This is a genomic window from Variovorax sp. Soil_C_17 (genome assembly GCF_057657265.1).
On the sequence record NZ_JBDGIT010000002.1, the window covers coordinates 1,221,483 to 1,276,252 of the forward strand.

57 protein-coding genes and 4 tRNA genes (2 of these 61 cut by a window edge) are annotated in these 54,770 nt (G+C 65.1%); 27 read left to right on the plus strand and 34 right to left on the minus strand.

Annotation, left to right across the window (positions count from 1 at the left end):
• The 4 genes from AC3A6Y_RS14270 to xdhA all read right to left on the minus strand — a co-directional run.
• Window positions 1-279: the beginning of an NCS2 family permease gene (locus AC3A6Y_RS14270; RefSeq protein WP_487869055.1), read on the minus strand. Its footprint begins 1,068 nt before the window's first position; only the first 279 of its 1,347 coding nucleotides appear in the window; it begins with the start codon at window positions 277-279; its stop codon lies off the left edge, out of view.
• Window positions 280-371: 92 nt separating this feature from the next.
• Complete coding sequence (locus AC3A6Y_RS14275; protein WP_487868874.1) at window positions 372-1,325, minus strand: LysR family transcriptional regulator; 954 nt, start codon at window positions 1,323-1,325, stop codon at window positions 372-374.
• A gap of 82 nt (window positions 1,326-1,407) precedes the next feature.
• Window positions 1,408-3,834, minus strand: a complete 2,427-nt coding sequence (xdhB, locus tag AC3A6Y_RS14280; RefSeq protein ID WP_487868875.1) for a xanthine dehydrogenase molybdopterin binding subunit — start codon at window positions 3,832-3,834, stop codon at window positions 1,408-1,410.
• A gap of 2 nt (window positions 3,835-3,836) precedes the next feature.
• On the minus strand, window positions 3,837-5,438 hold the full coding sequence (gene xdhA / locus AC3A6Y_RS14285; RefSeq protein ID WP_487868876.1) for a xanthine dehydrogenase small subunit: 1,602 nt from the start codon (window positions 5,436-5,438) through the stop codon (window positions 3,837-3,839).
• Between the two features lie 196 nt (window positions 5,439-5,634).
• Here xdhA and AC3A6Y_RS14290 point away from each other — a divergent pair, with 196 nt between their 5' ends.
• Genes AC3A6Y_RS14290 through AC3A6Y_RS14300 form a run of 3 tightly spaced genes read left to right on the plus strand, consistent with a single transcriptional unit; the run spans window position 5,635 to window position 8,162 of the window.
• Window positions 5,635-6,306, plus strand: coding sequence for an alpha/beta hydrolase family protein (locus tag AC3A6Y_RS14290; RefSeq protein ID WP_487868877.1), 672 nt, complete (start codon window positions 5,635-5,637; stop codon window positions 6,304-6,306).
• A 7-nt stretch (window positions 6,307-6,313) separates the two neighbouring features.
• Window positions 6,314-7,273: a diacylglycerol/lipid kinase family protein gene (locus tag AC3A6Y_RS14295; protein WP_487868878.1), complete on the plus strand. Its 960-nt coding sequence runs from the start codon at window positions 6,314-6,316 to the stop codon at window positions 7,271-7,273.
• 58 nt (window positions 7,274-7,331) lie between these two features.
• On the plus strand, window positions 7,332-8,162 hold the full coding sequence (locus AC3A6Y_RS14300; RefSeq protein WP_487868879.1) for a metallophosphoesterase family protein: 831 nt from the start codon (window positions 7,332-7,334) through the stop codon (window positions 8,160-8,162).
• Between the two features lie 122 nt (window positions 8,163-8,284).
• Here AC3A6Y_RS14300 and AC3A6Y_RS14305 read toward each other — a convergent pair.
• From AC3A6Y_RS14305 to folC, 9 genes are all read right to left on the minus strand, one after another.
• Window positions 8,285-8,361 (minus strand) — tRNA-Asp (locus tag AC3A6Y_RS14305).
• Between the two features lie 70 nt (window positions 8,362-8,431).
• Window positions 8,432-8,507: transfer RNA gene (locus AC3A6Y_RS14310), tRNA-Glu, on the minus strand.
• A 52-nt stretch (window positions 8,508-8,559) separates the two neighbouring features.
• Window positions 8,560-8,635, minus strand: a tRNA-Ala gene (locus AC3A6Y_RS14315).
• A 35-nt stretch (window positions 8,636-8,670) separates the two neighbouring features.
• Window positions 8,671-10,053 carry a glutamate--tRNA ligase gene (gltX, locus tag AC3A6Y_RS14320; protein ID WP_487868880.1) on the minus strand — a complete coding sequence of 461 codons (1,383 nt, stop codon included), beginning with the start codon at window positions 10,051-10,053 and terminating at the stop codon, window positions 8,671-8,673.
• 3 nt (window positions 10,054-10,056) lie between these two features.
• On the minus strand, window positions 10,057-11,271 hold the full coding sequence (locus AC3A6Y_RS14325) for an O-succinylhomoserine sulfhydrylase (protein WP_487868881.1): 1,215 nt from the start codon (window positions 11,269-11,271) through the stop codon (window positions 10,057-10,059).
• A gap of 4 nt (window positions 11,272-11,275) precedes the next feature.
• Complete coding sequence (gene purF / locus AC3A6Y_RS14330; RefSeq protein WP_487868882.1) at window positions 11,276-12,793, minus strand: amidophosphoribosyltransferase; 1,518 nt, start codon at window positions 12,791-12,793, stop codon at window positions 11,276-11,278.
• A gap of 14 nt (window positions 12,794-12,807) precedes the next feature.
• Window positions 12,808-13,293 carry a CvpA family protein gene (locus tag AC3A6Y_RS14335; protein ID WP_487868883.1) on the minus strand — a complete coding sequence of 162 codons (486 nt, stop codon included), beginning with the start codon at window positions 13,291-13,293 and terminating at the stop codon, window positions 12,808-12,810.
• Between the two features lie 6 nt (window positions 13,294-13,299).
• Window positions 13,300-14,166 (minus strand): SPOR domain-containing protein, encoded by an 867-nt coding sequence (locus AC3A6Y_RS14340; protein WP_487868884.1) that lies wholly within the window; start codon window positions 14,164-14,166, stop codon window positions 13,300-13,302.
• Between the two features lie 62 nt (window positions 14,167-14,228).
• The gene (gene folC, locus AC3A6Y_RS14345; RefSeq protein WP_487869056.1) at window positions 14,229-15,536 is read right to left on the minus strand and encodes a bifunctional tetrahydrofolate synthase/dihydrofolate synthase; all 1,308 of its coding nucleotides are present in this window, start codon (window positions 15,534-15,536) and stop codon (window positions 14,229-14,231) included.
• A gap of 34 nt (window positions 15,537-15,570) precedes the next feature.
• On the opposite strand from folC, the gene AC3A6Y_RS14350 reads away from it, so the two are divergent.
• From AC3A6Y_RS14350 to argG, 4 genes are all read left to right on the plus strand, one after another.
• Window positions 15,571-15,924 carry an ArsC family reductase gene (locus AC3A6Y_RS14350; RefSeq protein ID WP_487868885.1) on the plus strand — a complete coding sequence of 118 codons (354 nt, stop codon included), beginning with the start codon at window positions 15,571-15,573 and terminating at the stop codon, window positions 15,922-15,924.
• A 74-nt stretch (window positions 15,925-15,998) separates the two neighbouring features.
• A complete protein-coding gene (locus AC3A6Y_RS14355; RefSeq protein WP_487868886.1) occupies window positions 15,999-16,550 on the plus strand; it encodes a hypothetical protein in 552 nt (183 codons plus the stop codon).
• Between the two features lie 121 nt (window positions 16,551-16,671).
• Window positions 16,672-16,995, plus strand: coding sequence for a pyrimidine/purine nucleoside phosphorylase (gene ppnP / locus AC3A6Y_RS14360; RefSeq protein ID WP_487868887.1), 324 nt, complete (start codon window positions 16,672-16,674; stop codon window positions 16,993-16,995).
• Between the two features lie 17 nt (window positions 16,996-17,012).
• Complete coding sequence (argG, locus tag AC3A6Y_RS14365) at window positions 17,013-18,347, plus strand: argininosuccinate synthase (RefSeq protein ID WP_487868888.1); 1,335 nt, start codon at window positions 17,013-17,015, stop codon at window positions 18,345-18,347.
• A 223-nt stretch (window positions 18,348-18,570) separates the two neighbouring features.
• On the opposite strand, the gene murB is transcribed toward argG, so the two are convergent.
• Entirely contained in the window at window positions 18,571-19,623 is a 1,053-nt protein-coding gene (gene murB, locus AC3A6Y_RS14370; RefSeq protein WP_487868889.1) for a UDP-N-acetylmuramate dehydrogenase, read from the minus strand.
• A gap of 44 nt (window positions 19,624-19,667) precedes the next feature.
• Between murB and AC3A6Y_RS14375 the strand changes: the two genes are divergently transcribed.
• Both AC3A6Y_RS14375 and AC3A6Y_RS14380 read left to right on the plus strand, forming a co-directional pair.
• The gene (locus AC3A6Y_RS14375) at window positions 19,668-20,153 is read left to right on the plus strand and encodes a YajQ family cyclic di-GMP-binding protein (protein WP_309963848.1); all 486 of its coding nucleotides are present in this window, start codon (window positions 19,668-19,670) and stop codon (window positions 20,151-20,153) included.
• A 186-nt stretch (window positions 20,154-20,339) separates the two neighbouring features.
• Entirely contained in the window at window positions 20,340-20,915 is a 576-nt protein-coding gene (locus AC3A6Y_RS14380; protein ID WP_487869057.1) for a retropepsin-like aspartic protease family protein, read from the plus strand.
• On the opposite strand, the gene AC3A6Y_RS14385 is transcribed toward AC3A6Y_RS14380, so the two are convergent.
• The 3 genes from AC3A6Y_RS14385 to AC3A6Y_RS14395 form a co-directional block, all read right to left on the minus strand.
• Window positions 20,912-21,265, minus strand: a complete 354-nt coding sequence (locus AC3A6Y_RS14385; protein ID WP_487868890.1) for a RidA family protein — start codon at window positions 21,263-21,265, stop codon at window positions 20,912-20,914. The genes AC3A6Y_RS14380 and AC3A6Y_RS14385 overlap by 4 nt on opposite strands.
• A gap of 14 nt (window positions 21,266-21,279) precedes the next feature.
• Entirely contained in the window at window positions 21,280-21,915 is a 636-nt protein-coding gene (gene plsY, locus AC3A6Y_RS14390) for a glycerol-3-phosphate 1-O-acyltransferase PlsY (RefSeq protein WP_487868891.1), read from the minus strand.
• Between the two features lie 106 nt (window positions 21,916-22,021).
• Window positions 22,022-23,083, minus strand: a complete 1,062-nt coding sequence (locus AC3A6Y_RS14395; RefSeq protein WP_487868892.1) for an aldo/keto reductase — start codon at window positions 23,081-23,083, stop codon at window positions 22,022-22,024.
• Window positions 23,084-23,168: 85 nt separating this feature from the next.
• On the opposite strand from AC3A6Y_RS14395, the gene AC3A6Y_RS14400 reads away from it, so the two are divergent.
• The 11 genes from AC3A6Y_RS14400 (at window position 23,169) to AC3A6Y_RS14450 (ending at window position 37,586) form a co-directional block, all read left to right on the plus strand.
• A complete protein-coding gene (locus tag AC3A6Y_RS14400; protein ID WP_487868893.1) occupies window positions 23,169-24,101 on the plus strand; it encodes an alpha/beta fold hydrolase in 933 nt (310 codons plus the stop codon).
• A gap of 56 nt (window positions 24,102-24,157) precedes the next feature.
• Window positions 24,158-25,262 (plus strand): peptide chain release factor 2 gene (gene prfB / locus AC3A6Y_RS14405; RefSeq protein ID WP_487868894.1). Its coding sequence is split into 2 segments (ribosomal slippage): window positions 24,158-24,238 and window positions 24,240-25,262, totalling 1,104 coding nucleotides; the frame shifts between segments, so codons are not numbered across the junction.
• A gap of 39 nt (window positions 25,263-25,301) precedes the next feature.
• Window positions 25,302-27,995, plus strand: coding sequence for an aminopeptidase N (gene pepN, locus AC3A6Y_RS14410; RefSeq protein WP_487868895.1), 2,694 nt, complete (start codon window positions 25,302-25,304; stop codon window positions 27,993-27,995).
• A 27-nt stretch (window positions 27,996-28,022) separates the two neighbouring features.
• The gene (locus AC3A6Y_RS14415) at window positions 28,023-29,030 is read left to right on the plus strand and encodes a class 1 fructose-bisphosphatase (RefSeq protein WP_487868896.1); all 1,008 of its coding nucleotides are present in this window, start codon (window positions 28,023-28,025) and stop codon (window positions 29,028-29,030) included.
• A gap of 11 nt (window positions 29,031-29,041) precedes the next feature.
• A tRNA-Thr gene (locus AC3A6Y_RS14420) sits at window positions 29,042-29,117 on the plus strand.
• 182 nt (window positions 29,118-29,299) lie between these two features.
• Entirely contained in the window at window positions 29,300-31,042 is a 1,743-nt protein-coding gene (locus tag AC3A6Y_RS14425; protein ID WP_487868897.1) for a type I restriction-modification system subunit M, read from the plus strand.
• On the plus strand, window positions 31,039-32,334 hold the full coding sequence (locus tag AC3A6Y_RS14430) for a restriction endonuclease subunit S (protein ID WP_487868898.1): 1,296 nt from the start codon (window positions 31,039-31,041) through the stop codon (window positions 32,332-32,334). The genes AC3A6Y_RS14425 and AC3A6Y_RS14430 overlap by 4 nt, the downstream gene beginning before the upstream one ends.
• Before the next feature lie 4 nt (window positions 32,335-32,338).
• The gene (locus tag AC3A6Y_RS14435; protein WP_487868899.1) at window positions 32,339-33,004 is read left to right on the plus strand and encodes a hypothetical protein; all 666 of its coding nucleotides are present in this window, start codon (window positions 32,339-32,341) and stop codon (window positions 33,002-33,004) included.
• A gap of 10 nt (window positions 33,005-33,014) precedes the next feature.
• Window positions 33,015-36,167 (plus strand): type I restriction endonuclease subunit R, encoded by a 3,153-nt coding sequence (locus AC3A6Y_RS14440; protein ID WP_487868900.1) that lies wholly within the window; start codon window positions 33,015-33,017, stop codon window positions 36,165-36,167.
• A gap of 4 nt (window positions 36,168-36,171) precedes the next feature.
• The gene (locus tag AC3A6Y_RS14445; RefSeq protein WP_487868901.1) at window positions 36,172-37,017 is read left to right on the plus strand and encodes a hypothetical protein; all 846 of its coding nucleotides are present in this window, start codon (window positions 36,172-36,174) and stop codon (window positions 37,015-37,017) included.
• Between the two features lie 8 nt (window positions 37,018-37,025).
• The gene (locus AC3A6Y_RS14450) at window positions 37,026-37,586 is read left to right on the plus strand and encodes a hypothetical protein (RefSeq protein ID WP_487868902.1); all 561 of its coding nucleotides are present in this window, start codon (window positions 37,026-37,028) and stop codon (window positions 37,584-37,586) included.
• 179 nt (window positions 37,587-37,765) lie between these two features.
• On the opposite strand, the gene AC3A6Y_RS14455 is transcribed toward AC3A6Y_RS14450, so the two are convergent.
• The 6 genes from AC3A6Y_RS14455 to AC3A6Y_RS14480 form a co-directional block, all read right to left on the minus strand.
• Window positions 37,766-38,596, minus strand: coding sequence for a hypothetical protein (locus AC3A6Y_RS14455; protein WP_487868903.1), 831 nt, complete (start codon window positions 38,594-38,596; stop codon window positions 37,766-37,768).
• A gap of 129 nt (window positions 38,597-38,725) precedes the next feature.
• Window positions 38,726-38,923: a hypothetical protein gene (locus AC3A6Y_RS14460; protein WP_487868904.1), complete on the minus strand. Its 198-nt coding sequence runs from the start codon at window positions 38,921-38,923 to the stop codon at window positions 38,726-38,728.
• A gap of 5 nt (window positions 38,924-38,928) precedes the next feature.
• Window positions 38,929-39,255, minus strand: coding sequence for a hypothetical protein (locus tag AC3A6Y_RS14465; RefSeq protein WP_487868905.1), 327 nt, complete (start codon window positions 39,253-39,255; stop codon window positions 38,929-38,931).
• A 24-nt stretch (window positions 39,256-39,279) separates the two neighbouring features.
• Window positions 39,280-39,801, minus strand: a complete 522-nt coding sequence (locus AC3A6Y_RS14470; RefSeq protein ID WP_487868906.1) for a DUF4411 family protein — start codon at window positions 39,799-39,801, stop codon at window positions 39,280-39,282.
• An 11-nt stretch (window positions 39,802-39,812) separates the two neighbouring features.
• Window positions 39,813-40,979 (minus strand): ImmA/IrrE family metallo-endopeptidase, encoded by a 1,167-nt coding sequence (locus tag AC3A6Y_RS14475; RefSeq protein WP_487868907.1) that lies wholly within the window; start codon window positions 40,977-40,979, stop codon window positions 39,813-39,815.
• Between the two features lie 80 nt (window positions 40,980-41,059).
• The gene (locus tag AC3A6Y_RS14480) at window positions 41,060-41,281 is read right to left on the minus strand and encodes a hypothetical protein (protein WP_487868908.1); all 222 of its coding nucleotides are present in this window, start codon (window positions 41,279-41,281) and stop codon (window positions 41,060-41,062) included.
• A gap of 158 nt (window positions 41,282-41,439) precedes the next feature.
• Here AC3A6Y_RS14480 and AC3A6Y_RS14485 point away from each other — a divergent pair, with 158 nt between their 5' ends.
• Window positions 41,440-41,730 carry a hypothetical protein gene (locus tag AC3A6Y_RS14485; RefSeq protein ID WP_487868909.1) on the plus strand — a complete coding sequence of 97 codons (291 nt, stop codon included), beginning with the start codon at window positions 41,440-41,442 and terminating at the stop codon, window positions 41,728-41,730.
• A gap of 71 nt (window positions 41,731-41,801) precedes the next feature.
• On the opposite strand, the gene AC3A6Y_RS14490 is transcribed toward AC3A6Y_RS14485, so the two are convergent.
• The 3 genes from AC3A6Y_RS14490 to AC3A6Y_RS14500 form a co-directional block, all read right to left on the minus strand.
• Complete coding sequence (locus AC3A6Y_RS14490; RefSeq protein WP_487868910.1) at window positions 41,802-42,332, minus strand: hypothetical protein; 531 nt, start codon at window positions 42,330-42,332, stop codon at window positions 41,802-41,804.
• A 71-nt stretch (window positions 42,333-42,403) separates the two neighbouring features.
• On the minus strand, window positions 42,404-42,895 hold the full coding sequence (locus AC3A6Y_RS14495) for a hypothetical protein (RefSeq protein ID WP_487868911.1): 492 nt from the start codon (window positions 42,893-42,895) through the stop codon (window positions 42,404-42,406).
• Between the two features lie 130 nt (window positions 42,896-43,025).
• Window positions 43,026-43,352 (minus strand): HNH endonuclease, encoded by a 327-nt coding sequence (locus AC3A6Y_RS14500; protein ID WP_487868912.1) that lies wholly within the window; start codon window positions 43,350-43,352, stop codon window positions 43,026-43,028.
• 243 nt (window positions 43,353-43,595) lie between these two features.
• On the opposite strand from AC3A6Y_RS14500, the gene AC3A6Y_RS14505 reads away from it, so the two are divergent.
• Together AC3A6Y_RS14505 and AC3A6Y_RS14510 are read left to right on the plus strand one after the other, a co-directional pair.
• The gene (locus tag AC3A6Y_RS14505) at window positions 43,596-43,856 is read left to right on the plus strand and encodes a hypothetical protein (RefSeq protein ID WP_487868913.1); all 261 of its coding nucleotides are present in this window, start codon (window positions 43,596-43,598) and stop codon (window positions 43,854-43,856) included.
• Between the two features lie 28 nt (window positions 43,857-43,884).
• Window positions 43,885-44,079, plus strand: coding sequence for a hypothetical protein (locus AC3A6Y_RS14510; protein ID WP_487868914.1), 195 nt, complete (start codon window positions 43,885-43,887; stop codon window positions 44,077-44,079).
• 45 nt (window positions 44,080-44,124) lie between these two features.
• On the opposite strand, the gene AC3A6Y_RS14515 is transcribed toward AC3A6Y_RS14510, so the two are convergent.
• Entirely contained in the window at window positions 44,125-44,571 is a 447-nt protein-coding gene (locus AC3A6Y_RS14515; RefSeq protein WP_487868915.1) for a helix-turn-helix domain-containing protein, read from the minus strand.
• 6 nt (window positions 44,572-44,577) lie between these two features.
• Here AC3A6Y_RS14515 and AC3A6Y_RS14520 point away from each other — a divergent pair, with 6 nt between their 5' ends.
• On the plus strand, window positions 44,578-45,534 hold the full coding sequence (locus AC3A6Y_RS14520) for a DUF4238 domain-containing protein (RefSeq protein WP_487868916.1): 957 nt from the start codon (window positions 44,578-44,580) through the stop codon (window positions 45,532-45,534).
• Window positions 45,535-45,599: 65 nt separating this feature from the next.
• On the opposite strand, the gene AC3A6Y_RS14525 is transcribed toward AC3A6Y_RS14520, so the two are convergent.
• The 5 genes from AC3A6Y_RS14525 to AC3A6Y_RS14545 all read right to left on the minus strand — a co-directional run bounded on the left by AC3A6Y_RS14525 (window position 45,600) and on the right by AC3A6Y_RS14545 (window position 48,143).
• Window positions 45,600-45,923 carry a hypothetical protein gene (locus AC3A6Y_RS14525; protein ID WP_487868917.1) on the minus strand — a complete coding sequence of 108 codons (324 nt, stop codon included), beginning with the start codon at window positions 45,921-45,923 and terminating at the stop codon, window positions 45,600-45,602.
• Window positions 45,860-46,138, minus strand: coding sequence for a hypothetical protein (locus AC3A6Y_RS14530; protein ID WP_487868918.1), 279 nt, complete (start codon window positions 46,136-46,138; stop codon window positions 45,860-45,862). The genes AC3A6Y_RS14525 and AC3A6Y_RS14530 overlap by 64 nt, the downstream gene beginning before the upstream one ends.
• 142 nt (window positions 46,139-46,280) lie before the next feature.
• Entirely contained in the window at window positions 46,281-47,045 is a 765-nt protein-coding gene (locus AC3A6Y_RS14535; protein ID WP_487868919.1) for a hypothetical protein, read from the minus strand.
• Window positions 47,046-47,065: 20 nt separating this feature from the next.
• The gene (locus tag AC3A6Y_RS14540) at window positions 47,066-47,848 is read right to left on the minus strand and encodes a DUF5677 domain-containing protein (protein WP_487868920.1); all 783 of its coding nucleotides are present in this window, start codon (window positions 47,846-47,848) and stop codon (window positions 47,066-47,068) included.
• Window positions 47,849-47,903: 55 nt separating this feature from the next.
• Complete coding sequence (locus AC3A6Y_RS14545; RefSeq protein WP_487868921.1) at window positions 47,904-48,143, minus strand: helix-turn-helix domain-containing protein; 240 nt, start codon at window positions 48,141-48,143, stop codon at window positions 47,904-47,906.
• A 125-nt stretch (window positions 48,144-48,268) separates the two neighbouring features.
• On the opposite strand from AC3A6Y_RS14545, the gene AC3A6Y_RS14550 reads away from it, so the two are divergent.
• A complete protein-coding gene (locus AC3A6Y_RS14550) occupies window positions 48,269-49,108 on the plus strand; it encodes a hypothetical protein (protein ID WP_487868922.1) in 840 nt (279 codons plus the stop codon).
• Window positions 49,109-49,628: 520 nt separating this feature from the next.
• On the opposite strand, the gene AC3A6Y_RS14555 is transcribed toward AC3A6Y_RS14550, so the two are convergent.
• Window positions 49,629-50,276, minus strand: coding sequence for a Rha family transcriptional regulator (locus tag AC3A6Y_RS14555; protein ID WP_487868923.1), 648 nt, complete (start codon window positions 50,274-50,276; stop codon window positions 49,629-49,631).
• Window positions 50,277-51,081: 805 nt separating this feature from the next.
• On the opposite strand from AC3A6Y_RS14555, the gene AC3A6Y_RS14560 reads away from it, so the two are divergent.
• Window positions 51,082-52,146, plus strand: a complete 1,065-nt coding sequence (locus AC3A6Y_RS14560) for a type II toxin-antitoxin system RnlA family toxin (protein ID WP_487868924.1) — start codon at window positions 51,082-51,084, stop codon at window positions 52,144-52,146.
• Window positions 52,143-52,502, plus strand: coding sequence for a type II toxin-antitoxin system RnlB family antitoxin (locus AC3A6Y_RS14565; RefSeq protein ID WP_487868925.1), 360 nt, complete (start codon window positions 52,143-52,145; stop codon window positions 52,500-52,502). Before AC3A6Y_RS14560 ends, AC3A6Y_RS14565 begins: the two co-directional genes overlap by 4 nt.
• 243 nt (window positions 52,503-52,745) lie before the next feature.
• Here AC3A6Y_RS14565 and AC3A6Y_RS14570 read toward each other — a convergent pair whose 3' ends face one another.
• Window positions 52,746-54,770 carry the 3' portion of a hypothetical protein gene (locus AC3A6Y_RS14570; RefSeq protein ID WP_487868926.1) on the minus strand. It continues 366 nt past the right edge of the window, so 2,025 of the gene's 2,391 nt are visible here — the last part of the coding sequence; the start codon falls outside the window, past its right edge — the gene reads right to left on this strand; the stop codon is at window positions 52,746-52,748.

The following is a 54,770-nucleotide window of genomic DNA, read 5'->3' on the forward strand; positions in this document are numbered from 1 at the left end:
CGCCAGCGCGATCGGGTAGTTGGCGTAGAAGGCCATGATGCCGGTGCCCAGCGCTGCGATCAGGCAGGTGGCGACGAACACCGCATCCTTCGGCATGCCCGCGTCGCCCAGGATCGACGGGTTGACGAAGATGATGTAGGCCATCGTCAGGAAGGTGGTGAGGCCGGCCACTATCTCGGTCCGCACGGTGGTGTTGTGTTCCCTGAGCTTGAACATCCGCTCGGCCCAGCCGGTGGCCGGGGGTGAAGAGCTGGTGTCGTGCTCGCTGACATCGAGCATCTGTTGTGTGCGGTTCATCGCGTTGTCTCCGTCTCTCTTGTCGAATGGCGTTGGGAGATGTCGCGACGCCGGGCGCGAGTTGGAAAGGCCGGCTATCCGGAGCCGGTCGAGGAATCGGCGGGCCTCAGCGAGGCCGCCACCGTTTTGGTCCGCTCGCGCAGCCAGCGCGCGGAGCTGGAGGAATGGGTGCGCTCATGCCACAGCTGGTAGTACATGAGGCGCGGCAGCGCGATCGGGCACGGGAGGATCGTGACCGGCAGCCGGTCGAGGAAGCGCTCGCAGTACTGCCGCCCCGTGGTGAGCACCAGCAGGCTGGAGGCCACCATGTCGGGGATCAGCCCGAAGTGGGCGCAGCGCGCCGTGATGTTGCGCTGCCGCCCCTGCTCGTCGAGCATCTGGTCGATGATGCCGCGCGCACCGGGGTGCAGCGCCGTCGGCGCGACGTGCTCGGCCGCGAGCCAGCTGTCCAGGTCCCAGCCGCGGCGCACCGCCGGATGGTCGTGGTTGACCAGGCAGACGATCTCGTCGCCGAAGAGCCGCGCCATGTGCAGGTCTTCCGGCGGCTTGAGCCAGTTGCCGATCACCAGGTCGACCTGGCCGAGCGACAGGTGCGCGTGGTAGTCCGAGTCGGACGACAGCGCATGGATCTCGATGCCGCACAGCGGCGCCTGCGCCTTGACCTGCGCCACCAGCATGGGCAGGAAGAGCGGGTCCAGGTAGTCCGAGGCGGCGATGCGGAAGGTGGTCTGCGCGGTCTGCGGATCGAAGCCGCGCGCATCCGAGAACAGCATCTCCGCCGCGCGCAGGATGCTGGCGGCCGGGTCGATCATGCGCAGCCCCGCATCCGTGGGCACCATGCCCGAGCCCGAGCGCACCAGGAGCGGGTCTCCGGAGAGCTCGCGCAGGCGCTTCAGCGCGGCCGACACGGCCGGCTGGTACATGCCCAGGCGGATGGCTGCGCGCGAGACGCTGCGGTCGGTCAACACGGTATGAAGCACCCGGATGAGGTGAAGGTCGATCTTGTCCAGAAGCGCTTGGTCTCTCATGGGCTGCCCGCAGGGTGATGGGAACGTGCGGGCAGTTATACAGCGCAGCATTCACATCGGCCCCCTTGTTCATCGGGCAGCTTCAGGCCGCGGCCGACTGCACCGCCGTCAGGGCGCGCAGGATGGATTCGCTGGTGGCCGGCGCCGTCAGCGGCGGGTCCACCCGGTGCTCGCCCACTGCCGACACCGCGTCGCGGATCGCGAAGAAGACCGAGAAGGGCAAGAGCAGCGGCGGCTCGCCCACCGCCTTGCTGCGGTGAATCGAGTCCTCGAAGTTCTGGCCCTCGAACAGGCGCACGTTGAAGACCGGCGGGCAGTCGTTGGCCGTCGGGATCTTGTAGGTGCTGGGCGCGTGGGTGGTGAGCAGGCCGGTCTTGGGGTGCCACACCAGCTCCTCGGTGGTGAGCCAGCCCATGCCCTGGATGAAGGCGCCCTCGACCTGGCCGATGTCCACGGCCGGGTTCAGCGACTTGCCGGCGTCGTGCAGGATGTCGGCACGCAGCAGCTTCCACTCGCCGGTCAGCGTGTCGACGATCACTTCGCTCACGGCGGCGCCGTAGGCGTAGTAGAAGAAAGGGCGGCCTTGCATCTTGTCCTTGTCCCACGAGAGCCCGGGCGTGGCGTAGAAGCCGTCGGACCAGAGCTGCACGCGATCGAGGTAGGCCTCGCCGACGACGGTGCTGAAGGACAGCGTGCGGCCGGCGACCTCGACCTGGTCGTTGGCAAAGCGCACCTCTTCGGCCTTGCCGCCGTGGCGCGCGGCGGCGCAGACGGCCAGCCGCTCGCGGATCTGGCGCGCCGCGTCCTGCGCGGCCTTGCCGTTGAGGTCGGCGCCGGTCGATGCGGCGGTGGCCGAGGTGTTGGCCACCTTCTGCGTGTCGGTCGCCGTGACGCGCACGGTCTCGAAGCTCACGCCCAGCTCGTGCGCCACCACCTGCGCCACCTTGGTATTGAGGCCCTGCCCCATTTCGGTCCCGCCGTGGTTCACCAGGATCGAGCCGTCGGTGTAGACGTGGACCAGCGCCCCGGCCTGGTTGAAGTGCTTGACGTTGAAGGAAATGCCGAACTTCAGCGGCGCCAGCGCGATGCCGCGCTTGAGCACCGGGCTCGCCTGGTTGAAGGCCGCGATCTCCTCGCGCCGCGCGCGGTAGGCGCTGGTGCCTTCCAGCTCGGAGACCAGCTCATGGATGATGTTGTCGGACACGACCTGGCCGTAGGGCGTGACGTTGCGCTCGCCCTTGCCGTAGAAGTTGACGCGCCGCACGTCCAGCGGATCGCGCCCCAGCTCGCGCGCCACGCTGTCGAGGATGTTCTCGATCGCGATCGCGCCCTGCGGGCCGCCGAAGCCGCGGAAGGCCGTGTTGCTCTGCGTGTTGGTGCGGCCCGAGTAGCCGTGCATCGCCACGTCGGGCAGCCAGTAGGCGTTGTCGAAGTGGCACAGCGCGCGCGTCATGACCGGGCCGGAGAGGTCGGCCGAATGGCCCGCGCGCGAGACCATGCTGATCTCGGCACCGAGGATGCGGCCCTCGTCGTCGAAGCCGACCTCGTACTCGTACCAGAAGCAGTGGCGCCGGCCGGTGATGAGGAAGTCGTCGTCGCGGTCCAGCCGCAGCTTGACCGGGCGCCTGAGCTTGCTGGCCGCCACCGCCGCGACGCAGGCGAAGAGCCCCGACTGCGACTCCTTGCCGCCGAAGCCGCCGCCCATGCGCCGGCATTCGACCTGCACCTCGTTGGCGTGCAGGTGCAGCGCGTGCGCGACCAGGTGCTGCATCTCGCTGGGGTGCTGGGTCGAGCAGTGCACGTGCATCGCACCGCCCTCCTTCGGGATCGCGTAGCTGATCTGGCCTTCGAGATAGAACTGCTCCTGGCCGCCGACGTCGAGCGTGGCCTTGAGCCGGCGCGGCGCCTTGGCGATGGCGGCCTGCGCGCCGCCCTCATGGGTGCTGCGCAGCAGGTGCATCGGCGGCAGCACGTACTGGCCCTTCTCGTGCGCCTGCTGGGGCGTGATCACCGGCGGCTCGGCCTCGATGTCGAGCGCGTCCTTGGCGCGGGCGGCGGCGCGGCGGGCGGCGTCGCGTGTCTCGGCGATCACGGCGAACACGGGCTGGCCCAGGTAGCGGATGTCGCCGCTGCAGAGGATCGGGTCATCGTGAACGATGGAGCCGCAGTCGTTGCTGCCCGGGATGTCGGCCGCGGTGAGCACCGCCACCACGCCGGGCATGGCGCAGATCGCCTCCAGGTTCATGTTCTTGAGCCGGCCGTTGGCCACCGGCGAGAGGCCCAGCGCGCAATGCAGCGTGCCCGCCAGCTCGGGGATGTCGTCGATGTAGGTGGCCTCGCCGGCCACGTGCAGGTGCGCCGACTCGTGCGGGCGGCTGATGCCGACGCGCGCGCCGCCGTCGTGCGCCTTGGCTTCGGCGCGGGCGTCGATGCGCGCGGCGGTGTTCTTCAGGTAGTCGGCGAAGGCTTCGGCCGATTGCAGCAGTGCGGGGTCGAGGGGCTTGTTCATGTTCAGACTCCTTCGGCGGCGGCGGTGGCGGCGACGGCATGGGGCATGACGCTCCAGACGCTGGTGGCCTCCACCGGCAACGGATCCTTGGCGCGCGTTTCCAGCCACAGGCGCTGCAGCAGGTTCTGCGCCACCTGCAGGCGGTAGTCGGCGCTGGCGCGCATGTCGGTCAACGGCTTGAAGTCCTGCGCCAGCGCCTGCTTGGCGGCGTTGACGCTGGCCTGGGTCCAGGGCTTGCCCAGCAGCGCGGCCTCGGCCTGCGCGGCGCGCTTGACGATCGCGGCCATGCCGCCGTAGGCCAGGCGCACGGCCTTGACGGTGTCGCCGTCGAGCTCGATCGCGAAGCCGCCGCACAGGGCCGAGATGTCGCAGTCGAAGCGCTTGCTGATCTTGTAGGCCCGTACCTGGCGCTTCATTGCCGAGAGCGGCACCGCCAGGCCCTGCACGAACTCGCCGGGCTCCAGCTTGTTCTTCATGTAGTCGACGTAGAAATCGGGCAGCGGCATGCGGCGCACGCGCTCGCCGCGGCGCAGCTCGATTTCGGCATCGAGCGACATCAGCACCGGCGGCGAGTCGCCGATGGGCGAGCCGTTGGCCACATTGCCGCCCATGGTGCCGGCATTGCGGATGGGCGGCGAGGCGAAGCGCAGCCACACGTCGGTGAGGCTGGGCACGCGTGCAGCGAGCGCGCGGAAGGCGTTCTCGAGGGAGGCGCCGGCGCCGATGTAGAGCTCGCCGTTCCCGCCTTGGCCGCGCTCCTGCACCACCTTCATCTCGGTCACGTCGCCCACATAGATGATGTCGCCCAGATCGCGGAACTGCTTGTTGACCCACAGGCCGACGTCGGTGGAACCCGACAGCAGCTGCGCGGCGGGCTTGGCCTCGCGCAGCGCGGCGAGTTGAGCGAGCGTCGTGGGCGCGTGGAAATGGTCGATGCGCTGGCCCAGCGGCGCGGCGTAGTCGAAGCTGGGCTCGTGCTTCAGGCTCTGCAGCGCGGCGACCACCGGCTCGGTGTCCAGCCGCACGGCGGGCAGGTCGAACATGCGCTGCCCGGCATCGAGGATGGGCCGATAGCCGGTGCAGCGGCAGAGATTGCCCGAGAGATCGTCGGCCAGTTGCTGGCGCGTGGGCTGGGTGCCCGCGTCCTGGTGGTGCTCGTAGGTGGACCACAGCGACATCACGAAGCCCGGGGTGCAGAAGCCGCACTGCGAGCCGTGGCAATCGACCAGCGCCTGCTGCACCGGATGCAGGTGTATGGCCGTCTGCTTGTCGCGCGGCGCCCGGTCGCGCTGGCGGGTGCACTGGGCCTTGAGGTCCTCGACCGTGAACAGCGCCTTGCCGTGCAGCGTGGGCAGGAACTGGATGCAGGCGTTGACGGTCGAGAGGCGCAGGCCGCCCACCGCCTCCTTCTCGCCGGCCTCGGCGAGCTCGCCGATCACGACCGTGCAGGCGCCGCAGTCGCCCTCGTTGCAGCCTTCCTTGGTGCCGGTGCAGCGCGCGTCCTCGCGCAGCCAGTCCAGCACCGAGCGCGTCGGATGGACGCCGCTCACGTCGACGATCCGGCCGCGGTGGAAGAAGCGGATGGGTTGGGTCTGGTCGGTCATGCTCATGCTCGTGGGGCGGTCTTCGTTGCGATCAAGAATCGTGCCTTGCGAAGGTATTCCTTTGCGAGGCGCCAGGCATACGGACGTGCCCATACGGCCTATGTGGGGCTTGCTATATAACGCCCGGGAAAACCCTTGATTCGGGCTGTTCGGCCGCCGCAAGCCGCACACTGGGCCTGGCCCGTTGGAATCCAGCATGAGCCTCCACACGCAACAAATCAACTTCCAGGTCGGCAGCCATGGCACCGTCTCGGGACTGGTGCAGTCGCCGGCCGAACCCCTGGCCTGCTATGTCTTCGCCCACGGCGCAGGCGCGGGCATGGGGCATTCGTTCATGAGCGCGGTGTCGGCGGGGCTGGCGGCGCGCGGCATCGCCACGCTGCGCTTCCAGTTCCCGTCGATGGAGCAAGGCAAGAAGCGGCCCGATCCGCCGCCCGTCGCACATGCCGCCGTGCGCGCGGCGGTGGCACAGGCGGCCGAACGCTTCGGGCCGCTGCCGCTCTTCGCGGGCGGCAAGTCCTTCGGCGGGCGGATGACTTCGCAGGCGCAGGCGCTCGACCCGCTGCCAGGGGTGAAGGGCCTGGTCTTCGTCGGCTTTCCGCTGCATCCTGCGGGAACGCCCTCCACCGGGCGCGCGGACCACCTGGCCGATGTGCGCGTGCCGATGCTGTTCGTGCAGGGCACGCGCGACGAGCTGGCGGACCTGGCCGGCATCCGGGGCGTGGTCTCGAAGCTGGGGGCGTCGGCAACGCTGATGGAGATCGCCGAGGCCGACCACGCCTTCCATGTGCTGCGCCGCTCCGGGCGCAACGACGAAGAGGTCCTCGCGGAAATCCTCGATGGCATGACGGCCTGGATGCGGAGATAGATGGCCCATGTCCCCGTGCCGTTCGCACGAGCGATCTCCGCTCTTCATCGTCTTCAACGTGCACTCGGGCCGCGGCAGTGCGCAGGCCTTGCGCGACGCCATCGCAGCGGCCTGCGCAGCGCAGGCACGAGACTACCGGCTGTTCGAGGTGACGCGCCTGCACCGCCTGCCGGAGCGAATCAGAGAGGCGGTCGACGCCGCGCGGGCCGAGGACGGGGTGGTGGTCGCTGCCGGCGGCGACGGCACCATCAACGCCGTGGCGCAGGCGGTGCTGGGCAGCGGCTGTGCGCTGGGCGTCTTGCCGAAAGGCACCTTCAACTACTTCAGCCGCACCCATGCCATTCCCACGGACACCGGCGAGGCACTGCGGGTGCTGCTCGGCGAGCGGCCGGTCCCGGTGCAGGTCGGGCTGGTGAACGAGCGGGTCTTCCTGGTCAACGCCAGCCTCGGGCTCTATGCGCGCGTGCTGGAAGACCGCGAGATCTACAAGTCCCGCTATGGCCGCAGCCGGTGGGTGGCGCTCTGGTCCGCCGTGGTGACCATGATGCGCCGCCACCCTGGATGGGACCTTCGCATCCAATGGCGCGGCGAGGAGCACCTCGTGCGCACCCCGACGCTTTTCGTCGGCAACAACGCGCTGCAGTTGCAGCAGGTCGGCATGCCGCGGCCCGAGGCGGTGGAGCAAGGCGAGCTCACGGCGATCGCGCTGCGCCCCAGCGGGAGGCTCGCGATGTTCGCGCTGATGCTGCGCGGCGCCTTGAGCCGGCTCGGCGATTCCGACAACGTCATGCATGCGTCCTTCCGCTCGATGTCGGTCAGCCCGGTCGAACGCCGGCGTCGCCGCGCCAAGGTCGCGACGGACGGCGAGGTGCAGCGCATGGACATGCCGCTGCACTTCCGGGTCGCGCCGGAGCCGCTGTGGCTCATCAAGCCGGCGCCGGGCGAGCGGGAGGACGCGCGTCGATGAGCACCGCCCGGCCGCCCGGAAGCGCGCGCACGGCAGCGCGCAACACGGAGCTCGGCTCTTGACCTGTCTGCTGCACATGTCCGATCCGCACTTCGGGACCGAGCAGCCCGAGGTGATGCGCGCACTGGCTGCGCTGGTGCGGGCCGAACGGCCGAGCGCGCTCGTGCTCTCCGGCGACATCACCCAGCGCGCGACGCGCGCGCAGTTCGCGCGGGCCCGCGCCTTCGTGGACAGCCTCGCCGTGCCGCGGCTGCTGGCGATACCGGGCAACCACGACATCCCGCTGTTCGCGCTGTCCACCCGCCTGCTGGCGCCCTATGCGCGGTACCGTTCGGCGTTCGGACAGGCGCTCGAGCCGGTGGTGGATTCGCCCGATTTTCTGGTCGTCGGCGTCAACACCACGCGCTGGTACCGGCACGAGAACGGCGCCGCTTCGCCGCAGCAGGCCGAGCGAGTGGCGCGGCGTCTTGCGCAGGGCACGGCCCGGCAGCTGCGGATCGTGGTGGTACACCAGCCGGTCGCGATCACGCGCGAAGAGGACCGCAAGAACCTGCTCGTCGGGCGCGAGGAGGCGGTGCGAATCTGGGCCGAGGCAGGGGCCGACCTGGTGCTGGGAGGGCATATCCATCTGCCCTTCGTCGTGCCGCTGCACGAAACTGCCGGCGTGCTGGCGCGACGGATGTGGTGCGTGCAAGCGGGCACCGCGGTGTCGACCCGGCTGCGCGCGGGTGCACCCAACTCGGTGAACCTCATCCGCTTCGAGGGCGAGGCCGGCGAACGGCGCTGCACGGTGGAGCAATGGGACTGCGCCGCGGGCGGTGCGCCATTCCGGCGTGCCCGCGTGCACACCCTGGCATTGGACGCGAATGCAGAGGCGACAGCGCGCTAGCGTGGCCGCGCACGCGTGCCATTGGCTCGGGGAGTGATCGTCGTCGCGCCCGAACACTGGGCCGAGCGGAGGGCCGACAAAGAAAAACGGCCACAAGCTGGATGCTTGTGGCCGTTTGAGTTTGGCGGAGTGGACGGGACTCGAACCCGCGACCCCCGGCGTGACAGGCCGGTATTCTAACCAACTGAACTACCACTCCTGGTAGGCTGCGTTCGCTCTGGATAGAGCCAAGTGCTGCCGACTTGTGCCTTCTTCACTTTCGTGAAAACTGGCGACCCTACGGGGATTCGAACCCCGGTAGCCACCGTGAAAGGGTGGTGTCCTAGGCCTCTAGACGATAGGGTCATAAACCTAAGAACCGCGTTGCGATCAACGCTTGGTTATCTCGACTCCCGAATGGTGGAGGTAAGCGGGATCGAACCGCTGACCTCTTGCATGCCATGCAAGCGCTCTCCCAGCTGAGCTATACCCCCTGTGGGTGTCGAGCCTCAAATTATAGCGTGCAAATTCAAGACACCTGTAGCCGTTTCAAAATTTCTTCACGAGAGAAGAGTGCGAGCACGGCATCGAGCGATGGCGTCTGCGCCGTGCCCATCACGAGCACGCGCACCGGCATGGCCAGCGCGGGCATCTTGAGACCCTGTGCGGTCAGCACTTCCTTGATCGCGGCGGTGATGGACGCCTTGTCCCATGCAACGGTGGCGAGCTTGTCGGCCAGCGCGGCGATCGCAGGACGCACCGCGTCCGTCACGTGCTGCGCGCGATCGGCTTCGCTGGGTTGCACGTCCGCATAGAACGCCGCGGCCCAATCGGCCAGCGCCACCGTCGTGTCGCAGCGATCCTTGAAGAGCGCGCAGATCGCAGGGAGCCGTTCGTCGGCGGCGATGCCGCGCTTGCTCAAGTGCGCCGCCACCAGCGGTGCGAGCTCGGCATCGGGCTTGGCCTTGATGTACTGCGCGTTCACCCATGCGAGCTTGGCCGCGTCCCATTGCGCCGGGCTCTTCGAGAGATGCGTGCCGTCGAACCAGCTCACCATCTGCTCGCTCGTGAACAGCTCGTCGTCCCCATGGCTCCAGCCGAGACGCGCGAGGTAATTGAGCATCGCCTCGGGCAGGTAGCCTCCCTCCTCGTAGGCCGTCACGCTGACGGCGCCGCGGCGCTTCGAGAGCTTCTGCCCGTCCTCGCCGAGGATCACGGGCACATGGCCGAAGTGCGGCAGCGGCGCGCCGAGCGCGCGGAAGATGTTGATCTGCCACGGCGTGTTGTTGATGTGCTCGTCGCCGCGAAACACATGCGTGATGCCCATATCCCAGTCGTCGACCACCACCGCGAAGTTGTAGGTCGGCACGCCGTCGGCGCGCACGATGATGAGGTCGTCGATCTCGCGGTTGTTGATGGTGATCGGACCCTTGACGAGGTCGTCCCAGCTCACGTCGCCCTCGGGCGGGTTGCAGAAGCGGATCACGGGAGGCACGCCGTCCGGGATGGGTGGCAGCACCTTGCCCGTCGCGGGCCGCCAACGGCCGTCGTAAAGCGCCTTTTCGCCGCGCGCGCGCTGCGCTTCCTTCATTGCGTCGAGCTCGGCTGGCGTGCAGTAGCAGCGGTAGGCGGTGCCGGCGGCGAGCATCTGTTCGACGACCTGCTTGTAGCGGTCGAGGCGCTGCATCTGGTAGATGGGGCCCTCGTCGTAGTCGAGCCCCAGCCAATGCATCGAAGCGAGGATCTGCTCCACCGATTCCTGGGTCGAGCGGGCGACGTCGGTGTCCTCGATGCGCAGCACGAACTGGCCGCCGTAGTGGCGCGCATAGGCCCACGAGTAGAGCGCGGTGCGTGCGGTGCCGAGATGGAGAAAGCCCGTGGGAGACGGCGCGATGCGGGTACGAACGGTCATGGATCAGGTGGGTAGCGTGTCCAGGCCGCGCGAAAGATCGGCCCGGATGTCGTCGATGTGGTCCAGCCCGACCGCCACACGGATCAGGCCCTGGCCGATGCCGGCGGCCTGGCGCTGCTCTTCGCTCAGGCGGCCGTGCGAGGTGGTGGCGGGGTGGGTGATGGTGGTCTTGGTGTCGCCGAGGTTGGCGGTGATCGAGAGCACGCGGGTGCTGTCGATCACATGGAAGGCGTTGGCACGCGCCGCCTCGGGCGTGTCGCCAAAAACGTCGAAGGAGACCACCGCCCCGCCCTGCCCTGCCTGCTGGCGCATCGCGAGCTCATGCTGCGGATGCGAGGCCAGGCCGGGGTAGTACACGCGCTTCACCCTGGGCTGCGTCTCCAGCCACTGCGCGAGCGCGAGCCCCCCAGCGCAATGGGCCTGCATGCGGATTCCCAGGGTCTCGAGGCCCTTGAGCACGATCCAGGCATTGAAGGGCGACAGCGCCATGCCGGCGGTGCGCACCACCGTGGCAAACACGTCGATCAACTTCTGCGGGCCGCAGATGGCGCCGGCCAGCACGCGGCCCTGCCCCTCGAGGTACTTGGTGCCGGAATGGATAACCAGGTCGGCGCCGAACTCGGTGGGCCGCTGCAGCGCCGGCGAGCAGAAGCAGTTGTCGACCGCCAGCAGCGCGCCGGCGCCGTGGGCCACGTCCGCCAGTGCGCGGATGTCGCAGACGTCGGTCAGCGGATTGGTCGGCGTCTCGGCAAAGAGCAGCCGGGTGTTGGGCTTGATCGCCGCCTTCCATTGCGCCACGTCGGTCTGCGAGACAAAGGTGGTCTCCACGCCGAACTTGCCGAACTCGCGTCCGATGAGGTTGAGTGTGGAGCCGAACACGGAACGCGAGCACACCACGTGGTCACCGGCCTTGAGCAGCCCCATGCACATCATGAGGATCGCGCCCATGCCGCTGGCGGCGCCGATGGCGGCCTCGGTGCCTTCGAGCGCCGCGAGGCGCTGCTCGAAACTGGCGACCGTCGGGTTCGAGGTGCGGGTGTAGGTGAAGCCTTCCTCGGTGCCGGCGAAGCGGCGCGCCGAGGTCTCGGCATCGGGCTGCACGAAGCTGCTGGTGAGGAACAGCGCCTCCGAGTTCTCGCCGTACTGGCTTCGCTCGAGCGCCGCCCGCACGGCGAGCGTGTCGCGGTGCAGGCCGGGGGGCAGGGATCGGTCGGCCACTCTCTCAGGTCTCGCTCAGGTTGGGCAGTGCGAGGCGCGAGGAATCCTCTTCGGTTTCCTCGATGCGCGGGCGGTTGCCGTTCATGCGCTTGATGGCCTCGGTGTCGATGTCGCCGGTCACGTAGACGCCATCGAAGCAGGAGGCATCGAAGCCGTCGAGCTTCGGCCCGGTGCCGGGCGCGGCCTTGAGCACGGCGCGCTTCATCCCCTCCACGTCCTGGTAGATCAGAGCATCGCAGCCGATCAGCTCGCGCACTTCCTCGACGGTGCGGTCATGGGCGACCAGCTCGTCCTTGGTCGGCATGTCGATGCCGTAGACGTTGGGGTAGCGCACGGGCGGCGCCGCGCTCGCGAGATAAACCTTGCGAGCGCCGGCCTCGCGGGCCATCTGCACGATCTCGCGGCTGGTGGTGCCGCGCACGATGGAGTCGTCGACCAGCAGCACGTTGCGGCCCTTGAATTCGCTGCCGATCACGTTGAGTTTCTGTCGCACCGACTTCTTGCGCACGCCCTGCCCCGGCATGATGAAGGTGCGGCCGACGTAGCGGTTCTTCACGAAGCCTTCGCGGTAGGGAATGCCCAGCAGATGGGCGAGCTGCGTCGCGCTCGGGCGGCTCGATTCGGGAATCGGGATGATCACGTCGATCTCGTTCGGCGGCACGGTGGAGATCACGCGCTGAGCCAGCGTCTCGCCGAGGTTGAGCCGCGCCTGGTAGACCGAGATTCCGTCCAGCACCGAGTCGGGCCGCGCCAGATACACGAACTCGAACATGCATGGGTTGAGGCTGGGCGACTCGGCGCATTGCTGCGCATGCAGCTGGCCCTGGAGATCGATGAAGACCGCCTCGCCGGGCGCCACGTAGCGCTCGAACACGTGGCCGGAGCCCTCGAGCGCCACCGTCTCGCTGGCCACCATGTAGGTGCCGTCGGCGCTGCGCCCGACGGCCAGCGGCCGAATGCCGTAGGGGTCGCGGAAGGCCAGCAGGCCATGGCCGGCGATCAGCGCCACCACGGCATAGGAGCCGCGCAGCCGGCGGTGCACATTGCGCACGGCGGCGAAGAGCGTCTCGGAGTTGAGCATGCGGTCGCGCGTCGAACGGTCGAGTTCGTGCGCGAGCACGTTGAGCAGCACTTCGGAGTCGCTGTCGGTGTTGGTGTGGCGGTGGTCGGTGGAGAACAGCTCGGCGCGCAGCGCGTGCGCATTGGTGAGGTTGCCGTTGTGCACCAGCACGATGCCGAAGGGCGCGTTGACATAGAAGGGTTGCGCCTCTTCCTCGCTGAAGGCGTTGCCGGCGGTCGGGTAGCGCACCTGTCCCAGGCCCACGCTGCCCGGCAGGGCCCGCATGTTGCGCGTGCGGAACACGTCGCGCACCATGCCCTTGGCCTTGTGCATGAAGAACTTGCGCTCCAGCAGCGTGACGATGCCGGCGGCGTCCTGGCCGCGGTGCTGCAGCAGCAGGAGCGCGTCATAGAGCAGCTGATTGACGGGTGCGTTGCTGACAACGCCGACGATTCCACACATGACGATCCTTTAGCTCAGGGCAGGTAGCTTGCCAATTTTTCAGGCAGCGCGGGTTTCAGGCCCTGCAATGCCGCATCCAGAACAATGGCGCTGCGCGATTCCTGCCACCAGGACGCGTCGCTCAGCGCGAGCAAATGAACCATGACCGCCGCAGCCAGCAGCGCGACCGCGCCGCGTGCCACGCCGAAGACTGCCCCCAGCAGCCGATCCACGGGCCGCAGGCCCACCGCGGCGATGAGCTTGCGCGTGAGCGAGGCCATCAGCCCCACGCCGAAAGCCACCGCCACGAACACCAGCACGAAGCCTGCCGCATAGCGCCAGCTGGCCGCCGGATCGCCGAAGGGCAGCCAGGCCCCCACGTCGCCGGCGAACCACTGCGCGCAGAAGAAGGCAGCCACCCAGCCGGCCAGGAGGATCACCTCGAACACCAGCCCGCGCACCAGACCGAAGAGCATCGACACCACGAGCAGCACGATGGCGATCCAGTCGAGCGCAGTCACGTCCGACTACAAGCTGAGGACGGCGGCCGCCAAGGACAAGCCCTTGACCCGGCTTGCCGCCTTGTCCGCCTCCGCGCGCGTGCCGAAGGGGCCGACGCGCACACGCGTGCGCTCGCCGTCGGCGGTCTTCGCGACATGGGCGTAGGTCTTGAGACCGGCCTTTTCCAGTTTCTGCCGGACCTCGCGCGCCTTGTCCGGGTCGGCGAAGGCGCCGACCTGGACCACGAAGCGGCCGTTCTCGTCCGCCGCGGCGGTGGGTTTGGCCGCCGTGGCGGCGGTGGTCTTGCCGTCGAGCAAGGCGCGGGCCCTGGCAGCGTCGTCAGCCCCCTTGGCGGCCTTGGTGTCGGGCTTCGCCTCCGCCTTGGCTTCCGCTTTGGGCTCCGGCTTGGGCTTGGGTTCCGGCTTCGGTTCGGGCCTGTGTTCGGGCTTCGGCTCGGGCTTGGCCTCCGCCACGCGCGCCGGCTTGGTCTCGGCAGGCGGCGCGGACGGCACCGGCTTGGACGGCTGGACCTCGGTGCCATCCGCCATCTCGGTGATCATCTCGCTGCCCGAGGGCTTGGCGGCCACCGGCGGGCTCGATGGGGCTGCCGTTGTCGACGTGGCGGGCGCGGGCGCTGCCGGCAGGGGCAGCGGCTTGGTCTTGTTGCGGTCGGGGATCTCGATGGGGATGTCGACCGAAACCGGGCGCGGCTGGGTGTCGAACAGGAGCGGAAAGCCGATCACGCCGACCAGCACCAGCACCGCGGCACCCACGAGCCGGTGCCGGGCGCGTCGTCGCATCGCCTCGATGCTCTCGGCCGGCGCCGCCGCGACGCCGGTGTTTCGCCCTTCGCTGGCCTGCGGACCGCGGGTGCGGAACTTGAAGAACGCCATGAAATTCGATTCCCAGATGGAGTGCAGCGTGAGTTGAAAAAAGGCGCCGGAAATCAGGCCAATCAGGAGTTCGGCGACAGGTGCCGAGCCCGCAGACGAGGTGTTCCGTGCTCGAGCACACCACCCACTGTGAAGAACGATCCGAAGACGACGATTCTATCAGCGGGGTCCGCACGATCGATGGCCGCCTGCAGGGCTTCCATGGGGCCGGCATGCGCGCTCGCCGAGGCATCCGCGCGCGTGTTCTGCGCTTGCCAGCGCGCCTGCAGATCGGCGGCCTTGGCGGCGCGCGGGGTCGGCAGGTCGGTGAAGTACCAGCGGTCGATCATCGGGCCGATGCGCGCGAACATCGGCGCCAGGTCCTTGTCGGCCATCACGCCGAACACGCCGTGGGTGGTGGGGTAGAAGCCCATGGCGTCGAGGTTCTCGGCCAGGGCTGCCACGGCGTGCGGGTTGTGCGCCACGTCCAGCACCAGGGCCGGCTCGCCGGGCACGATCTGGAAGCGCCCCGGCAATTCGACCGAGGCCAGCCCGATGCGGACCGCCTGCGCCGTGACCGGCAGCCGCGGCCGCAGGGCCTCCAGCGCCGCCAGAACGCCGGCCGCGTTGACCAGCTGGTTGGCGCCGCGCAGCGCCGGATAGGCCAGTCCGCTGTAGCGTCGCCCGCGGCCGCTCCAGCCCCACTGCTGCTTGTCGCCCGAGACGTTGAAGTCGCGACCCACGCGCCAGAGATCGGCGCCGACGGCTTCCGCATGCGCGATCACGCTCTGCGGCGGCATCGGGTCGCTCACGATCACGGGCCGGCCGGCGCGCATGATGCCGGCTTTCTCGAAGCCGATGCTTTCCCGATCGGAACCCAGGAACTCCATGTGGTCGAGGTCGATGCTGGTGATGATGGCGCAGTCGGCATCGACCACGTTGACCGCGTCCAGCCGCCCGCCCAGGCCGACCTCGAGGATCGCGACGTCGGGCTTGCTGGCGGCCGTGCATAGCAGGAGGGCGAGCGTGGTGAACTCGAAGTAGGTCAAGGCCATGTCGCCGCGCGCCTGCTCCACCGCCTCGAAGTGCGTCGCCAGCGCCTCGGCCTTCACGGCCTCGCCCGAGAGCAGCAGGCGTTCCTCGAAGTGCACCAGGTGCGGCGAGGTGAACACCGCCGTGCGGTAGCCCGCGTGCATGAGGATGGACTCGAGCATGGCGCAGGTCGAGCCCTTGCCGTTGGTGCCGGCCACCGTGATCACGGGGCAGTCGAAACCAAGGTCGAGCTTCTGGGCCATCGCGCGCACGCGCTCGAGCCCCAGGTCGATGTTCTTGGGGTGCAGGTGCTCGGCGTGTGCGAGCCAGTCGGCGAGGCTTTTCATGGAGCCCGGAATTGTCGCCCACTCGCCGCGCGGGCATCATCGCGGGATGACCACGCTCTATGGAATTCCCAACTGCGACACCGTCAAGCGCGCCCGCGCCTGGCTCGATGAACACGGCATCGCCTATCGTTTCCACGACTTCAAGAAGGAGGGCGTGCCCGAGGCCGAGCTCGACCAGTGGCTGCGCGCGCCCGGCTGGGAGGCCCTGGTCAACCGCCGCGGCACGACCTGGCGCAAGCTGGACGACGCGACCCGCGCCTCGGTGTTCGATGCCGCCTCGGCCCGCGCCGCGTTGCTCGCCAACCCCAGCCTGATCAAGCGCCCGGTGGTCAACTGGGGCGCGCGGACTGGCGTTACCACGGGGTTCGATGCCGCCGAGTGGAAAAGCCACACTGTGTAAACGGTTGAACCCGGGGGACCGGGATCGCGTCGAACAGGTTCAGGGCCCCGCGCCCCATCCTCAGGAGTCTTGACATGCGCACCCATCCAAAAACCATTCGCAGCATTGCCGCCCTTTCCCTGATGGCCGCCCTGGCCGGCACCGCATCCATGGCCCAGGCGGAACAGGTCTGGGCCCGCGTGGTCTCCGTCACGCCCTCGCACGAGACCACGGGCAACACCCGATACAACGTCACCTACGAGTATGCGGGCCGCCAATACACCACCGTCACCGACACGCGCCCCGGCGCCAGCATCCCGATCGAGCTGGGCGACTACGGCGTTGCCACCACCTCCCCCGTTTCACCGCAGCCCGAGATCGCCGGCGGCCCCGTGGACGGCGGCCCGCGCCCCGAATGGAACAACGTGACGCCCGAGCAGGGCGTGGTGGTCTCCGGCGGCGCCCCGGCGTATGCACCGGCGTATGCCCCGGCACCGGTGTACGTGCAGCCGGCGCCGGTCTATTACCCGCCGCCGGTCTATGTGGCACCGGCACCTGCGTACTACCCTGCACCCTACGTCTATCCACCGGTCGGGCTGTCGCTCAATTTCGGCTATTCGCGCGGCTGGCGCGGCCACTGGCGCTGAGCGCTGCGGGCCGGCCTGGCGGCCCGGCCTAAAATCACCGCCTTTCCAACCATTGCACGGGTGCGCCTTTGCGAGGGCGTGCGGCCGGTGGCCGAACGCCGGCGCCAGGCCCTTTTTCGAGATGAGCACTACCGAATCCCTCCAGAGCGCCACGGTTTCGACCAAGGCCAACGTCTACTTCGATGGCAAGTGCGTGAGCCACAGCCTCACGCTGGCCGATGGCAGCAAGAAGTCGGTGGGAGTGATCCTGCCCTCCACCCTCACCTTCAGCACCGGCGCGCCCGAGATCATGGAAGGCACGGGCGGGCGCTGCGAATACCTGCTCTCGGGCAGCAGCGAATGGGTGGCCTCGGGCGTGGGCGATCAATTCAGCGTGCCCGGCAATTCCAGCTTCCAGATCCGCGTGAGCGGCGAGCCCTACAGCTACATCTGCCACTTCGGCTGAACCGGGATTCGAACCACATGGCCACCATCCTTCAAAACATTCCCGCCGGCCAGAAGGTCGGCATCGCCTTCTCCGGCGGCCTGGACACCAGCGCCGCGCTGCACTGGATGCGCAACAAGGGCGCCATCCCCTACGCCTACACCGCCAACCTGGGCCAGCCCGACGAGCCGGATTACGAGGAGATCCCGCGCAAGGCCATGCTCTACGGCGCCGAGAAGGCCCGGCTGGTCGACTGCCGCACGCAGCTCGCATCCGAAGGCCTGGCCGCCCTGCAGGCAGGCGCCTTCCACGTGACCACCGCGGGCCTGACCTACTTCAACACCACGCCGCTGGGCCGGGCCGTCACCGGCACCATGCTGGTCGCGGCCATGAAAGAGGACGACGTCAACATCTGGGGCGACGGCAGCACCTACAAGGGCAACGACATCGAGCGCTTCTACCGCTACGGCCTGCTCACCAACCCGGCACTCAAGATCTACAAGCCCTGGCTGGACCAGACCTTCATCGACGAACTGGGCGGCCGCGCAGAAATGTCGGCCTTCATGCAGAAGGCCGGCTTCGCCTACAAGATGTCGGCCGAGAAGGCCTACTCCACCGACTCCAACATGCTCGGCGCCACGCACGAGGCCAAGGACCTGGAGCACCTGAACAGCGGCATGAAGATCGTGCAGCCGATCATGGGCGTCGCCTTCTGGAAGGACGAGGTCGAAGTCAAGCGCGAAGAAGTCACGGTGCGCTTCGTGGAAGGCCGCCCGGTGGCGATCAACGGGGTCGAATTCCCCAGCCTGGTCGAGCTGCTGCTGGAAGCCAACCGTGTCGGCGGCCGGCACGGCCTGGGCATGAGCGACCAGATCGAGAACCGCATCATCGAGGCCAAGAGCCGCGGCATCTACGAGGCACCGGGCCTGGCGCTGCTTTTCATCGCCTACGAGCGACTGGTCACCGGCATCCACAACGAAGACACGATCGAGCAGTACCGCGACCACGGCCGCCGCCTGGGCCGCCTGCTCTACCAGGGGCGCTGGTTCGACCCGCAGGCCATCATGCTGCGCGAGACGGCACAGCGCTGGGTGGCGCGTGCGGTCACGGGCGAGGTCACCATCGAGCTGCGCCGCGGCAACGACTACTCGATCCTGAACACCGAGTCGCCCAACCTCACCTACAAGCCCGAGCGCCTGACCATGGAAAAGGGCGAATCGAGCTTCTCGCCGGCCGATCGCATCGGCCAGCTCACGATGCGCAACCTCGACATCGTCGATACGCGCGAGAAGCTGGGCATCTACACGCAGGTGGGCCTGCTCTCCGCCGGCCAGGGCGCGTCGCTGCCGCAGCTGAAGAACGACGCGGACTGAAATCGGTCAGCCGTGCGCAGAGGACGCTCGCCCTCTGCGTGCGGATGCGCGGCCGCCCTTGCGACCGTATCAATCGCCATCCGCCACCGCAGCCGATGGCAGCGAACAGCGCCCCGGCCCGTTCGCCAATAGAGCACGGCCACGATCCCCACCACCCACGACAGCCGACGGCTCCACGACAACGCCTGGATGCGGCGCCGGAAGTTGAGCTGCAGCAGCTCCGTCACACGACCACGGGTTCCGGCTCCAGCCGGATGCCGAAGCGCTCGTACACGCTGGTCTGGATGGCCTTGGCCAGGGTCATGACCTCGCCGCCGGTCGCCGGGTGCGCCGGGCCGCCGCGGTTGACCAGCACCAGCGCCTGCTTCTCGTAGACGCCGGCATTGCCGACGGTCTTGCCCTTCCAGCCGCAGGCGTCGATCAGCCAGCCGGCGGCCAGCTTGATGCTGCCGTCCGCCATCGGGTAGTGCACGATCTTCGGGTCGCGCGCGATGATGTCGGCGCATTGCTCCGGGGTGACGGTGGGGTTCTTGAAGAAGCTGCCGGCATTGCCGAGCACCCGCCAGTCCGGCAGCTTGGCACTGCGGATGGCGCAGATCCAGTCGAAGATCTCGGTCGGGCTGGGCGTGGAGTTGCCGGTCTCGGCCATCTTGCGCTCCAGGTCCAGGTAGCCCAGCACCGGCTTCCAGGGCCGCGGCAGCCGGAAGCGCACCCGCGTGATCAGCGCCCGGCCCGCCAGGCCGAAGCCGTTGACGCCGCCGGCCGCGTGCTTGAAGACCGAGTCGCGGTAACCGAAGGCACACTGCGCCGCATCGAGGGTGAAGGCGCGGCCGGTCGCGAGGTCGATGGCGTCGAGCGAATCGAAGCGGTCCTGCAGTTCGACCCCGTAGGCGCCGATGTTCTGCACCGGCGCGCCGCCCACGGTGCCCGGGATGAGCGCCATGTTCTCCAGGCCGGGCAAGCCTTGATCGAGCATCCAGCGCACCGTGTCGTGCCAGACCTCGCCGGCACCCGCCTCGATCACCCAGGCGCGCGGCGTCTCCTCGACCAACCGGCGCCCCTTGATCTCCACCTTGAGCACCAGCGGCTTGACGTCGCCGGTCAGCACGATGTTGCTGCCGCCGCCGAGCACGAACTTGGGTGCGCCGCCCCAGGCCTGGTCGGCCAGCAGCGCGGCCACGTCGGCCTCGCTCGCGATGCGCACCAGGTGCTGGGCGCGCGCGACGATGCCGAAGCTGTTGTGCTGCTGAAGCGGTACGTTGTGCTCCACGATCATGGGAGAATTGTCGCATTCACACCGTGTGATTCAGAGGAGAGTCCATGCCGTCTTTCGATACCGTCTGCGAACCCAACCTGCCCGAAGTCAAGAATGCCGTGGAAAACACGGCCAAGGAAATCGGCACGCGCTTCGACTTCAAGGGAACCGCGGCTTCGGTCGAGCTCAAGGAGAAGGAAATCACGCTGGTCGGCGATGCCGAATTCCAGCTCGTGCAGGTGGAGGACATCCTGCGCAACAAGCTGACCAAGCGCAGCGTCGACGTGCGCTTTCTCGACAAGGGCGATGTGCAGAAGATCGGCGGCGACAAGGTCAAGCAGGTGATCAAGGTCAAGAGCGGGATCGAGAGCGAGACCGCCAAGAAGATCCAGCGCCTGATCAAAGACAGCAAGCTCAAGGTGCAGGCCGCGATCCAGGGCGATGCGGTGCGGGTGACCGGCGCCAAGCGCGACGACCTTCAGGCCGCGATGGCGCTGATCAAGAAGGACGTGCCGGACATGCCGCTGTCCTTCAACAACTTCCGCGATTGAATGGACCACCCCCAGGCTCGCCCACTTCGTGTGGCCGCCAACCCCCTCGCCGGCGGCAACACCGACGGCCCGGCAAAGCCGGTTCCGTGGCGTTCCCCCAAAAATCCCGGGGCAAGACGACTCGCGCGCCTGGCCATTGCAATCACGAGCCTGGCCGTCTGTGCGGGTAGCTATGCCCAGTCCGTGATGCTCACCGGCACCATCGGCAGCCGCGCCATCCTGATCGTCGACGGCAGCGCGCCCAAGACGGTGGCGGTGGGCGAGACCTTCCAGGGCGTCAAGCTGCTGTCGATGGCGGCCGAGCAGGCCACGGTGGAAGCCGGCGGCAAGCGCGTGGCGCTGCGGATGGACCAGCCCGTCAGCATCGGCGGCAACGGCGGCGGCGGTGGCGGCGGTACGCGCATCGTGCTGCCGGTCTCGAGCGGCGGGCACTTCGTGACGCAGGGGGCGATCAACGGGCGCAGCGTCAATTTCATGCTCGATACCGGCGCCACCACCGTCGCACTCTCGGCGGCGGACGCGCAGCGCATCGGGCTCGATTTCAGCAAGGGACAGCCGGTGCGCGTCAACACCGCCAATGGCGTCGCCCAGGGCTGGCGGGTGCGGCTGAACTCCGTGCGGGTGGGCGACGTCGAGGTCTACGAGGTCGAGGCCATCGTGTCGCAGCAGCCCATGCCCTACGTGCTGCTGGGCAACAGCTTCATCAGCCGCTTCTCGATGCGGCGCGATAGCGACCAGATGGTCCTGGAAAAGCGCTTCTAGGCCGCAGCCGCGGTCACGACGATCTCGATCTTGTAGGCCGCATTGGCCATTGCCGCCTGCACCGTGGCGCGCGGCGGCGTGTTGCCGGCGGGAATCCAGGCATCCCACACTTCGTTCATCGCCGTGATGTCGCCGATGTCGGCCAGGAAGATCTGCGTCATCAGGATGCGCGCCTTGTCGCTGCCGGCCTCGGCCAGCAGGCGGTCGACCATCGCCAGCACCTGCGCGGTCTGGCCGCGGATGTCCTGCGTGGTGTCGTCGGGCACCTGGCCCGCGAGGTAGATGGTGCCGTTGTGGATCGCCATCTCGGAGAGGCGCGGACCGACGTGGAAGCGTTGAAGTTGGGCCATGGTTGCCTTGTTTCTCAAGTGTTGGCTTTGGAGCCCAGCCGGGACTCCGTGCCGGCCGCGAGCCGGCGTATGTTTTCCCGATGCCGCCAGATCAGCAACAGGCTGATCGCGATCAGGGCGAGCAGCACCTCGCGGGTGAGCGGCCAGGCGATGCCGCCGCCGATCAGGTAGTAGGCCGGCGCGAAGAAGGCGGCCACGATCGAGGCCAGCGAGGAATAGCGAAAGAAGACCGCGATGATCAGCCAGGTGGTGCCGGTGGCAAGCCCCAGCAGCCACTCGATGCCGAGCAGCGCGCCGGCCGCCGTGGCCACCCCCTTGCCGCCCTGGAAGCCGAAGAAGATCGGATAGAGATGCCCCAGGAAGGCCGCCAGGCCGGCCAGCGCTGCGGTTCCCGCCCCCAGGCCATAGGGCTCGCCCAGGTGATGGATCAGGAAGACCGGCAGCCAGCCCTTGACCCCATCCAGCAGCAGTGTCGCCAGCGCGGCGCCCTTGTTGCCCGAGCGCAGCACATTGGTCGCGCCCGGGTTCTTGCTGCCGTAGCTGCGCGGGTCGGACATGCCCAGCGCCTTGCTGACGATGATGGCAAAGGACAACGAGCCCAGCAGATAGGACAGGACGATCGCAATCAACGAAGGCAGGTAGGAACTCACGGTATCTCCAGACGGGTCATGCGGCCGAGGGGCCGCCGGACCGGCCGGCTATTCTGCCAGCGCGCACTGCACCGTTTCGCGCCGAGCAGCCGCACGCAGGCCCGACTCAAATCGCGGGGTCGCGCATCTCCCAGCGCAACTTGTCGACTTCGGCCAGCACGTCGGGCGGCAACCGCTTGTCCCAGCTGTCGAGGTCCTCCTCGAGCTGGGCCAGCGAGGTCACGCCGATGATGGTGCTCGCCACCTGCCACTTGCTGTGGCAGAAAGCCAGCGCGAAGTGCGTGGGCGTCATGCCGATCGCGCGCGCCAGCGCGTTGTAGCGGCGCGCGGCCTCGAAAGACTCGGGCCGGCCCCAGCGCTGCTTGCGCACCGACTCGTAGCGCGCGATGCGCGCGCCCTTCGGCGCTCCGGGCCCGGTGATGCCGCTCTCGTCGTACTTGCCGGTCAGGAGGCCGAAGCCCAGCGGCGAATAGGCCAGCAGCGAGACGCCGAGCCGGTGCAGGGTCTCGTCCAGGCCGTTCTCGACGCCGCGGCTCAGCAGGTTGTAGACGTTCTGCACCGTCGCCACGCGCGGCAGGCCATGCTGCTCGGCCAGCCGCACGAACTCGTGCACGCCGTAGGGCGTCTCGTTCGACAGGCCGATGGCGCGCACCTTGCCCGCCTTCACCAGGCCGGCCAGCGCCTCGAGCTGCTCGTGGATCGGCGTGCGCGAGGTCTCGCGCGCCGGGTCGTAATACATGTTGCCGAAGGCCGGCACATGGCGCTCGGGCCAGTGGATCTGGTACAGGTCGATCACATCCGTCTTCAGGCGGCGGAGGCTGCCCTCGCAGGAGGCCGCGATGTCGGCCGCCGTCATCCCGCTGCCTTCGCGCACCCAGGGCATGCCGCGCGAGGGGCCGGCCACCTTGGTGGCGAGCACGATCTTGCCGCGCACCCCGGGGTTCTTCTCGAACCAGTTGCCGATGATGGTCTCGGTCGCGCCGAAGGTTTCCGCGCGGGCCGGCACGGCGTACATCTCGGCCGTGTCGATGAAGTCGATGCCGCGCTCGAGGGCGCGGTGGAGGATGGCGTGTGCGGTGGGCTCGTCCACCTGCTCGCCGAAAGTCATGGTGCCGAGGCAGACCGGCGTGACGCGCAGATCGCTCTGCCCGAGTTGGATTTTTTGCATGCGAGGATGCTAGCGACTACCGCGCCGGCCTGCTGTCCGCCGGCGGACTGCGCGGCCCGGCCCTCCTCCGTATCATCGATCGGCCATGTACCAATCCCTCCGCCCCTCCCGCAGCGAGTTCGTTCCCATCCGCAACCTGCGCTACCACGTCCGCCTCTGGGGGACGCCGTCGCCGGCGCGCCCTCCCCTGGTGCTGCTGCACGGCTGGATGGACGTGGCCGCCTCCTGGCAGTTCGTGGTCGACGCCCTCGCCGAGGAGCGCCAGGTGATCGCCCCCGACTGGCGCGGCTTCGGCCTGACCGATGGCGGCGCGGTCGACAATTACTGGCTGCCCGACTACCTGGCCGACCTCGACTGGCTGCTCGACCACTATGCCGGCGACACGCCCGTCGACCTGGTCGGCCACAGCATGGGCGGCAATATCGCGATGCAGTACGGCGGGGTGCGGCCGACGCGGGTGCACCGCCTGGTCAACCTCGAGGGCTTCGGCATGGCGCCCCTGCAGCCCGCCGAGGCGCCCGGGCGCTACGGCAAGTGGATCGACCAGCTCAAGCGCCTGCACCGCGGCGAGATGGCACTGGCCAGCTACTCCGGACCGGAGGGCGTCGCGCGGCGGCTGATGAAGACCAACCCGCGCCTCTCGCAGGACAAGGCCGACTGGCTGGCCGGCCACTGGTCGGTGGCGCGCTCCCAGGCCGAAGGCGGCGAGCGCTGGGAGATCCTTGGCGACCCGGCGCACAAGATCATCAACGCCAACCTGTTCCGCGTCGACGAGGCGCTGGCGCTCTACGCCGCCATCGCCGCCCCGGTGTTGGCGGTGGTGGCTTCGGACGACAGCCTGGACCACTGGTGGAAGGGTCGCTACACCCTGGCCGACTTCCAGGAGCGCCTGAAATCGGTGCGCGACGTGCGCATGGAACGGGTGGAGGATGCGGGCCACATGCTGCACCACGACCAGCCGGCCCGCGTGGCGGCGCTGATCGAGGCATTCCTTGACGCCGGCAGGGCCGGCCGATAGGCCTGGCCGGGCGTGAGAAAATCCCCGGTTTTCCCCGAACACCGTCAGGATTCCCCATGGATGCAGAGCAAATCAATCAAATCGGCGCAACCCTCGCGGACCTGAGCGCCCGGACCGTCGACCTACGGAGGTATCTTTGACTACGATGCCAAAGCCGAACGTCTGAGGACGGTCAACGCATCGCTCGAAGATCCCGCGGTCTGGAACGACCCGAAGAAGGCCCAGGAATTGGGCAAGGAGAAGAAAGCGCTCGACGACGTGGTCGTCACGCTCGACCGGCTCACCAGCGGGCTTTCGGACAGCACCGAGCTCTACGAGATGTCGAAGGAGGAAGGCGACATGGATGGCCTGCAGGCCATCGCCGATGACGCCGCCTCGCTCGAAGAAGACATCAAGCAGCTCGAGTTCCGCCGGATGTTCAACAATCCGGCCGATCCGCTCAACGCTTTCATCGACATCCAGGCCGGCGCCGGCGGCACCGAGGCCTGCGACTGGGCCAGCATGCTGCTGCGCCAGTACCTGAAGTACGCCGAGCGCAAGGGCTTCAAGACCCAGATCGAGGACGAGACGCCCGGCGACACGGCCGGCATCAAGGGCGCCACCATCAAGGTCGAGGGCGACTACGCCTTCGGCCTGCTGCGCACCGAGACCGGCGTCCACCGCCTGGTGCGCAAGTCGCCCTTCGACTCCTCGGGCGGGCGCCATACCAGCTTCGCCAGCATCTTCGTCTACCCCGAGATCGACGACTCGATCGAGATCGAGATCAACCCCGCCGACGTGCGCACCGACACCTACCGCGCCAGCGGCGCCGGCGGCCAGCACATCAACAAGACCGACTCGGCGGTGCGCCTCACGCACATTCCGACGGGCATCGTGGTGCAGTGCCAGGACGGCCGCAGCCAGCACAGCAACCGCGACGTGGCCTGGAAGCGCCTGCGCTCGCGCCTGTACGACCACGAGATGCGCAAGCGCCAGGAAGAGCAGCAGAAGCTGGAGGACAGCAAGACCGACGTCGGCTGGGGCCACCAGATCCGCAGCTACGTGCTGGACAACAGCCGCATCAAGGACCTGCGCACCAACGTCGAGATCTCCGCCACGCAAAAGGTGCTCGACGGCGACCTCGATGCCTTCATCGAGGCCTCGCTCAAGCAAGGCGTCTGATGCAGGCAGCACAACACCAAAATTCCCAGGAGACTCTCGATGCACCTGCGTGATGCCCAAGCCGAGCCCGTGGCGATCCGCCGCGAGGACTACCGTGCTCCCGCCTACTGGATCGACACCGTCGACCTGACCTTCGACCTGGACCCGGCCAAGACGCGCGTGCTCAACCGCATGCGGCTGCGGCGCAACCCGGACTTTGCGCCCGAGCCGCTGCGCCTGGACGGCGACGAGCTCAACCTTGCGCGCGTGCTCGTCGACGGCCAGGGCGCCTCCTTCCGCATGGAAGCCGACCAGCTGGTGATCGACAACCTGCCCGACGCCTTCGAGCTCGAGCTCTTCACCACCTGCGCGCCCGCCAAGAACACCAAGCTCATGGGCTTGTTCGTGAGCGAGGACACCTTCTTCACCCAGTGCGAGGCCGAGGGCTTCCGTCGCATCACCTATTTCCTCGACCGTCCCGACGTGATGGCGAGCTACACGGTGACCCTCCGCGCAGCCAAGTCCGCCTACCCCGTGCTGCTGTCGAACGGCAACCTGGTCGAGCAGGGCGAGCTGCCCGAGGGCCGCCACTACGCCAAGTGGGTCGATCCCTTCCGCAAGCCCAGCTACCTGTTCGCGCTGGTGGCCGGCAAGCTGGTGGCGCGCGAGCAGCGCATCAGGGCGCGCAACGGCAAGGAGCACCTGCTGCAGGTCTACGTGCGCGCCGGCGACCTCGACAAGACCGAGCACGCCATGGCCTCGCTGGTCAACTCCGTGACCTGGGACGAAGCACGCTTCGGCCTGCCGCTGGACCTGGACCGCTTCATGATCGTCGCCACCAGCGACTTCAACATGGGCGCGATGGAGAACAAGGGCCTGAACATCTTCAACACGAAGTACGTTCTGGCCAACCAGGCCACCGCCACCGATGCCGACTACAGCAACATCGAGAGCGTGGTCGGCCACGAGTACTTCCACAACTGGAGCGGCGACCGCGTGACCTGCCGCGACTGGTTCCAGCTCTCGCTGAAGGAAGGCCTCACGGTATTTCGCGATCAGGAGTTCAGCCAGGACCTGTGCGCCGAGCCTTCCGCCCGCGCGGTCAAGCGCATCGAAGACGTGCGGGTGCTGCGCACCGCCCAGTTTCCCGAAGACGCGGGCCCGATGGCGCACCCGGTGCGGCCCGACAGCTACATCGAGATCAGCAACTTCTACACCGTCACCATCTACGAGAAGGGTGCCGAGGTGGTGCGCATGATGCAGACGCTGGTCGGCCGCCAGGGCTTCGCGCGCGGCATCACGCTGTACTTCGAGCGCCACGACGGCCAGGCCGTGACCTGCGACGACTTCGCGCAGGCCATCGCCGATGCCAACCCCGACTCCGAGCTGGCGCGCCTCCTGCCCCAGTTCAAGCGCTGGTACGGCCAGGCCGGCACGCCTCGCCTCGCGGCGCGCGGCGTGTACGACGCGGCGCAGCGCACCTACACCCTGAGCTTCGTGCAGAGCTGCCCGCCGACGCCGGGCCAGCCCTTCAAGGAACCTTTCGTGATCCCGGTCAACCTCGGCCTGCTCGGACCCGACGGGCGCGAGCTGGCGTTGCAGCTGGCCGGCGACGAAGCTCCGACCGGTGGCACGCGCACCCTCGTGCTCACGCGTGCGGACGAGGAGTTCACCTTCGTCAATGTCGACGCCGAGCCGGTGCCTTCGATCCTGCGCGGCTTCAGCGCCCCGGTGATCCTCGAATACGACTACAGCGATGCCCAGCTGCTCGCGCTGCTGGCCCACGACACCGATCCCTTCAACCGCTGGGAGGCCGCCCAGCGGCTGGCGCTGCGCGCCGCGATCCGCGCGATCCATGCGCCGGTCGTGGGCGCGAACGAAGCGCCGCTCGACGACGCCTACCTGCAGGCCATGCGCCGCGTGCTGCGCGACCCCGCACTCGATGCCGCCTTCAAGGAACTGGTGCTCACGCTGCCCTCGGAAACCTACATCGCCGAGCAGCTGGAGGTGGTCGATCCGCAGCGCGTGCACCTCGTGCGAGAGGCCATGCGCGCCCAGCTCGCCGCCGGCCTCTTCGCCGACTGGGAGCAGGCTTACGAGCAACACCGCGAGACCGGGCCTTACAGCCCCGACCCGCGCTCCTCCGGCCGCCGTGCCCTGGCCGGTCTCGCACTGTCCTACCTCTGCCTGGCCGCGCGCGCCACGGGCGACGCGGTCTGGCCGGGCAAGACGCTGCAGCGCTTCAAGGACGCGGGCAACATGACCGACCGCTTCAACGCGCTGCACGCACTGGTGTCCTCCGGCCACGCGCTGGCGGCACAGGCCCTCGCGCGCTTTCACGCGATCTTCAAGAACGAGGCGCTGGTCATCGACAAGTGGTTCTCGTTGCAGGCCGGCGCGCCCGACCGCGGCGGCGACATCCTGCCGCTGGTCAAACAGCTGATGAAGCACCCCGACTTCTCGCTCAAGAACCCGAACCGCGCGCGCAGCGTGATCTTCAGCTACTGCAACGCCAACCCGGGTGCGCTGCACCGCCCCGATGCCGCGGGATACGTGTTCTGGAGCGAGCGCGTGATCGAGCTCGATGCCATCAACCCGCAAGTCGCCGCCCGGCTCGCCCGCGCACTCGACCGCTGGAGCAAGTTGGCGGAGCCCTACCGCAGCGCCGCGCGCGAAGCCATCATGCGCGTCGCCGCCAAGCCCGATCTCAGCAAGGACACGCACGAGGTAGTCACCCGCGCGCTGGCTGCATAAACAACAATCCCCATCTGGAGTCACTGAATGCCCAAGAGCATTTCTCTCACCCGTTACCTGATCGAACAGCAGCGCGCCGACGGCCTCATCCCGGGCCAGTTGCGGCTGTTGCTCGAAGTGGTGGCGCGCGCCTGCAAGGGCATCAGCCAGGCCGTCAACAAGGGCGCCCTGGGCAACGTGCTCGGCTCGGCCGAGAGCGAGAACGTGCAGGGTGAGGTCCAGAAGAAGCTCGACATCATCGCCAACGAGGTGCTGATCGAGGCCAACGAATGGGGCGGCCACCTCGCGGCCATGGCCAGCGAGGAGATGGACAGCATCTACGTGGTGCCCAACCGCTATCCGCAGGGCGAGTACCTGCTGCTGTTCGACCCGCTGGACGGCTCGAGCAACATCGACGTCAACGTCAGCATCGGCACCATCTTCAGCGTTTTGAAGAAGCCCGAAGGCTCCCCCGGCGTGCAGGAATCCGACTTCCTGCAGGCCGGCAGCAAGCAGGTGGCGGCAGGCTACTGCATCTACGGCCCGCAGACCACGCTGGTGCTGACAGTGGGCAATGGCGTCGCGATGTTCACGCTGGACCGCGAGCAGGGTTCCTTCATGCTCACGCAGGAGGACATCCGGATTCCGGCGGACACCAAGGAATTCGCCGTCAACATGAGCAACATGCGGCATTGGGATGCGCCGGTGAAGCGCTACATCGACGAATGCCTGGCCGGCAAGGATGGCCCCCGCGGCAAGGACTTCAACATGCGCTGGATCGCCAGCATGGTGGCCGACGTGCATCGCATCCTGATGCGCGGCGGCGTCTTCCTGTACCCCTGGGACAAGCGCGAGCCCGAGAAGGCCGGCAAGCTTCGCCTGATGTATGAGGCCAATCCCATGAGCTGGCTGGTCGAGCAGGCCGGCGGCGCCGCGACGAACGGACGCCAGCGCATTCTCGACCTGGAGCCGGGCAAGCTGCACGAGCGGGTGGCTGTGGTTTTGGGATCGAGGAACGAGGTCGAGCGGCTGACGGGCTATCACGAGCCGCTATAATCGCGGGCTTAGCCGGTGTAGCTCAGTTGGTAGAGCAGCTCATTCGTAATGAGAAGGTCGGGTGTTCGATTCATCTCTCCGGCACCAATACAGATAAGGCCCTGATGCTATCGTTTTGATAGCGTCAGGGCCTTTTTCTTTGGCGATGTAACGGCCGATGTAAGAGGATTTTTTGCGGCGCCCCTCGCTTCGAGTGATTCACCTTACCGTCCGCGCGACGCTTGCCTCGTAGACTCCCACGGGCATACAGAAACCCGCTTCCTACAAGAATGAATCAGCAAGCCCTCTCTTCGTTCATCTGGTCCGTCGCCGACCTCCTCCGCGGCGACTACAAGCAATCCGACTACGGCAAGGTCATCCTGCCCTTCACGGTTCTCCGGCGCCTCGACTGCGTGCTGGACCCGACCAAACCCGCGGTTCTGGAGCAGAACACCAGAAGACTGAAGGAAGGGCTCAATCCAGAGCCGTTCTTACTGCGCGAGGCCGGCCATACCTTCTACAACACGTCGCCGATGGACATGAAGGTGCTGCTCGGCGACGCGGACCACATCGCCCAGAACCTCTACAGCTATATCCAGGGCTTCTCGCCCGCCGTGCGCGACGTGTTCGAGCGTTTCGAGTTCCAGGCCCAGATCGATCGCTTGTCCAAGGCCAAGTTGCTGTACCAAGTGGCCGAAAAGTTCGCCAACATCGACCTGCACCCCGACCGCGTGAGCAACGCGCAGATGGGTCACGTGTTCGAGGAGTTGATCCGCAAGTTCGCGGAACTGAGCAACGAAACGGCCGGGGAGCACTTCACACCCCGCGAAGTCATACGCCTCATGGTGAACCTGATCTTCATTGAGGACGATGAGATTTTGAGCAAGCCGGGCGTCGTGCGCACCATCTACGACCCGACGGCCGGCACCGGCGGCATGTTGACGCTGGCCGGCGAGTACCTGGCCGAGCACAACCCACAAGCCCGTCTCACCGTGTCGGGCCAGGAACTCAACCCCGAGTCCTACGCGATCTGCAAGGCCGACATGCTGATCAAGGGCCAGGACGTGGCGAACATCGCCTTCGGCAACACCCTGAGCGACGACGGCCACGCGCACAAGCGCTTCGATTACATGCTGTCGAACCCGCCCTTCGGCGTCGAGTGGAAGAAGGTCGAAAAGGAAGTTCGGAAGGAGCACGAGCAGCAGGGCTTCAACGGCCGTTTCGGCCCCGGCCTCCCACGGGTGTCGGACGGCTCAATGCTGTTCCTGCTGCACCTGCTGTCCAAGATGCGCCCGGCGGCCGAGGGTGGTAGCCGATTCGGCATCGTGCTCAACGGCTCACCCCTGTTCACCGGCGGCGCAGGCAGCGGCGAGAGCGACATCCGCCGCTACGTGCTGGAGAATGACCTGTGCGAGGCCATCGTCGGCCTGCCGACGGACATGTTCTACAACACCGGCATCAGCACCTACGTGTGGATCGTCAGCAACCGCAAGCCAGCGGCGCGCAAGGGCAAGGTGCAACTGATCGACGCGTCGGGCTACTGGCAGAAGATGCGCAAGAGCCTCGGGTCCAAGCGCAGGGAACTGAGCGACGACCACATCGACCGGATCACACGCCTGTTCGGTGATTTCGTGGAAGCCGAGCAGGACGGCAAGCCGATCAGCCGCATCTTCAAGAACGAAGACTTCGGCTACCGCACGATCACCGTGGAGCGTCCGCTGCGCGATGCCGATGGCAAGCCAGTGCTCGGTGAGCGCGGCAAGCTCAAGGGCAAGCCGCAATCCGATTCCGCGCTGCGCGACACCGAGAATGTGCCGCTCGGCGAAGATGTAGAAGCGTACTTCAAGCGCGAGGTGCTGCCCCATGCGCCAGATGCGTGGATCGACCACGACAAGACCAAGGTGGGCTACGAGATTCCGTTCAACCGGTACTTCTACGTGTTCCAACCGCCGCGGCCATTGGCGGACATCGATGCCGAGCTCAAACTGACCACGGACCGCATCCTTGAAATGATTAAGGGGCTCACGGCATGAGCTTTCCGCGGTACCCAGAGTACAAGGACAGCGGGATCGCATGGCTGGGGGAGATACCGACGAGTTGGGTTGCGCCATCCCTGTACATGCGCTACTCGTCTGAACTTGGAAAGATGCTTGATGGTTCGAAAATCACAGGCAACCATCTAGTTCCGTACGTGCGCAACGTTGATGTCCAGTGGGGCATGATCAACCTCGACGACCTGCCTGTAATGGACATCCGGGAGGACGAATATGACCGCTACACAATCAAGGCAGGGGACCTGCTCGTTTGTGAGGGCGGCGAGGTTGGCAGAGCGGCTGTGGTACCTGCTCTGGATGATGCTGTTGGCTTCCAAAAAGCTCTCCATCGCCTCCGCGCACTAGAAGCAGACGAGAACACGACGTTCATGTATTTCACGCTCTTGTGGGCGGCAAAGACGGGTGTTTTTGATCTCGGCGGATCGTCCACGATTGCGCATCTAACGGGCGAGCAACTGCGCAAGTTTCGACTTCCCAAACCACCAGTCACGGACCAAGTTGCCATCGCAGCCTTCCTCGACCGCGAAACCGCCAAGATCGATGCGCTGGTCTCCGAGCAGCAAAAGCTCATCGCGCTACTCAAGGAGAAGCGCCAGGGCGTCATTTCCCATGCCGTAACCAAGGGGCTTGATCCGACGGTGCCGATGAAGGACTCCGGAGCGCAGTGGCTGGGGAAGGTGCCGAAGCATTGGGGGATGGTCCGGCTCCGCGTTCTGTTTCGACAGGAAAAGAGACAAAACCAAGATGGGAAGTCCGTACTATCCGTCTATCGCGACTACGGAGTGATCTTGAAGGATTCGCGTGACGACAACATGAATAAGACGCCTGAGGATTTGAGCGCTTATCAACTCGTGAATCCCGGTGATCTCGTCGTAAACAAGATGAAGGCGTGGCAAGGATCTCTCGGCATCTCTGATCTGGAAGGAATAACAAGCCCCGACTATGTCGTATTCACTCCCCGCCATCGAGAGTTTCCGCCCTTTCTACACCTGCTTCTCCGATCTCAACGAATGGTCACCGTCTACCGCAGCATTTCGAACGGCATCAGACCGGCGCAATGGAGGTTGGAGCCAGACTCGTTTCTTGGTCTCCCAGTTTTTCTACCTCCAGAGCAAGAGCAGCGGGATATAGTCGCATGCATTGCCGATCAAACTGCTCGCTTTGATCTTCTCGCTGCCGAGGCTGAACGCACCATTGACTTGTTGCAAGAGCGCCGTACTGCCCTGATCTCCGCCTCCGTCACCGGTAAGATCAAAGTCACCGCCGATTGACGCGATGACCGGCGCCGCCCTTCTGACCGTCGTCGAGGTTCCCAAAGAAGACCGCGTGCTTTGCGCCGCATGCGGTCATTCGGTCTATCGTCGCATCCATGTTGTTCAGGACGGTGCCGGACTCAGGGTGCTCGGATCGGACTGCTTCAAGCAACTCTACGGCCATCTCGACCAAGGCGCATCAACGCCGCGTTATGGCACTTCCGAAGGCCGCGCGCTGACCGAGGCCGAGCGTCAGATGCTCGTGGACAACACGCAGCGCTTCATCGATCAGTTGGAAGTCGAGCGCCTTCAACTGGAGCAGCAGGAGCTTCGTCGGCGAGCGATCGAACAACAAGAAGCCGCCCAACGCCACGCAGCCGATCGTCAGCGGCTCGCCGCGCAGAGAGCTACACACCGGCGGCGCCTTCGTTTTCCTGACTGGCTGGCGGAATTGACGCCTGCTGAGCGCGAAGGTTTCGAGCGCGCTCGCCGGCAGGTCAGTGACGCCATGCGCGTCAAATACAGCATCGACCCCGAGCTGTCCGGCTGGGTCGGCATGCTCAACCATGAGGCCCGCACAGCGTTCGAGTTGCAGCTCGCAGCGCCATCGACCGCAACAGACGGGCCACCATCACAATCAGGTGACTTGTTCGGGGGGCCGAACACCACCGCACCAGAGTCCGAATAGTGGAGCCCGCATGAGCCTGCACAAGGAGATCGAGTTCGAAAACGACATCTGCGACCACCTGGGCGCGCACGGCTGGTTTTACGAACAGAACGCGCAGCTCTACGACACGCCCCGCGCCCTCTTCCCTTCCGACGTGATTGCATGGGTGCAGACCACCCAGCCAAAGGCGTGGGAAGCCCTCGGCAAGAACCATGGCGCCGCCGCCGAAGCCGTGTTGCTCGACCGCCTGCGCAAGCAGCTCGACGAGCGCGGAACGTTGGAAGTGCTGCGCTTCGGCATCGACATGATCGGCGTGCGCGAATCCCTGAAGCTGGCCCAGTTCAAGCCCGCGCTGGCGATGAACCCGGATCTGCAGGCCCGGTACGCCGCAAACCGCCTGCGCGTCGTGCGCCAGGTCCGCACCAACCACGACGACGTGATCGACCTCGTGCTGTTCCTGAACGGCATCCCCGTCGCGACCGCCGAGATCAAGACCAATTTCACGCAGAGCATCAACGAAGCCGTCGACCAGTACCGCTTCGATCGCCAGCCGAAGCCCAAGGGCAAATCGACGGCCGAGCCACTCCTCGAATTTCCGCGCGGCGCGCTGGTGCACTTCGCCGTCAGCAACAGCACGGTCATGATGACCACCAAGCTGCAAGGCCCGACCACCAGCTTCCTGCCCTTCAACCTGGGCGACGACGGCGCCGCCGGCAACCCGCCCAATCCGAAGGGCCACCGCACCGCCTACTTGTGGGAACAGGTCTGGCAACCCAATAGCTGGCTGGAGATCCTCGGCCGCTACCTTGTCACCAAGCGCGACAGCAAGAAGAAGCCCGTCGGCCTCATCTTCCCGCGGTATCACCAGCTCGACGCCACCCGCAAACTTCTCGCGGCCGTGCTGGCGGAAGGTGCCGGGCAGAAGTACCTGATCCAACACTCGGCCGGCTCCGGCAAGACCAACTCGATCGCATGGACTGCCCACTTCCTGGCGGATCTGCACGATGCCCAGCACAAGAAGCTGTTCGACAGCATATTGGTCGTGAGCGACCGCAACGTGCTCGACGCCCAGTTGCAGGAAGCCATCTTCGATTTCGAGCGCACCGCGGGCGTGGTCGCAACCATAAAGGGTGAGAGCCAAAGCAAGAGCGGTGAACTCGCCGCAGCGCTGTCGGGCGGCAAAAAAATTGTGGTCTGCACGATCCAGACGTTCCCTTTCGCCCTTAAGGCGGTGCAGGAGCTTGCCGCCACGCAGGGCAAGCGCTTTGCCGTGATTGCCGACGAGGCGCATAGCTCGCAAACCGGCGAGGCAGCATCGAAGCTCAAACAGGTGCTCAGCGTCGAAGAACTCAAGGAGCTGGCCGACGGCGGCGAGTTCGGGACCGAAGACCTGCTGGCCGCCCAGATGGCCGGCCGCGCTAATGTGGCTGGCATCACGTATGTCGCCTTTACGGCCACGCCGAAGGCCAAAACATTGGAACTATTCGGCCGCCGACCTGATCTGGACCAAGCCGCCGGGCCAGACAATCTACCGGCGCCGTTCCACGTCTATTCGATGCGCCAAGCGATCGAAGAGGGATTCATCCTCGACGTGCTGAAGAACTACACGCCGTACAAGCTGGCCTTCAGACTGGCGAATGAGGGGAAGGAGTGGGACGAGAAGGAAGTTGAGCGCAGCGAGGCGATGAAGCATCTGATGCGCTGGGTTCGCCTGCACCCTTACAACATCAGCCAGAAGGTCGCGATCGTCGTGGAGCACTTCCGCGAAAACGTGGCGCCGCTGTTGAACGGGCATGCGAAGGCCATGGTGGTGGTCGGCAGCCGAGTTGAAGCCGTGCGCTGGCAGCTGGCGATCGACAAGTACATCAAGGACTGCGGCTACACCCTCGGCACGCTGGTGGCATTCTCGGGCGAGATCAACGATTCGCAATCGATTCTCGAGCCCGTGACGGAGAACAGTTCCAAACTGAACCCGAACCTCAAGGGCCGCGACATGCGAGAGGCCTTTGCCACGGATGAGTACCAGATCCTGCTGGTCGCCAACAAGTTCCAGACCGGTTTCGATCAACCGCTGCTCTGCGGCATGTACGTCGACAAGCGCCTGGGTGGCATTCAGGCGGTGCAGACGCTGTCTCGGCTGAATCGGGCCTACAGCGGCCAGTTCGGCGTCAAAGACACGACCTACGTGCTTGACTTCGTGAATGAGCCCGACGAGGTTCTCGCGGCCTTCAAGACCTACTACGCGACAGCCGAACTGGCCGATGTGACCGACGCGAACCTCGTCTTCGATCTACGGGCAAAGCTCGATGCGTCGGGCCACTACGATGACTTCGAGGTCGATCGGGTTGCGACCGTGGAACTGAATCCCAAGGCGACGCAAGCAGATCTCATCGCTGCGATCGAGCCGGTGGCGGACAGGCTGCTCAAACAATTCAAGGTGGCACGCCAGACGCTGGTCGACAGCGAGGCGTCGGCGGCTAACCAGGACACGAAGGCCGCGCAGGATGCGAAGGACACACTGGACGCACTGACGCTGTTCAAACGCGACCTCGGTGCTTTTTTGCGCGTGTACGCGTTCCTAAGCCAGGTCTTCGACTACGGCAACACAGCAATCGAGAAGCGAGCGATCTTCTTCAAGCGTCTGCTAGCCCTGATGGACTTCGGTCGCGAGCGCGAGGGGATCGACATGTCGAAGGTGGTACTGACGCATCACAAGCTCAAGGGCGACGGCAAGCGCCACCTGGCTTTGCATGAGCCCGGAGCCAAATACAAGCTGCAACCATTGACCGAAACGGGCGCAGGCGAGGTGCAGGACAAGGTGAAAGAGCTGCTGTCCGAGATCGTCGCCAAGGTGAACGACCTGTTCGAAGGCGAGCTGTCGGACGACGACAAGTTGGTCTACGTGAACAACGTCCTCAAAGGTAAGCTGCTGGAGTCGGATCTGCTAGTGCAGCAGGCCATGAACAATTCGAAGGGCCAGTTCGCCAACTCGCCAGACCTCACCTCGGAGCTGATGAGCGCGATCATGGACGCGTTCGCGGCGAACACAACTATGAGCACGCAGGCATTGGACTCGGATCGCGTGCGCAACGGTTTGAAGGACATACTTCTCGGGCCCGCGCAACTGTACGAGGCGTTGAGAGCGCGAGGTCAAAACGTTCCTAGCGGCCCCGCGCCGCTGTAGCGACATGAACTTCTTCCAGTCACTCGAAAGCAGCATCTACGATTTCGTCCGCGCGCCAGAGAACGTAAAACTGCGCGCCGCAACGGGGAGCTACAGCACCCCGTTTCGCGGGCGGCTTTTCGGCGTGCAAGACGCTGTCGCGGTCGAGCAGACGCTTGCGACACGGCCAGTCGATGTGCTATGGCTGGGCTCCAACCCGAGCGTGAAATCGGGGCTGGCGCGGATCCTCGCGCCTCAAGAGCACAACGACTCGCATTTTCAGACCTTCCTGGCGCAGATGCGCTCAGGCATGTTCTCGCAGCAGGCGACGGACTCTGAAGCTGCGATCACTGCGTTTAACCCGCTGCAGCGACCGAACCACAAGTGGGCGCTCTACACCGACGCGATCAAGGCCAACTCCGACATCGACGCCGTGGCGATGGCGAACTTCTTGCCGTGGGGAAGCGCCAACATGAAAGAGCTCGCTGTTGGCCTAAGCGCTGCCGAGCCGAAGCTGTGGCAGCGCATGCTCGCGTTTGCAAACGATTTGAACATTCAGATCATCGAGAAGCTTAAGCCTCGACTACTGATCGTGCCCAAGAGCCTAGGCGACGTGCATGCCGGCAAGGCACCGAAATTCCTGCGTGGCCTCGGCATCGTCAACACGGAGGCGAAGGAGTTACGCCGGACCTTCGCGCAGATCGGCGCGAGCAAGCACCACTATTTCACAGGCGTTTGCCTGCGAGGTGGCGTCGAGGTGCCAGTGATTTATCTGAACCATCCAGATGCGCTGCGCGTATCAGCAGGGTACCGGCAAGCGTTCGCCGAGCACTTCGCGAGCGTGATGGGCGGTCTGATGCGCCGTGGGTAGTTGCCGTGATGACCCTGATTGAGCATCTCGCGCCCTACTTCGACCGCTACATCACGCTAGAGAGGATTCATCCGGTAGCGACATACAACTACAAGGCACGTGGCTTCTTCGGATTGCCTGTCATTGAGATCGCGATGCACCAGCCGAAATGCACGGCAGATTCATGGCTGTATGTGGCCGTACCTCTGGGCGCATCGCTCGCGAAGCTCCGAGCGGACGAAAAGCTTTATGTCGGCTCGCAGACGCTCGACCGGATGTTCCGCGGCGACGGCATGGGCGGTAGCAACTTTCATCACGCGCAGATGCGCGCGGGCAACGGCGACGATAACCCGATCAACTTCTTGCGCTCAGACAAAAAAATCGACATCTATCGGATTTCGGGAGCAACGATCGCCAAGGCCGTCGCCGAAGTTCGGGCGCTGCAACCATTACAGCCGCTCCTTGCTCAACCGACAAAGCACATCGGTTACTGGTTTGAGCAACTCGTCTTGTATTCGGACGATCGCGCGTGGCGATGGAACACGGCCAGCGTCGACGGCCCCGCGCAGGCGGTGCTCCGTTCGCTCTAACGACTCGTTGACTGGTTCGACACAACGACGGTGCGGTCGGGGGCGGTTCTGGCGAGGATCGCGGCCTTCATGCTGAGGAGCTTCTGCCAGACTTTGCAGCGCGCTCACACAGAGTAGGGCCGCATGTACCTCGTGTTGGTAGGAGAAAACCACGCCAATCACGCCCTTTGATCTCTCACCTAAAACCACCCTATTGCGTAGGGCAGTTGCGTCAGCAGCATGTCCCTGCCCTTCAGGGTGTCCCACTTCCAGTAAAGCGTGCCCTGCTGATGCACATCGAACCGATCGAATAGTCTCAGGCTCATCAAGTCGGGGAATACGTTGGCCGCGCAGGCCCAGGCCGCCCTATCTAGGGCATTGAAGTACTGGGAGTCGCTGGCCGGTTCGTCAAAGCTCTGGATAATGCTACCGATGATTGCCAGGGCGGCGACCGGGTGCGCGCAATCGAGAAAACCAATTTCGAACGGGTCCATGGTCAAGTGGGCAGCCGCGTTGTTGGCGTACTGCTTCAGCAACCCCAGCCGCAAATGCAACGCCGTCTCTCCTTCTAGCAACATCTTGGTCGAGTCGGAGCACTCGTTGAAGAAGAGCTGCAGGAGGGCGATGGCTTGCATGGCGTCAGCCACACTCCGCCCCGAGTTTTCGCCCCAGTAGGCGCCGAGGCGCCTGAACGTCTCGATGGAGCACTTTGCAAAGTGCCGTCCAGTCATCCCTTTCGGGTCATGGTCGAACACCTTTCGGCAGCCAAGCGCGATCGTGCTCAACGACGAAAAGCGGACCGAGTTCGAAAGGACCAATTCGTCGTAACTGCGGTTTTCCTTCGATTCGGTGCACGCCGCGCCGAGATAGAAGTAATAGGCCGGCAGCAGCATCGCGGCTCTCGATACGACGCCACGCATAAACAGGATTGCCGTCTCAAATTCCGAGAGTTTGTTGGGTCGAGCGGCGGCCATTCGAGCTGCGCGCTCCCGAAGGGCCAACATCGCGGTCTCGTCGCGGGTGATGATCAAATGGGTTGGTATCATGGGCGTTGAGGCGAATTGAGTCACCCGTTGTGGCAAGTGGCAGTTGTTAAGCTGTCGAACCATGCCACCGGCCAGAAGAACGCCGCGCGGCGGCGGCCTTCTAATGGTGGGTGCCTATGGCAATCGCACGTAGCGCCACGTTGCAAGGCCCATGGCCTGCGCAGCCAGCTTGGCGCTCACTTTGTCTCCCCAGGCGTCAATTTTGTCGAGATCGAGCACCTCGTGGAGTTCGTATCGCCACGGCCCTGCCAGCGGCCGTTCGGTGACGGCGTACCAACGAACCTTCTTTTCGACAGTGGCGAGCAGGAACATGATCGTCAGGCGCGCTCACCGCGTGCGAGCTCGCGCGTATGCGCTAGGTCTGCTTCTGAACGATGGACGGCAGCCACTAGATCGACAAGCCGGCTAGCGACCGCCTCCGCTTCCGCCGCGAGACGCATGGTCCCTATAGTGCCTGACGAGACCCCGCCATAGTGCACGTCGACGAAATGGGCGAAGTCGTCGGGGATGTCTTGAGCCACCGCCCGCAGTGCCTCCGTGATGGTGCCGTATGCCGACGGTGAGGCGACTTCTGCTCCGCCAACCGAAAGGCGGGCTTCATACAGGCTGGATTCGATCTTGACGATGTCGAGAGTGAGGATCATGATTCGGTCACGACGCCAGTCGGGTTAATTCTTGATGCCTTGCTTCCACTGGGTGCGAAAGCCGAGCGCTCGATTGAACTCGAACGGGTTGCACCAGTTCTGTCCAAGGGACTTGCACACGTCAGGAAGCTTGCGGTTCTGGCGCTGCTTCTTCGGGGCGGAGGTTTCGACCGTCACAACGCAACGGATCTCGCCCGACAGGGCGTAGGCAATCAGGAATGGATCGCGGCCGATCTGGTCAACCTCATCGTCTGTGAGGTCGGGGGCGTAGCCCTCGGTGATGACCTTCTGGACAAGCCCCGGGTCCACCATGTCGGTCAACAGCAGCGCCTTCTTGTTCGCGTCTTCTTGCAGCCACGCGAAGAGCAAATCTTTTTCCGCGTCTTCCGGACCGTCCTTGACCTCATCGAAGATTTCGAATGGCATCTTCACGTTGCCCTGTTCGCCCATATAGGCCAACCACTCCCAGTACTCAGGCACGCCGTCGACGGGGTAATAGGAATTGTGGGCTGTGATCAGCACGCTCGCGTCAAGCAGATAGAGCATTGAGCGACCGATCAGGCGGCAGCCAGCAATGGGTAAACGCTACGGGGCCTCACCCCGAGCACCTTGGCGGCCTTGACCGGCGACAGCGTTCCCGCATCCATGGCATGGTGCGCGAAATTCAGCATGGCGGACCCGAGCCGGTGACGCCGGACGACGTAGTAGCTTGGGCCGCTGCTCTTCTTCATCTTGGCGACTTCCTTCTCGCGGCGCCGTTCCGCGAGCCAGCGCAAATGGATTTCAGCCGACAGCGCTTTCCAGTCGTCTAGCGACAGTCGGCCGGCCTTGCACAAGCCGTAGGCGACCATTTGTCGGCTCACGCGCCAACGATCAGCATGCTTCGAAATCACCGCGATCTGCTCGTTCACGTCGAGCCCGGCGAGATCGATCATCTCCACGTCTGCGCTCGGCAGCAAGAACTCGCCGGCCACGTCATTGCAGAATTTTTCGATCTTCATCTCGGGCACATCGCCTCCGCTGACGCCCGTGGCGCCGAGGAACAGATGCGCAAGCTCGTGCAGCAGCGTGAACGACCATGCTGACTTGGCGTCCCCGTCGTTGATAACGACGAAAGGGGCAAGAGGATCGGCAATCGCGAAGCCGCGGAATGCTCCAACAGGAATGGTCGAGTGGTGGCTTCCCAGGTTGCCAACGAGCAGCACGAAAACCCCGGCCCGTTCGGCCTGGTCGCGCAGAAGATTGAAGGCGCCATCGGCATCCTTCTGCGCCCGGTACTCGGTGCGGGTGACGCCAAGCAGTTTCTCGATGGCCTCGCGAAGAGCCGGGACACCGGCCTCCATCTTTGCAGAGCCGATGAAGTCCAGCGGTGCCGCGTCCTCATCGTCCTCCAGCACGGTGCGCACCAGACGCTGCCGTGCGCGGAGGTCGCGCACGAGCGCATCCACGTCAGCCTCGGCCGCGACGCTACGTTCTGCGACGACCGTTCGGAAGTCTTCGCCTCGGTCGCCCTTCTTCGGCGGCGCGGGCAAGTACAACGTCAACAGCGAGCGGCGGTAGACCCTCGCCATGTTCGCCAGCATGGTGCGTGAGGGCTCCTTTTCGCCGCCCTCGATCGACTTGAGCGACGCCGTGGCAATGCCGATAGCGCGCGCAGCGTCCTCCGGTTCGAGACCGGCGCTCTCTCTCGCCCAACGAAACACTTCCGGGTTGAACCGTGTCATTGCTTGTGCCCAGACGCCCGCAGCACTCGCGCGAAGCCTCGTTTCCAAAGTTTACAGACTTCGGGCCTGCTTCTCGCCGCTCAGCCTTGCCCAGGCCTCGAACTACTCCCCTGATGTGGGCCGGTCGCCACGGGCCTGAGCCAATCGACCGCCGCCTCTGCTGGTGTCATCGCGCGCAGCCGCGGATCGCGCCAGAGACCGGTCGCCACTTCTTCGAGCGTGTCCGCGTCGACGGTGCGCCAATGCCGATGAAGCTGATGCGCCACGGCGTCGATCCAGATGGTGGCAGGCGTCGAGTCCATGCCTTCATAGTAGATATCAACTGTATATTTGTCCAGTATTCGTGTGCGTCGTCGTTACCTGAGGTGAATCACCCGAGGAAGCTGCATTCCAGGCGCTGCGCAGGCCTTCTCGGCCCCACCAGCTTGCCGCGTCCGGGCACATCAACGCCTTCAACTCGATGGCCGGCCAGCTACAAAGCATCAGCCTGGACCTGTGGGAGCAGCGCTTCCAGATCGAAAAGCGCGACGACCTGTCGTTCCACTGGGCCAGCTTCGGCGCCCGCAAGATGAATGAGCGCCGCCGTGACCTGCCCATTATCAAGAGCGCCTTCGCATTGATCGACTCGCAACTCCAGCCGGCGCTCTTCGAGGGTGCCGTCGGCGCTGGCCGTCAACCCGCCAGTAACGACGCAAAAGCAGGCAAGGCCAGCAAGGCGGCGAAGAAATCGACCGCTCGCAAGAGCGCCTGAGCATCCATGCGCGCCATCGATCTCTTCGCCGGTGACGGTGGCTTCTCACTGGCGCGCGCCTGACCGCCCGATCAGGCCTCGTCTCTCTTGGCCCAAGTCCCGCCGCCGAACCCATCGCGGGCATAGACCTTTAAGGGGAGTCGCGACTCGAAACTGCGCCCTTCAAGGTCGCGGTAGGAAATGGAAATTTCTATCTGTGCGCCGTATTTCAACCACCTTTTGTTGTCGCCTTGAACGCTCGTAAACGCACCAAAGGACGTGGTGAGGTGTTCGTTGTTACGCAGCACCGGAATCAGACTGTCGGCGAGAAAATTGCGTTCGATGATTTCGACGCGTTTCGCGCTTGCCTCACCATCCAGCAGCGTCAGAAGATCGGCCCGCGAGGCGTGAAGTCGGACATGGGTAGCAGGCCTGTTACCTGTGTTGGACACGATCAGATCGAAGGCAGTCGCATTAGCGCCGGAAGCGTGCTCGGCCACGATGGCAGTGACAACGGGGCGATTGGCTTGCCGGTACGCAAGCCCGGCCAAATATGCCGAGACCGCGGAAACGAGAACTGCGGCGACAGATAGCACTGTCCCGGTTTCAACGTCGAATGTCATCGTGGAGCCTCATTGCTGGAAAGCTCCGATTCTGCGGGACGCCTCATGAAAATGGGCGTCGTCAGAAGCGGCTACTTCTTCAGCCAGTGGCCCACTAAGGTCCCAATCACGCCGTAGGCCCACTTCTGCTCTGCATCGCCATATCCGCGCGAAAGGATGACGAACAGGGCCGCCAGCAGGACTATGCCCGTGACGATCTCCGGCATGTAGTTGCGCGCCTTCGACCCGCGCAATACGGGCGCCGCATCTGTCGTACGCTGCCGCACCACCTTGGGCGACCGATCGCGCGACTGAACAATGTCGCCATCTTCGATCGACAGGCTTACGTGATCTTCATCGGCAGGGCAGGGTCCGCGAAAGTTTGGGGTCGGGCGCGCACGCCGGGCCTCAAGCTCTGCCCGCATCTTCTCCGCCTCCCGCGCGAGCCGCTCATCGTCGGTGCTCGTGTCAGACGCGCCCCCCTTGCCTGCCGCACCGAACATGAACCCGCGCCCGCGGAGCAGCAGGTACGCGAGGCCGAGACCGATGGCGATCCACGGCAGGATATTGAGTAGGTCAGACACGCTGCGGCCCCGGGTTCAAGTTGAAGGTCGCGTGATTGTCGGGCACAGGGAAAGCGTGGCGCCCATGAGCGCTTCGGCGTTTATGGAGCCAATTGACCGCTGCGAGCAGTGGCTGAGAACTCAGCCGCAGCTATCGAGCCCGGCCTGCTGCGCCCTGCCTTCCGGCTCCGGAACCCGCTGACTCGCCGCCCCATAGCCCGGCCATTTTCATCAGCAGAACGTAGGCTTGGTAGGTCTCCGGGTCAGGGGCCGCACCCGGGAACAGCCCGTGGCGCAGCGCGTTGCAGCGCCGGCAGGCCGCCACGATGTTGCTGCGCGTGTTCTTGCCGCCATCCATGCGCGCCACCAAGTGCTCGGCGGTCACATCCTTGCCCATGGGCCGATGACAGTAGAAGCAGACCCCACCCTGCATGGAGCACGAGCGGGCGCGAAGTTTTTGAAGATGAGATGCCCGCATTGGGAACTCCGAAGGTTGAACTTGGAAGTCCCCGGGTTCGCTTCTGCGCAGAGCGGGCGCCGGGCGTTGCGCTTACCGGCGGGTGCGCCGTTGTGGTCGCACGGTCGGGTGAGAGCCCGAGCGCTCAAATTCTACAAAATCGGCCGGGCCGTGACCAGCCTCATCCACCGGCTCAGAGCCAACCGCGCACGACTGGCACGGCGAGAGCAGCGCTAGACTTCGGAATATGAGAGGAACTCGATGATGAGCAAGACACTGTCGCTGGACGAAGCGCTCAAGCGCATCCGCGGGGCCTTCGCTCCGCTGGAGTGCGTCGCCGAAGATTGGGACTACGAGCACCGCATTCGGCTCAAGGTGCTCGACCCCGCAGGCGACCCGCTAATCACGGTCGAAGAACTGCTCCAAGACCTTTTCACCGATCCATCGCGCCTTGATTGGATGCTGCGCGAGATCGCCTCGCGAGTTAGGGCCAAGGGGTTCGCCTTGGACAACTACCTGGCCTGAGCGGCCGCTACTAGTCCGACCAGCCGCGATGACCGAACCTCTACCCGACAACCAACTGCGCGCCGAAATCGGCAAGCTCATGGCCCAGACCGTCAGGCTGGCGGATGAGCAAGCGAAGTCCGCCACCAGCGAGGCCCCGTGGCTCCCAATCGTCGCGGTCATGGCGGCGGCGGGCTTTGGCGCGACGCTGGCCTTTGTGTCGTCCCGGCTGGGCCATGGCTGAAGGCAATGGTAGCCGGGTTGCGGGCCTTCAACGGCGCCGCGACGCTTAATCCTTCGAGTCGAGCATCGCGAGATACGGCCGCAGGTCCGGCGGCGGCCGGCGGCGCCCCCGTGCAGGCTGCGGAACGACCTGAATTGCGACGATGGCGTCTTGCCGTGCTTTAGCAAGGGTGCCTTGTTTTAGGGCGGCCTCGTCGAGCGCAAGGGCGTTGATGGCTGTGTTGAACGCCTCAACGGGGACAACCCATGCGCGCCCGAACTTGAGGCCAGGAAGGCGGCCCGACCGCAGGTTAGCTTCGACCGACGCGCGCGTGCACTCCAGAATGGCCGCAACCTCGCCGACCGAGTAGACCGCCTGCTCTGACTTTTTGATCAGCGCCTGAAGCTCCAGCACGAGCGTCTCAATTTGGTTCAATTTGTTCTCCAGTTCTAAGAGGCGCCGCACGCGCCGGCCGCTGGCCGCATCATCCGCGAGGTGGCCTTCCGGTAGCATGCCGCAATGAGCGAAGCCCGAGGCCACCACTACGTTTCGCAGTGCTATTTGAAGCGCTTCACGCACAATGGCAGCAAGAACTCGAAGCTCTTCGTGCTCGACCTCGCCAGCGGCAGGCGCTTCGCGTCGGCGCCGAAGAACGTCGCCAAGCAGCGGGACTTCAACACCATCGAGGGCCGGCCCGCCGGGGAGCTTGAGAACAGGCTTGCAGGATTCGAAACTGAGGTGAACAAGGCGCTCGACGTGATCGAGCACTCGCGCTCTATGGAGGATCGGGATGCGTGGGTGCACGTGATGAACCTTGCAGCAATGTTCGCCGTGCGGAACCCGCGTCTGCGCGAGAACATGCAACAGTTTCAGGCGCAGATTGCCAAGGTCACGATGAGCATGGCGCTGTCCTCGCGCGAGATGTGGGAGTCGCAGATCAGGCAAGCACGCGCCAACGGCCACATCGCGCCGGAGAACAAAGCGACCTATGAAGAGGTGCGCGAGTTCTTCGAGCGCGACGAGTACACGATCAAGGTCGCAAACGCCCAGCACATCTTCACCGAGTTCAAGGTGTTCGAGGACGTGCTGCGGACCCTCGTCGCGCGGAAGTGGGCCTTGTGCATCGCGCCAGCAGATTCGGGCGGCTTCGTCACCAGCGACCACCCGATCTGCCTCATGAACAGCGATGGCGCGCCATCCGGGTTCCGGCGCCCTATTGGGCATGCTCTGATGGAGACAACTGTCATCTTCCCGATCACGCGCGATATCGCTTCGATGGGCACCTTCGAGGGCGAGGATCAAGTGGTCACGCTCTCGCACGAGGGGGTCGCGGCAATGAACGGCTTTGTAGTTCGCCACGCGGAACGGCAGGTCTACGCGGCCGACGATAGGTTTTTTGTGAACTCGGCAGACGGCGGAGTTATGCGGGGATCGGAAGTCGATTGGTATCGAGCAAGCGGAAGCAGCAAGCCGTGACCCCGTTTCGGCAATTCCGTTGATGGATCGATGCGGTCAGGCGTGCGTGCAGTTCGGCCGGTTCCTCATCGCCCCTTCACGTCCTTGACGGCCCGGCGCACCGAATCCGCATCGTCTACATTCAGACCGAGCTCGGCGCACAAATACATGAACTCGTCAGCACTGCTGCTATCGAGACCGTGCGCGCGCGACAGCTGCCGCGCCAGCTTGCGCAGCGGTTCGCGGTCCCCGCTGGTGAACCAACGCGGATCGCCTACTTGATCGCGCATCGCCGTCCTGACTGCGGCCGGCAGGTCTGCGCCATGAATGAAAAAACGCAAGAACTTCAGGAAATTGCCATGGCTGAAAATATCCGCGCCTCGGGTGCCGTTGCCTTCGAACACCTCCAAGCGCGATTTGCGCCCCACGCCCCATCCAGGCTGCGTGAAACATTGTTGACGCCGTTCTGGAATGGCACCCGTGCCAGCAACATCGGCGTGACCTTACCAGCTGCGGCCAGCATCGGCAGAACGGCATCGCGATCGCGAAAGTCGGTTCGGAAGTCGATCACATTGACCAGCGCCTTCTCCTCGACCGTCATCTCGATGGTGCCGATGTCGTTCATAGGCGCGCTCCCGCATGCAGTGCGAATATCGCCTCAGTCATTGCCGTGGCCCCTCATGTTGATCACGAGCAGAACCCGCGACGTTCTCAGCGCGCCAGGTCTGCGCGTCGCATCGCGTAGGTACGTACGGAGCGTCCGCCGCTTAATCATCACCGACAGGAAGATTCTTCGCAATCTCCGGCAGCGGATAGCCCTGGGCAATGTGCTCGGCAATGTCCTCGCGGAGCTTGTCCATCTTGACGATCTTCGCGCCGCCGATCTTCGAACCTGCGGCGATGAAGGCAATCATTGCGGCATTGCGTCCCGGCGCCAATCTCACCATCACCTCGCACAGCCAAGTTGCAGTGCCACTTAGGGCATTGAAAAATGGCAGGTTCGAAAACCGGTCCCTGTAGACAAAGTAGAAGTCTTCAGGCGCCTTCGTGTAGTCGATGCCGTTGACGCCTTCGCTTCGCAAGTAGACCTCTGCGGCGGACTTGATTCCGTTCAACAGGATAAGCGCCGGGCCTTCTTTTTTCATCCAATCTCTAAAGGTCTGTAGAACGACATCCGGATCGTCGGACTTGAGGATGGGGCCGAGTTCGCCAAAGTCCCAATACAACGTCGCAAGCTCGTTGACAGAAGTGACACCCGCCTGCGCCATCGCGTCGCGCTCGGCCTTTTCGAGAATCCCCTTTGCGAACAGCAGCGCTTCGCGCCGGCTGGCGTGCTCCAGATGTTGAAACTGCGCCGAGAACTGCTTGCGCTGTTCCTCCAGTTGTCGCGCCTGATAGCGCAGCCCTGCCGAGAACCACAGTACAGCTAGTACGCTGCCGCCGCCCGCGATCATGCTGCCAACGGCTGAAAGACGCCCATCCTCCATCATGAACACCGCTGCGCCGCATAGGGTGGCAATGAGCACGCTCAACGAAACAAGTAGGCGCGTCGTCACGGGGCCTCGCTCGACCTAGCTTGATTCGTGCGTTCAACGAGCAATTGGAGCTTCGCCGTAAGCCGCGCGGCATCGGCGATTTGCGAGGCGCTCAGGCGTTGATCGCAAACGATGTCGACTACATCAAGCATCGGCGCACTCGCGACGGTGAGCATTTCCGACGAGTGCACCGATGCTGCGCTCCCGTCGATCCGCACGCCACCGCCCTCCTCATCCAGCCAGCGCAAGTAGTCAAGCGTTCCAGTGGGTCCACCGTGGGCGAACGTGGAGAGGGTTCTATACAGCGTTAGATAAACAGATTTCGAGTCTGCGCGACCAGCCCAATTGTGCGGAACAAAGGCCGATGATGCGGGGAGCTTCGCAATCTCGCTGGTCAAGCGCTCAATCGTCAGTTCGGCGCTACGATGCTCGGGCTGCAGCCTGGCAAGCCCCTCCAGCGCCTTTCGGCCCTCGGCAAGGCCTTCGGTCATCAGGACGTGGAAGTTTTCTGGATTCTTGTGCAACGCTTGGATGACCCATCCTTGTTCGAGAAGCACTCGCGAAACCGCGCCTGCCGGGTCAGTCAGACCGGATGCGATCAACTTACAGACCGCCTGCGCATACCGCAGCATGCGCACCCCATGCGCCATTGCGAAAATGCGAATGTGGTGATCCTGCGCCGCCTGTTGCGCCCCGAGCACACCGATCGCAAATGCACACACCGCTTGAGCATGTCTCAGCGCATCGCTCGTGAGGTGTCGCTGTTGGTCGCCTTGCTCGCTGGAGTATTCGTCCGTCATATGGTGCCGCGCCATCGTACAGGGCATGTCCATGGCACCGTCATTCCTGATGCGGTCATAGGCCTTTGAAGAGATCGCCCAGCGGAGTCTTCAACGCCGTAGAAAGCGTTTGGATCGCGTCCAACGAGGGGTTGGCCCCGCCGGTTTCGATGCGCGACATGTAAGTGCGCGCGAACCCGCACTTCTCCGCGAACTCTTCTTGCGAGAGTCCTGTTGCCCGACGAAGGTCGCGCACACGGTGTCCAAATCTGATGCGGAGGGGCTTCACTAGCCTGCGAGGGTGCCGGCATGTCACCTGATCGTGAACACACTAATCGTGACATTTGATACAGTGCCCACGCTGGCGCGCTGCTACCACGACGTGCAGGTGAGCGCCGCAAATTTCGAACGCGATCCATTCCACCTCTGTCGAGAAGCATCATGAAATCTCTCTGCGTAATCGCGGCGATCGCCGCCACCGTGTCATCCGCCGCCGTCCACGCAGATACGGCGCGGGACCTAAAGGCCGGTGCCATCGGCGCACTCATCGGCGCAGTCGTTAGCGAGGCCCTCAATGCAAATGGTGACGCGCAATCACCTGTGACAGCCACCGAGCCCGTCGCGCCGAGTCAGCCTGTCGCGCCGCGCCGGCCTTCTGTGAACGCCCCGCTTTTTGCAACGCCAGAGGAAGTGCGGGCGCGGGAACAAGCGAGAGCAGACCGGGAAGCCGAAGCAAAGGCGAAGGATCTCGCAAACGCAGACGCTGAAAGGGCAGCGGGGGAGCGCAAATTCGATCGAGCCTACAGGCCTGCCGCCGACGCATACATCGCCACTGGAGATGCCCAGGCACTGAACAACGACTGCTTCAAGACAGGGGATGCCTACAAATGCATGAACTCCGCTTTCGCGGAGCGCATAACAGCACTTAAGGAGCAGCGTGTTCAGCCTGTCGGATGTCGCGAAGTCGGCATTGCCAAGGGCTACTTTTTGAATGGCGTCGATCCCATGCTCGTTTCGCTGGATACGCCAAAGGCGCCGGGCATCTTTCTCGGCGAAGTTACTCAGATCGAAGGGCGAAAGATCACGATCTACGACGTGAAGACGCGCCGAAACGCGATCGTGTCGATCGACGGAGCGAAGGTGTTCAACGGGGGGCAGATCGCCGTCGGGACGGCAGTCGTTGGTTATGGCAAGTTCACGGGCTCCACGCAAGGGCGCCTTGTGTCCGGCGCCCCAACCACGATTGCGAAGATCGCCGCAGAGTGCGTCGGAGACGACTGACCAAATCTCAGCCCGCGAGCGCGAAGTTGGCACACTGCCGGTACGGCTTCACCCATCGTCCAACATGAGCACTTCGGTCTCGCGCCGGGCGAGATGATCGCCATCTGAGTTTCCGAATGATCCCCTCATCCGTCACCCCCATCCCGGCCGCCGCGCTCGCGCGTCAGGCAGCAGCCACCTACCTCGCGCTCAGCCTGACCGCCTTCGAAAAGTTGGTGAGTGAGCGCGCCATTCCGCAGCCGCGCCAGCGTGCCGGCGGCGCGTGCTGCATTCGAGCCGAACTCGACGAGTGGCTTCCTTCCCGCCGGTGTCGTCGCAACTACCGCCGTCGCACGTCCTGCTTGAGTGGCTCGCAGCCGCGCAAATGCCAACCGCGTATGCAGTCTGCTGGCTCCGTCATCGCCCTCTCACGTCCTTGATGGCCCGGCGCACCGAATCCGCATCATCAACGTCCAAGCCGAAGTCGGCGCACAAAAAGCGGCCGGCACCGGCGAATAGGTCGATGGCGCGCATGGTCGCCTCAGACGCGCTTGCGAGCGGTCGATTTCTTCGCCGCCTTGCTGGCCTTGCCTGCTTTTGCGTCGTTACTGGCGGGTTGACGGCCAGCGCCGACGGCACCCTCGAAGAGCGCCGGCTGGAGTTGCGAGTCGATCAATGCGAAGGCGCTCTTGATAATGGGCAGGTCACGGCGGCGCTCATTCATCTTGCGGGCGCCGAAGCTGGCCCAGTGGAACGACAGGTCGTCGCGCTTTTCGATCTGGAAGCGCTGCTCCCACAGGTCCAGGCTGATGCTTTGTAGCTGACCGGCCATGGCGTTGAACGCCTCTATGTAGGTCTCTTTGATGCGTGACGCTTCCGCTCCAATGAAGCCCATGGCGAGGAACACAAAGCCGTCCTTCGTCATTCGGATGAGGCGACGACCCTCGCCCTTGGCATCCACCTCCTGAACCGACGCAAAGTTGCGTTGGTTGAAAACGGCGCTGCAAGTCAGCCGGTCGAAAGCGCGCAAAACGTCGGCGTGCCGCTTGCCGAAATGCTTCGCCACGCGTTGGCTGTCCGTGGTCAGCGTCGAGTTGTTGAGGTAGACCAGTTCCGAAATCTCGGGCATTTCCACCCCGCCAGTGGGGCGGCCGACGTTGCCAACCAGAATAGTTTTGTTCGCGCTCATGGTTCGCCCTTCAGGCCAGGAGCGCTACCAGCGTCACGCGGGTGACGAAGGCGGCCGCGATGGTTGCGAAGACCTGGACGGCGAAGCGCGCGGCGGCGCTGGTGGTGGGGTGCATGGATAACTCCTGTTGCGACGGGAAGAAAGTCGCCAAGGGTCACGCACCAAACGAAAAGACCGTCAGAAATGCACCCCGGTCGCAGCACGCCAAGATTTGTCTTGAGCGCGGCCCTCGAAAGGGCCCGGGGTACATATCTGACGGTCTTCAGCGAGTGCGCGACAACTCGACCTATGCAGTGTCTGGGTGGCACTGCGCAGAGCCGGGGCCATATTTCCGAAACCGCTTCGCCGTACAGCCGACCTGCTGCTCACCTTGTGAGCAGCAGCCTCGTCGTTGTCCGGCCGGGCTGGCACCTGATACGCGCCTTGCTTAGCAGGTCGCCAAGATCGACGATCCGAGCCCCCTTGACCTCCATTCCTACGGCTGGGTGACTCGTCCCCCGTTTCCGGCTCAAAGTCATCCTTTCCAGACTGCCCGCCCATCTGCCGGTTTCAGTCCCAAGTGCCATGCGGTGCAGTTCGTTCGGTGTTGATGCACAGGCTTGTCACACTCATCAACGCCTTGCTCGGGTCCCCATGCAAAGGCCCGTTCGACGAGCGGTCGGTCGTTCCCCCGCAGGTGTTTCTTGAATTCAGCCCATGCAGGCCCCTGTGCTGTGCCGCCCCGCGTCGGCCTAGGTTCAGAACCGCCGTTATATCGAAAAAGGTATGATTGAAGGTTAACCAAAAAAACCAACGAGCTTCGATCATGGCAAAGAACCCCTACAGCGGCATCGCAATGGACCACACGAAAACCCGTGCGGCATTGCAGCAGGCCGGCGTCGAAGGCCTGACCGAAGAGACGTTGAACGACGGAAAGCTGATTCAGTACAGAGGCACCTTCGAAGCCAAGCCTTTCCTCGTCAAAATCTACGTGAACGGGAAGGGTAAGTGCACCATCGGGGCGTCAGCTGGCTTCGATCAGGGCACGTTTGATGTCCTTGCCGAAGCCATCGCCAACCATTGTCGGTTCGGCGACAAACCGCGCCTGGAGCTGTCAATCCATGGGTTCAAGCCAGAGTTTCAAAAGCTACTCATTGAGTTCTTGGGTGAGCTTGGCGCGAAGGTCGAATCTGACGAAGCGCATGCTAACCACCGCCTCGTCAAGATCACGGGGCCGCTCGGTGACTCGCTGACCGTCAAGTTCCACGCGAACGGGACGTTGCAGTTGCAGGGTAGCCACGCGCAATTGGCGGTTTGGGCGTTGGACTTTCTCAAGACCGTTTTGCCGCTCGACGACCTTTTGGCTCATCAGAAGGCGGTGTATGCCCTGCCGCTGACCGTTGCACAGATCAAAAGCGATCTCACTGCGCGGGTGCCTGTAGTCCACGACTGGCTCGAAGACGAGGTGCGCATGCAGTTCACGTCAGCGCTGGCCTTGACCAAAATCGGCATCGAACTTGAAGACTATGCAGCAATTGCCTTTCCCGCGTTGCGAGGGCTCGAGGGGTTTAGTCTTCAGCTCTTGAGAAGCGAATGCGGCTTGAATCTTGCCTCCAAGGCAAAGCTTGGCGATTTTTTCGAAGGGCAAGGCGCTGGTTTCGCAGTCAGGTCCCCGCACGGCGACGCCGCCTCTGCGGAGGCAAAGACTCTACTCGCTGCGTGCTATAAGACGTGGCATGACCAGCGTCATCGTCTTTTTCATATGGACGGAACGATTGAAACCACCCGGATTTTGGGCAGCAGGACCGAGGCAGTGGCAATCGTGGAGGGTGTGTTGACGGCAGTTGAAAGTGGCTACGCCACCTTGATCAAATCAAAGGGAAAACCATGAAACACTTCGCTGTTTTCGATTCTCCTTCGGTGAAGTTCTCCGCTGTCGTGATCTCCACTGGCGTCACTGTGCCGCAGGATGACTTAGACGAGGTGGCTGACGAGCTTCGTCGCCGCCATGTGAACGGGCAGATCGTTTTTGACCTTCTGACGGCCAACGGAACTCGCACGCGACGTTTCTTTTCGATCAAGTTCGACGGCCACGGCTTCCCCGCCACTAGGTTCCAAAAGATAGAACCCGACCCCTCAATCCGCGAGGCTTCCGCCAGGTTCCTGTGCGACCACATCTCCGAAGTGGACCTCTCACTGCTGACCCCCGCCATGAGATTTGCAGTGGCCCGAGGCATTCCGGTCTAACGCCGACCTCATCGCGCGCGGCGGGCGGCGCACAACTGTCGATTTCGAGCCGGAGATCGTCGAGGCACTTGCACGGATCATGAGCCGCGACGGGGCACGATGCGCGAGGCGATCAATCGGGCGCTGATCGCGTTTGCAGCAGGGGAGCGGTGACACGCCGCCCCCTTCTTGACCGCCGCACCGCGAAAGTTTCGTAATGCGGCGCGCTGAAGGGGCGGATTTGAGATCGACCCCTTCGCACGCCTACCACCCGCCCGACAAGCCTCCGCCCAGACCGCCAGTCACGATGTGCGCCGTGCCTCGGTCGCCAACATTTTGACCAATCGATTCCGGCAGGGAAACATTGATCGAGCCACGGCCCGCGCCCGCGCCGCTGTTAAGAGGGGTTGCCGGCTCGCGCACCTCCACCGCCTTCGGAATGACCGCCGGCACGCTCGACGGCACAGACGATGCCGCCAAGGATGTTGCGCCGCCGCCGGCCACCACGGGGCTGCGGAATTGCGCTGTGAGGCCCTTGGGGTCATAGGCCATGTCTCTGTAATACTTCGACGCGCTGGTGCCGTTCGCATCGACCGAGCCCGTGCCGCCGCGCGCAACTGCCATGGCGCCGCCCAGGCCCGCAATGTGACGCGCCTTCAACAGCCCGGCCACCTGTGCCGGCGGCGTCTCAGCAGTGATGGCGCCGCTCTTCACGAGCGCGCGATAGGCCGCGTCAGAGTTAGTCTTGAACGCGGTATCCTGCGTGCTGGCGGTGGCAAGGTACTTGTCGTACGTCATGCCGCCGTTCCAGTTCTTGTCGTCCTTCAAGAACTTCGTCATGCCGCCGGCCGCACCCCAGTCGGCCTCGCGCTTGTAGCCGTCTTTCTTCATGGCCGCCTGCACCGCGCCGGCACCGCCATTGATGAGGCCGGCATCAGCCAGCCACCCGGCGCCGGCTTGATAGCGGCCCGCGAACCCGAGTTTGTTCACTACGTCGAGCTTGCCGCCGCCGCTCTCGGTCAGCGCGGTTGAGGCCACCAGGGCGCGCGTGTGCGCGTCGTCCAGGCCGGCGATGTTGCCCGCCGAGTAGGTCTTGCCCGTTTCGAGCGCGCGGGCCTCCGCACCCTTAAATACACCGCTCACTGCGCCACCGACCTTGCCAGCCGCCGCCGAGCCTGCGCTATAGGCGCGCTTCACGGTGTTGGGCACCATTGCGGCCGCGCCGGCCTTCGCCGCGTCGAGTGCGTCCGAACCGTAGCCCTTCGCCGCCGACCAGCCGGCGCTCGCGGCGCTCTTCGTCTTGTCCCAGGCGGCACCGGCCGCCTCGCCCACCCTGTCGGCGGCCGCGCTGACGTTCTGCTTTACGTCGATGCCGGTCTTGGCCTTGATCCAGTCGTTCACCGCGTTGCCGGCGTCGCTCAGGGTCTTGCCGACGGAATCGAGCCCGGCCTTTGCGCTGTCGAGCCACTCCCCGGCCTTCTTCGTGATGCCTTCCCAGGCGGATTTCGCGTCACCGGCCAGGGACTCCCACGCGGCGCCGATGAATGCCGTCGTCGAGTTCCAACCCTCGATCACTTTGCCGGGGATATCGGAGTCCACGAGGGTTTTCGTCCATTCGCCGACCTTGGCGCCGAACTTCTCACCCAGGAGGGCGCCGCCGACACCACCCAGGAAGCCGCCGATGGCGGTTCCAATGCCCGGCGCGATGATCGTGCCCAGGGCCGCGCCGAGCTTCGCGCCGGCCACACCGCCCGCCAGCATGCCGCCGGCCTCCCCCACGCCCTTGTACTTCTCGTCGCGCGTGCCGCCGCCGAAGATCGACGCCAGCGCGCCGCCGCCGGCCACCAGGGCGCCGAGCAGCGGGATGCGGCGCAGCAGCTTGCCGCCGCCCTTCAGCAGCCCCATGCCCTTGCCGAGCAGGCCGCCGAGCAGCCCGCCAGCGGCCGTGCCGCCAGCCGAGCCCAGCAGGTTCCCCAGCAGGCCGCCGCCGGCACCACCACCCATGCCGAAGAGGCCGCCACCGCCGACGCCCTGCTGCGCCTTCTGCGAGCCCGGCGTGAGCGCCTTCAGGAACCGGCGATACCACACCTCTTTCTTGCGCTCGGCCGTGCGCCCGAAGAGCGAGAACAGGCCGCGCCCGAGGGGCGACACCACGTCCTTGACCTCTTTCAGCGCGTTCACCGTCGGGTCGATGTTGTCGGCCGCCGACAGGCTCGCCGCGAGCTTGCCGAGCGTGTCGTTCATGCGGCTGAAAGTGCCGCTACTCGAACGGCCGCCGCCATCGCTGTT

Coding starts and splice junctions, on each gene's coding strand:
- AC3A6Y_RS14275 (WP_487868874.1), bottom strand. CDS start 1,325: ATGAGAGACCAAGCGCTTCTGGACAAGATCGACCTTCACCTCATCCGG.
- xdhB (WP_487868875.1), bottom strand. CDS start 3,834: ATGAACAAGCCCCTCGACCCCGCACTGCTGCAATCGGCCGAAGCCTTC.
- xdhA (WP_487868876.1), bottom strand. CDS start 5,438: ATGACCGACCAGACCCAACCCATCCGCTTCTTCCACCGCGGCCGGATC.
- AC3A6Y_RS14290 (WP_487868877.1), top strand. CDS start 5,635: ATGAGCCTCCACACGCAACAAATCAACTTCCAGGTCGGCAGCCATGGC.
- AC3A6Y_RS14295 (WP_487868878.1), top strand. CDS start 6,314: ATGTCCCCGTGCCGTTCGCACGAGCGATCTCCGCTCTTCATCGTCTTC.
- gltX (WP_487868880.1), bottom strand. CDS start 10,053: ATGACCGTTCGTACCCGCATCGCGCCGTCTCCCACGGGCTTTCTCCAT.
- purF (WP_487868882.1), bottom strand. CDS start 12,793: ATGTGTGGAATCGTCGGCGTTGTCAGCAACGCACCCGTCAATCAGCTG.
- AC3A6Y_RS14340 (WP_487868884.1), bottom strand. CDS start 14,166: ATGGCGTTCTTCAAGTTCCGCACCCGCGGTCCGCAGGCCAGCGAAGGG.
- AC3A6Y_RS14350 (WP_487868885.1), top strand. CDS start 15,571: ATGACCACGCTCTATGGAATTCCCAACTGCGACACCGTCAAGCGCGCC.
- AC3A6Y_RS14355 (WP_487868886.1), top strand. CDS start 15,999: ATGCGCACCCATCCAAAAACCATTCGCAGCATTGCCGCCCTTTCCCTG.
- ppnP (WP_487868887.1), top strand. CDS start 16,672: ATGAGCACTACCGAATCCCTCCAGAGCGCCACGGTTTCGACCAAGGCC.
- argG (WP_487868888.1), top strand. CDS start 17,013: ATGGCCACCATCCTTCAAAACATTCCCGCCGGCCAGAAGGTCGGCATC.
- murB (WP_487868889.1), bottom strand. CDS start 19,623: ATGATCGTGGAGCACAACGTACCGCTTCAGCAGCACAACAGCTTCGGC.
- AC3A6Y_RS14375 (WP_309963848.1), top strand. CDS start 19,668: ATGCCGTCTTTCGATACCGTCTGCGAACCCAACCTGCCCGAAGTCAAG.
- AC3A6Y_RS14380 (WP_487869057.1), top strand. CDS start 20,340: ATGCTCACCGGCACCATCGGCAGCCGCGCCATCCTGATCGTCGACGGC.
- AC3A6Y_RS14385 (WP_487868890.1), bottom strand. CDS start 21,265: ATGGCCCAACTTCAACGCTTCCACGTCGGTCCGCGCCTCTCCGAGATG.
- AC3A6Y_RS14395 (WP_487868892.1), bottom strand. CDS start 23,083: ATGCAAAAAATCCAACTCGGGCAGAGCGATCTGCGCGTCACGCCGGTC.
- AC3A6Y_RS14400 (WP_487868893.1), top strand. CDS start 23,169: ATGTACCAATCCCTCCGCCCCTCCCGCAGCGAGTTCGTTCCCATCCGC.
- pepN (WP_487868895.1), top strand. CDS start 25,302: ATGCACCTGCGTGATGCCCAAGCCGAGCCCGTGGCGATCCGCCGCGAG.
- AC3A6Y_RS14415 (WP_487868896.1), top strand. CDS start 28,023: ATGCCCAAGAGCATTTCTCTCACCCGTTACCTGATCGAACAGCAGCGC.
- AC3A6Y_RS14425 (WP_487868897.1), top strand. CDS start 29,300: ATGAATCAGCAAGCCCTCTCTTCGTTCATCTGGTCCGTCGCCGACCTC.
- AC3A6Y_RS14430 (WP_487868898.1), top strand. CDS start 31,039: ATGAGCTTTCCGCGGTACCCAGAGTACAAGGACAGCGGGATCGCATGG.
- AC3A6Y_RS14435 (WP_487868899.1), top strand. CDS start 32,339: ATGACCGGCGCCGCCCTTCTGACCGTCGTCGAGGTTCCCAAAGAAGAC.
- AC3A6Y_RS14440 (WP_487868900.1), top strand. CDS start 33,015: ATGAGCCTGCACAAGGAGATCGAGTTCGAAAACGACATCTGCGACCAC.
- AC3A6Y_RS14445 (WP_487868901.1), top strand. CDS start 36,172: ATGAACTTCTTCCAGTCACTCGAAAGCAGCATCTACGATTTCGTCCGC.
- AC3A6Y_RS14450 (WP_487868902.1), top strand. CDS start 37,026: ATGACCCTGATTGAGCATCTCGCGCCCTACTTCGACCGCTACATCACG.
- AC3A6Y_RS14460 (WP_487868904.1), bottom strand. CDS start 38,923: ATGTTCCTGCTCGCCACTGTCGAAAAGAAGGTTCGTTGGTACGCCGTC.
- AC3A6Y_RS14465 (WP_487868905.1), bottom strand. CDS start 39,255: ATGATCCTCACTCTCGACATCGTCAAGATCGAATCCAGCCTGTATGAA.
- AC3A6Y_RS14470 (WP_487868906.1), bottom strand. CDS start 39,801: ATGCTCTATCTGCTTGACGCGAGCGTGCTGATCACAGCCCACAATTCC.
- AC3A6Y_RS14475 (WP_487868907.1), bottom strand. CDS start 40,979: ATGACACGGTTCAACCCGGAAGTGTTTCGTTGGGCGAGAGAGAGCGCC.
- AC3A6Y_RS14480 (WP_487868908.1), bottom strand. CDS start 41,281: ATGGACTCGACGCCTGCCACCATCTGGATCGACGCCGTGGCGCATCAG.
- AC3A6Y_RS14485 (WP_487868909.1), top strand. CDS start 41,440: ATGGCCGGCCAGCTACAAAGCATCAGCCTGGACCTGTGGGAGCAGCGC.
- AC3A6Y_RS14490 (WP_487868910.1), bottom strand. CDS start 42,332: ATGACATTCGACGTTGAAACCGGGACAGTGCTATCTGTCGCCGCAGTT.
- AC3A6Y_RS14500 (WP_487868912.1), bottom strand. CDS start 43,352: ATGCGGGCATCTCATCTTCAAAAACTTCGCGCCCGCTCGTGCTCCATG.
- AC3A6Y_RS14505 (WP_487868913.1), top strand. CDS start 43,596: ATGAGCAAGACACTGTCGCTGGACGAAGCGCTCAAGCGCATCCGCGGG.
- AC3A6Y_RS14510 (WP_487868914.1), top strand. CDS start 43,885: ATGACCGAACCTCTACCCGACAACCAACTGCGCGCCGAAATCGGCAAG.
- AC3A6Y_RS14515 (WP_487868915.1), bottom strand. CDS start 44,571: ATGCTACCGGAAGGCCACCTCGCGGATGATGCGGCCAGCGGCCGGCGC.
- AC3A6Y_RS14520 (WP_487868916.1), top strand. CDS start 44,578: ATGAGCGAAGCCCGAGGCCACCACTACGTTTCGCAGTGCTATTTGAAG.
- AC3A6Y_RS14530 (WP_487868918.1), bottom strand. CDS start 46,138: ATGAACGACATCGGCACCATCGAGATGACGGTCGAGGAGAAGGCGCTG.
- AC3A6Y_RS14540 (WP_487868920.1), bottom strand. CDS start 47,848: ATGACGGACGAATACTCCAGCGAGCAAGGCGACCAACAGCGACACCTC.
- AC3A6Y_RS14550 (WP_487868922.1), top strand. CDS start 48,269: ATGAAATCTCTCTGCGTAATCGCGGCGATCGCCGCCACCGTGTCATCC.
- AC3A6Y_RS14555 (WP_487868923.1), bottom strand. CDS start 50,276: ATGAGCGCGAACAAAACTATTCTGGTTGGCAACGTCGGCCGCCCCACT.
- AC3A6Y_RS14560 (WP_487868924.1), top strand. CDS start 51,082: ATGGCAAAGAACCCCTACAGCGGCATCGCAATGGACCACACGAAAACC.
- AC3A6Y_RS14565 (WP_487868925.1), top strand. CDS start 52,143: ATGAAACACTTCGCTGTTTTCGATTCTCCTTCGGTGAAGTTCTCCGCT.